General features: G+C 63.8%; 53 protein-coding genes, 1 tRNA gene and 1 other RNA gene (2 of these 55 only partly in view). 48 read left to right on the top strand and 7 right to left on the bottom strand.

The features are described from left to right. From ruvB to PZH32_RS10820, 3 genes are all read left to right on the top strand, one after another. On the top strand, positions 1-988 hold the 3' portion of the coding sequence (gene ruvB, locus PZH32_RS10830; protein ID WP_428994030.1) for a Holliday junction branch migration DNA helicase RuvB. Its footprint begins 53 nt before the window's first position; only the last 988 of its 1,041 coding nucleotides appear in the window; its start codon lies off the left edge, out of view; the stop codon is at positions 986-988. A 15-nt stretch (positions 989-1,003) separates the two neighbouring features. Further along, positions 1,004-1,423: a hypothetical protein gene (locus tag PZH32_RS10825; protein WP_275208188.1), complete on the top strand. Its 420-nt coding sequence runs from the start codon at positions 1,004-1,006 to the stop codon at positions 1,421-1,423. A 143-nt stretch (positions 1,424-1,566) separates the two neighbouring features. Further along, complete coding sequence (locus PZH32_RS10820; RefSeq protein ID WP_275208187.1) at positions 1,567-1,770, top strand: cold-shock protein; 204 nt, start codon at positions 1,567-1,569, stop codon at positions 1,768-1,770. Positions 1,771-1,834: 64 nt separating this feature from the next. Here the strand turns inward: PZH32_RS10820 and PZH32_RS10815 are convergent, their stop codons facing one another. Next, positions 1,835-2,779: a class I SAM-dependent methyltransferase gene (locus PZH32_RS10815; protein ID WP_275208186.1), complete on the bottom strand. Its 945-nt coding sequence runs from the start codon at positions 2,777-2,779 to the stop codon at positions 1,835-1,837. A 139-nt stretch (positions 2,780-2,918) separates the two neighbouring features. Here PZH32_RS10815 and thyX point away from each other — a divergent pair, with 139 nt between their 5' ends. The 7 genes from thyX (at position 2,919) to PZH32_RS10780 (ending at position 11,441) form a co-directional block, all read left to right on the top strand. Continuing rightward, positions 2,919-3,605, top strand: coding sequence for an FAD-dependent thymidylate synthase (gene thyX, locus PZH32_RS10810; protein WP_275208185.1), 687 nt, complete (start codon positions 2,919-2,921; stop codon positions 3,603-3,605). Positions 3,606-3,694: 89 nt separating this feature from the next. Next, a complete protein-coding gene (locus tag PZH32_RS10805) occupies positions 3,695-5,014 on the top strand; it encodes a DUF1385 domain-containing protein (RefSeq protein ID WP_275208184.1) in 1,320 nt (439 codons plus the stop codon). A gap of 180 nt (positions 5,015-5,194) precedes the next feature. Beyond that, positions 5,195-5,935, top strand: coding sequence for an amino acid ABC transporter ATP-binding protein (locus tag PZH32_RS10800; protein ID WP_428994025.1), 741 nt, complete (start codon positions 5,195-5,197; stop codon positions 5,933-5,935). 9 nt (positions 5,936-5,944) lie between these two features. After that, complete coding sequence (locus PZH32_RS10795; RefSeq protein WP_275208183.1) at positions 5,945-6,871, top strand: transporter substrate-binding domain-containing protein; 927 nt, start codon at positions 5,945-5,947, stop codon at positions 6,869-6,871. Continuing rightward, complete coding sequence (locus tag PZH32_RS10790; protein ID WP_275208181.1) at positions 6,871-8,091, top strand: amino acid ABC transporter permease; 1,221 nt, start codon at positions 6,871-6,873, stop codon at positions 8,089-8,091. Before PZH32_RS10795 ends, PZH32_RS10790 begins: the two co-directional genes overlap by 1 nt. Beyond that, the gene (locus PZH32_RS10785; RefSeq protein WP_275208179.1) at positions 8,084-8,740 is read left to right on the top strand and encodes an amino acid ABC transporter permease; all 657 of its coding nucleotides are present in this window, start codon (positions 8,084-8,086) and stop codon (positions 8,738-8,740) included. The genes PZH32_RS10790 and PZH32_RS10785 overlap by 8 nt, the downstream gene beginning before the upstream one ends. Before the next feature lie 205 nt (positions 8,741-8,945). Beyond that, positions 8,946-11,441 carry a DNA topoisomerase I gene (locus tag PZH32_RS10780; protein WP_275208178.1) on the top strand — a complete coding sequence of 832 codons (2,496 nt, stop codon included), beginning with the start codon at positions 8,946-8,948 and terminating at the stop codon, positions 11,439-11,441. Between the two features lie 258 nt (positions 11,442-11,699). Here PZH32_RS10780 and PZH32_RS10775 read toward each other — a convergent pair whose 3' ends face one another. Then, on the bottom strand, positions 11,700-12,251 hold the full coding sequence (locus PZH32_RS10775) for a FumA C-terminus/TtdB family hydratase beta subunit (protein WP_275208176.1): 552 nt from the start codon (positions 12,249-12,251) through the stop codon (positions 11,700-11,702). Between the two features lie 67 nt (positions 12,252-12,318). Beyond that, a complete protein-coding gene (locus PZH32_RS10770) occupies positions 12,319-13,170 on the bottom strand; it encodes a fumarate hydratase (RefSeq protein ID WP_275208174.1) in 852 nt (283 codons plus the stop codon). A gap of 173 nt (positions 13,171-13,343) precedes the next feature. Here PZH32_RS10770 and PZH32_RS10765 point away from each other — a divergent pair, with 173 nt between their 5' ends. From PZH32_RS10765 to PZH32_RS10725, 9 genes are all read left to right on the top strand, one after another. Further along, the gene (locus PZH32_RS10765) at positions 13,344-14,507 is read left to right on the top strand and encodes an NAD(P)-dependent malic enzyme (protein ID WP_275208172.1); all 1,164 of its coding nucleotides are present in this window, start codon (positions 13,344-13,346) and stop codon (positions 14,505-14,507) included. A 7-nt stretch (positions 14,508-14,514) separates the two neighbouring features. After that, a complete protein-coding gene (tmk, locus tag PZH32_RS10760; RefSeq protein ID WP_275208170.1) occupies positions 14,515-15,255 on the top strand; it encodes a dTMP kinase in 741 nt (246 codons plus the stop codon). After that, on the top strand, positions 15,248-16,405 hold the full coding sequence (locus tag PZH32_RS10755; RefSeq protein WP_275208168.1) for an ATP-binding protein: 1,158 nt from the start codon (positions 15,248-15,250) through the stop codon (positions 16,403-16,405). The genes tmk and PZH32_RS10755 overlap by 8 nt, the downstream gene beginning before the upstream one ends. Beyond that, on the top strand, positions 16,383-17,939 hold the full coding sequence (locus tag PZH32_RS10750) for a PSP1 domain-containing protein (protein WP_275208166.1): 1,557 nt from the start codon (positions 16,383-16,385) through the stop codon (positions 17,937-17,939). The genes PZH32_RS10755 and PZH32_RS10750 overlap by 23 nt, the downstream gene beginning before the upstream one ends. A gap of 15 nt (positions 17,940-17,954) precedes the next feature. Next, the gene (locus tag PZH32_RS10745; protein WP_275208164.1) at positions 17,955-19,409 is read left to right on the top strand and encodes a nicotinate phosphoribosyltransferase; all 1,455 of its coding nucleotides are present in this window, start codon (positions 17,955-17,957) and stop codon (positions 19,407-19,409) included. 105 nt (positions 19,410-19,514) lie between these two features. Next, positions 19,515-20,441: a DegV family protein gene (locus tag PZH32_RS10740; protein ID WP_275208162.1), complete on the top strand. Its 927-nt coding sequence runs from the start codon at positions 19,515-19,517 to the stop codon at positions 20,439-20,441. A gap of 2 nt (positions 20,442-20,443) precedes the next feature. After that, entirely contained in the window at positions 20,444-21,394 is a 951-nt protein-coding gene (locus PZH32_RS10735) for an NAD(P)-binding domain-containing protein (RefSeq protein WP_275208160.1), read from the top strand. A gap of 18 nt (positions 21,395-21,412) precedes the next feature. Beyond that, positions 21,413-22,390, top strand: a complete 978-nt coding sequence (locus tag PZH32_RS10730; RefSeq protein WP_275208159.1) for a 4Fe-4S cluster-binding domain-containing protein — start codon at positions 21,413-21,415, stop codon at positions 22,388-22,390. Between the two features lie 120 nt (positions 22,391-22,510). Then, positions 22,511-23,413, top strand: a complete 903-nt coding sequence (locus PZH32_RS10725) for a DegV family protein (protein WP_275208157.1) — start codon at positions 22,511-22,513, stop codon at positions 23,411-23,413. A gap of 63 nt (positions 23,414-23,476) precedes the next feature. Here PZH32_RS10725 and PZH32_RS10720 read toward each other — a convergent pair whose 3' ends face one another. Both PZH32_RS10720 and PZH32_RS10715 read right to left on the bottom strand, forming a co-directional pair. After that, positions 23,477-24,514 carry a TIGR03915 family putative DNA repair protein gene (locus tag PZH32_RS10720; RefSeq protein ID WP_275208156.1) on the bottom strand — a complete coding sequence of 346 codons (1,038 nt, stop codon included), beginning with the start codon at positions 24,512-24,514 and terminating at the stop codon, positions 23,477-23,479. Between the two features lie 5 nt (positions 24,515-24,519). Then, complete coding sequence (locus PZH32_RS10715) at positions 24,520-26,118, bottom strand: putative DNA modification/repair radical SAM protein (RefSeq protein ID WP_275208155.1); 1,599 nt, start codon at positions 26,116-26,118, stop codon at positions 24,520-24,522. 302 nt (positions 26,119-26,420) lie between these two features. On the opposite strand from PZH32_RS10715, the gene pyrE reads away from it, so the two are divergent. Together pyrE and PZH32_RS10705 are read left to right on the top strand one after the other, a co-directional pair. Then, a complete protein-coding gene (gene pyrE / locus PZH32_RS10710; protein ID WP_275208154.1) occupies positions 26,421-27,104 on the top strand; it encodes an orotate phosphoribosyltransferase in 684 nt (227 codons plus the stop codon). Between the two features lie 251 nt (positions 27,105-27,355). After that, a tRNA-Thr gene (locus tag PZH32_RS10705) sits at positions 27,356-27,430 on the top strand. Positions 27,431-28,048: 618 nt separating this feature from the next. Here the strand turns inward: PZH32_RS10705 and PZH32_RS10700 are convergent. Continuing rightward, on the bottom strand, positions 28,049-29,527 hold the full coding sequence (locus PZH32_RS10700; RefSeq protein ID WP_275208153.1) for a helix-turn-helix transcriptional regulator: 1,479 nt from the start codon (positions 29,525-29,527) through the stop codon (positions 28,049-28,051). A 290-nt stretch (positions 29,528-29,817) separates the two neighbouring features. Here PZH32_RS10700 and PZH32_RS10695 point away from each other — a divergent pair, with 290 nt between their 5' ends. The 6 genes from PZH32_RS10695 (at position 29,818) to PZH32_RS10670 (ending at position 35,065) form a co-directional block, all read left to right on the top strand. After that, positions 29,818-31,488 carry an FAD-dependent oxidoreductase gene (locus PZH32_RS10695; protein WP_275208151.1) on the top strand — a complete coding sequence of 557 codons (1,671 nt, stop codon included), beginning with the start codon at positions 29,818-29,820 and terminating at the stop codon, positions 31,486-31,488. A gap of 65 nt (positions 31,489-31,553) precedes the next feature. Next, complete coding sequence (locus tag PZH32_RS10690; protein WP_275208149.1) at positions 31,554-32,051, top strand: hypothetical protein; 498 nt, start codon at positions 31,554-31,556, stop codon at positions 32,049-32,051. 250 nt (positions 32,052-32,301) lie between these two features. Further along, positions 32,302-32,598 carry a hypothetical protein gene (locus PZH32_RS10685; protein ID WP_275208148.1) on the top strand — a complete coding sequence of 99 codons (297 nt, stop codon included), beginning with the start codon at positions 32,302-32,304 and terminating at the stop codon, positions 32,596-32,598. Positions 32,599-32,607: 9 nt separating this feature from the next. Further along, complete coding sequence (locus PZH32_RS10680; protein WP_275208146.1) at positions 32,608-33,732, top strand: M42 family metallopeptidase; 1,125 nt, start codon at positions 32,608-32,610, stop codon at positions 33,730-33,732. Next, the gene (smpB, locus tag PZH32_RS10675; protein WP_275208144.1) at positions 33,732-34,199 is read left to right on the top strand and encodes an SsrA-binding protein SmpB; all 468 of its coding nucleotides are present in this window, start codon (positions 33,732-33,734) and stop codon (positions 34,197-34,199) included. Before PZH32_RS10680 ends, smpB begins: the two co-directional genes overlap by 1 nt. A gap of 245 nt (positions 34,200-34,444) precedes the next feature. Continuing rightward, a complete protein-coding gene (locus PZH32_RS10670) occupies positions 34,445-35,065 on the top strand; it encodes a hypothetical protein (RefSeq protein ID WP_275208143.1) in 621 nt (206 codons plus the stop codon). A 94-nt stretch (positions 35,066-35,159) separates the two neighbouring features. Here PZH32_RS10670 and PZH32_RS10665 read toward each other — a convergent pair whose 3' ends face one another. Then, complete coding sequence (locus tag PZH32_RS10665; protein WP_275208142.1) at positions 35,160-36,773, bottom strand: FAD-dependent oxidoreductase; 1,614 nt, start codon at positions 36,771-36,773, stop codon at positions 35,160-35,162. Between the two features lie 166 nt (positions 36,774-36,939). Here PZH32_RS10665 and PZH32_RS10660 point away from each other — a divergent pair, with 166 nt between their 5' ends. The 21 genes from PZH32_RS10660 to PZH32_RS10560 all read left to right on the top strand — a co-directional run. Next, positions 36,940-37,818 (top strand): LysR family transcriptional regulator, encoded by an 879-nt coding sequence (locus tag PZH32_RS10660; RefSeq protein WP_275208140.1) that lies wholly within the window; start codon positions 36,940-36,942, stop codon positions 37,816-37,818. Between the two features lie 128 nt (positions 37,819-37,946). Further along, positions 37,947-38,894: a choloylglycine hydrolase gene (bsh, locus tag PZH32_RS10655; RefSeq protein WP_275208138.1), complete on the top strand. Its 948-nt coding sequence runs from the start codon at positions 37,947-37,949 to the stop codon at positions 38,892-38,894. 51 nt (positions 38,895-38,945) lie between these two features. Then, positions 38,946-39,323, top strand: a transfer-messenger RNA (tmRNA) gene (gene ssrA / locus PZH32_RS10650). 377 nt (positions 39,324-39,700) lie between these two features. Beyond that, positions 39,701-41,287: a L,D-transpeptidase family protein gene (locus PZH32_RS10645; protein ID WP_275208136.1), complete on the top strand. Its 1,587-nt coding sequence runs from the start codon at positions 39,701-39,703 to the stop codon at positions 41,285-41,287. Between the two features lie 2 nt (positions 41,288-41,289). Further along, complete coding sequence (murI, locus tag PZH32_RS10640; protein WP_275208135.1) at positions 41,290-42,195, top strand: glutamate racemase; 906 nt, start codon at positions 41,290-41,292, stop codon at positions 42,193-42,195. Positions 42,196-42,219: 24 nt separating this feature from the next. Further along, positions 42,220-42,840, top strand: coding sequence for an RdgB/HAM1 family non-canonical purine NTP pyrophosphatase (gene rdgB, locus PZH32_RS10635; RefSeq protein ID WP_275208134.1), 621 nt, complete (start codon positions 42,220-42,222; stop codon positions 42,838-42,840). Between the two features lie 131 nt (positions 42,841-42,971). Then, complete coding sequence (locus PZH32_RS10630) at positions 42,972-43,355, top strand: MerR family transcriptional regulator (RefSeq protein WP_275208132.1); 384 nt, start codon at positions 42,972-42,974, stop codon at positions 43,353-43,355. Positions 43,356-43,590: 235 nt separating this feature from the next. Beyond that, entirely contained in the window at positions 43,591-44,379 is a 789-nt protein-coding gene (gene larB, locus PZH32_RS10625; protein WP_275208130.1) for a nickel pincer cofactor biosynthesis protein LarB, read from the top strand. A 4-nt stretch (positions 44,380-44,383) separates the two neighbouring features. Beyond that, positions 44,384-45,334 (top strand): LarC family nickel insertion protein, encoded by a 951-nt coding sequence (locus PZH32_RS10620; RefSeq protein WP_275208128.1) that lies wholly within the window; start codon positions 44,384-44,386, stop codon positions 45,332-45,334. Positions 45,335-45,515: 181 nt separating this feature from the next. Then, a complete protein-coding gene (gene hisZ / locus PZH32_RS10615; protein ID WP_275208127.1) occupies positions 45,516-47,219 on the top strand; it encodes an ATP phosphoribosyltransferase regulatory subunit in 1,704 nt (567 codons plus the stop codon). Positions 47,220-47,234: 15 nt separating this feature from the next. Next, complete coding sequence (hisD, locus tag PZH32_RS10610) at positions 47,235-48,593, top strand: histidinol dehydrogenase (RefSeq protein WP_275208126.1); 1,359 nt, start codon at positions 47,235-47,237, stop codon at positions 48,591-48,593. Continuing rightward, positions 48,586-49,686: a histidinol-phosphate transaminase gene (gene hisC, locus PZH32_RS10605; protein WP_275208124.1), complete on the top strand. Its 1,101-nt coding sequence runs from the start codon at positions 48,586-48,588 to the stop codon at positions 49,684-49,686. Before hisD ends, hisC begins: the two co-directional genes overlap by 8 nt. Positions 49,687-49,701: 15 nt before the next feature. Continuing rightward, positions 49,702-50,292 carry an imidazoleglycerol-phosphate dehydratase HisB gene (hisB, locus tag PZH32_RS10600; RefSeq protein WP_275208121.1) on the top strand — a complete coding sequence of 197 codons (591 nt, stop codon included), beginning with the start codon at positions 49,702-49,704 and terminating at the stop codon, positions 50,290-50,292. Between the two features lie 75 nt (positions 50,293-50,367). After that, complete coding sequence (gene hisH, locus PZH32_RS10595) at positions 50,368-51,021, top strand: imidazole glycerol phosphate synthase subunit HisH (RefSeq protein ID WP_275208119.1); 654 nt, start codon at positions 50,368-50,370, stop codon at positions 51,019-51,021. A gap of 14 nt (positions 51,022-51,035) precedes the next feature. After that, a complete protein-coding gene (gene hisA, locus PZH32_RS10590; RefSeq protein WP_275208118.1) occupies positions 51,036-51,827 on the top strand; it encodes a 1-(5-phosphoribosyl)-5-[(5-phosphoribosylamino)methylideneamino]imidazole-4-carboxamide isomerase in 792 nt (263 codons plus the stop codon). Between the two features lie 217 nt (positions 51,828-52,044). Beyond that, positions 52,045-52,809 (top strand): imidazole glycerol phosphate synthase subunit HisF, encoded by a 765-nt coding sequence (gene hisF / locus PZH32_RS10585; RefSeq protein WP_275208117.1) that lies wholly within the window; start codon positions 52,045-52,047, stop codon positions 52,807-52,809. A gap of 13 nt (positions 52,810-52,822) precedes the next feature. Next, a complete protein-coding gene (gene hisI, locus PZH32_RS10580; protein ID WP_275208116.1) occupies positions 52,823-53,143 on the top strand; it encodes a phosphoribosyl-AMP cyclohydrolase in 321 nt (106 codons plus the stop codon). A 213-nt stretch (positions 53,144-53,356) separates the two neighbouring features. Continuing rightward, positions 53,357-54,043, top strand: coding sequence for a transaldolase family protein (locus PZH32_RS10575; RefSeq protein WP_275208114.1), 687 nt, complete (start codon positions 53,357-53,359; stop codon positions 54,041-54,043). After that, on the top strand, positions 54,040-56,013 hold the full coding sequence (gene rho / locus PZH32_RS10570; protein ID WP_275208112.1) for a transcription termination factor Rho: 1,974 nt from the start codon (positions 54,040-54,042) through the stop codon (positions 56,011-56,013). The genes PZH32_RS10575 and rho overlap by 4 nt, the downstream gene beginning before the upstream one ends. An 8-nt stretch (positions 56,014-56,021) precedes the next feature. Then, positions 56,022-57,236, top strand: coding sequence for a signal peptide peptidase SppA (gene sppA, locus PZH32_RS10565; protein WP_275208110.1), 1,215 nt, complete (start codon positions 56,022-56,024; stop codon positions 57,234-57,236). Then, positions 57,217-57,671, top strand: the beginning of a protein-coding gene (locus PZH32_RS10560; protein ID WP_275208108.1) for a class I tRNA ligase family protein. Its footprint extends 1,570 nt past the window's final position; only the first 455 of its 2,025 coding nucleotides appear in the window; it begins with the start codon at positions 57,217-57,219; its stop codon lies off the right edge, out of view. The genes sppA and PZH32_RS10560 overlap by 20 nt, the downstream gene beginning before the upstream one ends.

Below are 57,671 nucleotides of genomic sequence, written 5' to 3'. Positions count from 1 at the left end.
CGTGGCCCCCACGTTTACCGAGGACGATTTGGAGCTCGATTTCTCCCTGCGCCCGAAACGCCTCGATGATTACCTGGGCCAGACGAAGGTGAAAGAATCCCTGGGCATTATGATCCAAGCCGCCCAGGCCCGAGGTGACGTGGCCGATCACATCCTGTTCTCGGGCCCTCCGGGTTTGGGAAAAACCACCCTTGCCACGGTGGTGGCCAACGAGCTGGGCTCTTCCATTCGCACCACTTCGGGGCCGGCCATTGCCCGCACGGGCGATCTGGCCGCCATCCTCACCAATCTCGAAGAGGGCGATGTGCTGTTCATCGATGAGATCCACCGTCTCAACCGCATGGTGGAGGAAGTGCTCTATCCGGCCCTGGAGGATTTCGAGCTCGACATCGTGGTGGGCAAGGGCCCTGCTGCGCGCTCCATCCGCCTTGATCTTCCCCGCTTCACTCTTATTGGCGCCACCACCCGCACCGGCCTGCTTACCGGTCCTTTGCGCGATCGCTTCGGCGTGGCGTTTCGCCTGCAGTACTACACTCCCGAAGAGCTCGCGCTTATTGTGTGTCGCTCGGCGGGCATTCTCAACGTGGCCATTGACCAAGAGGGCGCTCTGGAAATTGCCCGGCGTAGCCGCGGCACGCCGCGCTTGGCCAACCGCCTGCTCAAGCGCGTGCGCGATTGGGCCCAGGTGCGGGGCGACGGTGCCATCACCGAGGACACGGCCGCCGAGGCCCTCACGTTCTTCGAGGTGGACCATTTGGGGCTGGACGCGGTGGACAACCGTTTGCTGGAGGTGCTCTGCGTCCAGTTCGGCGGTCGTCCTGTTGGCCTTACCACGCTGGCCTCGGCGCTGGCCGAAGATCCCGACACGGTGGAGGACGTCTACGAGCCCTATCTTATGCAGCAGGGTCTTATGATGCGCACGCCCAAAGGGCGCCAGGCCACGGCTCATGCCTGGGAGCATCTGGGGCTCACGCCGCCGCAGCTCTAGCGCGAAAGGAACGATATGTTCGAGCAAGACTACCTTATGCGCATCATCGCGCAGCTTCTGGGCGCTATTCGCCGCTCTATGGAGCGAGCCGCCGGCGAGGACGATCCCGACGGCGCCGCGCAGATGCTTGATGCCGCTTTGGGCGAAGCCACCGATTTGGATGGCGAGGCGCTGTTGTCATTGGCGCCGGATTCTCTGGCGCAGATTCTCCAGGTTTCGGGAGTCGATCCTCACGTTACCGAGTACATTGCGCGCAGCCTGTTGCTCTCCTCACGTTATTACGGGGACGCCGGCCACGCCGATGTGGCCGCGCTGCGTCGCCGCCAGGCCTTTGCCGTGGCCGACGCCTTTGGCCGTGGCCTGTCCGACGAATCCGCCTCCGACGAGGAGCTTGAAGCGCTGTTCGATGCCGACACTGCATCTGACGGCATCTAGTGAAGATGAATAATTTCGCACGGAAAACCGGTCAAACTAGCGTATAGTGTCACCCGTGCCCTCGAGGTGAGGGTGAGTGTTGCCGCCATGCAGCACGTGTTATTACCTTTCCGGGAGACCGGAAAGAGGAAAGAGGATTTAAAATGGCGGAAGGTACTGTCAAGTGGTTCAACCCTGAGAAGGGTTACGGCTTCATCTCTCAGAACGACGGCGAGGATCTGTTCGTTCACTTCTCTGAGATCAAGATGAACGGCTTCAAGACCCTGAACGAGGGCGACGCGGTAACGTTCGAGGTGACCGAGGGTCAGAACGGCAAGCTGCAGGCCAGCAACGTCGAGCGTCTGTAACATCAGTAGACACTATTGAAAAAGGGCCCGGTTCTCAGGAACCGGGCCCTTTTTGCTGCTTTCGCTACCATAGACGCTGCGGTTCGCACGCCGTGTCCCAGGAAAGGAAGGCCCAGGTAATGACACGGGGATTGCGCAGTTGGAGTGCCCCCTCCACGCTTCCGTGGCCATCATCTTCGCCGGCGCGGGGGTTGGGTACCAGCTGCTCGGCGAGCCAGGGGCGCAGTCGCGCAAGAGCATCCTCGATACGGCTTTCGGGAAGCGGGGCTCCCATGCCGTCGGCGCCGGGGGATGCCGCAAACTTTCGAACCATGGCAGTTAGGTCGGCGGCGGCATCCTCTTCGTCTTGGTAGCTTTTCGTGCGATAGCTGCGTATAAGGCGAACCTCGGGCACATAGCCCATTTCGCTGAGCACCAGATAGGCGTAGAGGTAGTCGAAGCCGCGCGGTACCGGCAAGTCCAGGGCCTCGAAAACGGCCAGATCGACGTGCGGGGAGGCGCCGGTAGTCAACGTGGCGCAAGCGCGGCGCCGCGCAACCGCACTGAGCTTGCGCAGCGAAGCCTCCAAGTCGGCCGTGGCCACCGAGCGCGAGGCGACGGCCACGTCGACGCAATTCGGCTCGATGCCGGCCGCCTCCCAGTTGTCCTCCCAGCTGAGCAGCAGGGGCTCGATGAGGCTGCTTACGCCGCGGGCTTCGGCTTTGGCTTTCAGATCGTCAAGCATCCCCTGGGAAAAGTCGGCGGCCATCACGTGATGCCCCGCAGCGGCCAAAGGCAGTGCCAGGGCGCCGTTGCCGCAGCCCATGTCGAACACTGTCTCGCCGGGCTCGATGGCGGCGAACCCAAGAAACTGATCGGTATAGGAGGAGGGGGCATCTTTCGTGCGGAACGTGGCAGCCCGCTTGTCCCAATAGGCGGCGTTATCAGGGGGACGGCGGCGTTTCTGCGCCTCCTTCCACTGGTCGTTCCAGCAGGTGCTGGTAAGAAGGGGCGTGAAGGTCTGGTCCATGGGTCCTCCTGGGAAGGGCCGAAGTGCGCTCGCACTGCGACTTGTGGTTATTGCTCGGTTCGCCGCGCCCGGCAGGGACGGCGCCGCGATCCTGCCATTATACTTCTTGCAGACCAAAACGATTTCCAAGGAGCGTTTCATGCAGGTAGAGCTTTTGTACCACACTCCCGATCCCGAGCGCGCCATCGCCACGGCAGCCCGGCTGTGCTACGCCCCGGTGGGCGCCGCCGAGCTCATGGAGACCATGCCTCCCGAGCGCGTGAAAAGCGTGCTGTCCACCATCATGGGGTCGGGGCACTTCTCCACGCTGGAGCATGCCAGCTACACCTTTGCCGTAGACGGGGTGTCGCGCGCCCTGACCCATCAGCTGGTGCGCCATCGCATTGCCAGCTTCAACCAGCAGTCCCAGCGCTACGTGAAGTTCAAGGGCGACATTCCCATGGTGAAGCCCGAGACCGTGGCGGCCGATCCTGAAACCAACCGCCTGTTCGACGAGGCCGTGGATGCCGTGTCGAAGGCCTATCGCGCGCTGGTGGAAGCAGGCGTGCCGGCCGAGGATGCCCGCTACCTGCTGCCCAACGCCGCGGAGACGAAGATTGTCGTGACCATGAACGTCCGGGAGTTGCTGCACTTCTTCGAGCTGCGCTGCTGCAATCGCGCCCAGTGGGAAATTCGCGCCCTGGCCCATAAGATGCTCGAGCTTGCCCGGCCCACGGCGCCCTATATCTTCGCCGATGCCGGCGCGCCCTGCGTGCACGGCTCGTGCCCCGAGGGCAAGATGACCTGCGGCACGCCCTACCCGAAGGTCGATCGCGCGTCTTTGTAGTCCGCGGTTCATCCTCGGCCACCCCGCCCCTCTTGGTGAGGGGCTTTTGCCGCGACCTTATTTTCAGAGCAAGAAACGGAAGACTCGTTATGACCAAACAGAAAAGCGACCTCTCGCGCGCTTTCTCCGAGGACGGTGCCGTCAAGACCCATGTGGGCGGTCAAGCGCTCATCGAGGGCGTCATGATGCGCGGCAAGTACAACTGGGCCGTGGCCGTGCGCGAGCCCAACGGGACCATCTACGTGGAAGAGCACGAGCTGGCTTCGGGCAAAGAGAAGAACGGCTGGATGTACTGGCCGCTCGTGCGTGGCTGCCGGGCGCTGGTGGAGTCGCTCATGCTGGGGTTCAAGGCGCTGGAAATTGCCGCGCTCCATGCCTTCGGCGATGAGGAGGGCGAGCAGAAGGCGGCGGCCGAGGCGGATTTCGTCGAGGCCGAGGCCGAGCTTGAGGGAGCCACGGCCGTAGCCCAAGAAGAAGAGCGCCATGCCGATGCGGTTGCCCACGACGCTGCCAGCGCTGCGGCTTCGCAGGGCGACGACGCCTTCGACTGGAAGCGCGACTTTGGACGACCGGATACCATGGTGGACGCCCTGGGTGCCCAGCGAAGCCTTGAGGTGGTAACGGAGGGGGCGCCGGATGCAGCTAGCGAGGCGAAGCCGGCTGCAGCCCCCGCTGCCGATCGGCCCGGAGCCTCTGGGTCGGCCTCCGCGGCCGAGGACGAGGACTCCTTCGGCCACCGCGAGATGATGGTGTCCATGGTGGTGGGCGTGATCCTCGGTGTGGTGCTGTTCATTGTGGCCCCGGCGGCCATCACCAATCTTATTGTAGGAGAGTACGACGATCATACGCTGGCTTGGAACATTGTGGACGGCCTTTTGCGCGTGGTGGTGTTCGTGTTCTACATCTGGCTCATCGGGCGCATGGACGACATCAAGCGCATGTTCATGTACCACGGTGCCGAGCACAAGACCATCCACTGCTTCGAGCACGGGCTGGAGATGACCCCGGAAAACGCGAAGAGCTTCCCGCGTCTGCATGTGCGCTGCGGTACCGCCTTCCTTATCATGGTCATGGTCATCGCCATCCTTGTCTACACCATCTTTCCCCTGAATGCCATCATCTCGGGCTTCGGCGTGCCCGACGGCCTGCCGAAGCTCTTGCTGGTTATTGTGGCGCGCATTGTGCTCATGCCGCTCATTGCGGGCATCTCCTACGAGATCACGGTGAAGTGGGCCGGCAGCCATCCGGACAACCCGCTGGTGAAGATCATCCTGTGGCCCGGTATGCAGATGCAGTACCTGACTACCAACGAGCCCGACGAAGGCCAGATCGAATGCGCTATCGCCGCTATGCAGGCGGTACTCGACCGCGAGGCCGCCGAAGAGGCGAAGGCGCCGGCGACAGCCTAAGCGCAGCGTACACCCACCTGCGACGGCCGTCTTCCGCGAAGGAGGGCGGCCGTTTTGCGCTGCGGTCACCTGACCCTGCCTGTCATGGTTTCGTCGCACAGGTGTTTTCTGGGCGAAACCGCTTTTTGACGCTTTGCCGATAAACTTTTTCACGATAGGAGAACGCCCCCAAGGTGAGGAGTGCGTATCGTGGAACCGCTTATTCGCGTCGACAACATAAAGAAGAACTTCGGGCAGGTAGAGGCGCTCAAGGGCGTTTCGCTGGACGTGGCTGAGGGTGAGAAGGTGGTGGTCATCGGACCCTCGGGATCGGGCAAGAGCGTGCTCATCCGCTCCATCAACGGGCTCGAGCGTCCCGATTCCGGCCAGCTTATGGTGAACGGCATCGACCTGATGGCCAAAAAAGTCGATGGCCGCAAACTGGCCAGCGAGGTGGCCATGGTGTTTCAGGGCTACAACCTCTACCCCCATAAAACCGTGCTGGAGAACGTCACCTTCGCGCCTGAGAAGGTCCTGAAGGTGCCCAAGGCCGAGGCCGAGGCCGCTGGCTTGGCCTATTTGGAGCGCGTGGGGCTGTCCAGCAAGCTGGACAAGTACCCCGACCAGCTTTCCGGCGGTCAGCAGCAGCGCGTGGCCATTGCCCGCGCGCTCAACATGCATCCGAAGATCATGCTCATGGACGAGCCCACCAGCGCACTTGACCCAGAGATGGTGAACGAGGTGCTCGACGTTATCAAGTCCCTGGCTGAGACGAACATGACCATTGTCATGGTCACCCACGAGATGGGTTTGGCCCGCGATGCCGCCGACAAGGTGGTGTTCATGGAAAACGGCCTGGTAGTGGACGAGGGGACGCCAGAGTATCTGTTCGGCCCCTCCTCTAACGAGCGTGTGCAGGCCTTCCTCTCGAAGATTCTGTAGGTGAGGGCCATGGCATTGAACAACATCACGCGGCGGCAGTTCGTGAGGCTTTCTGGCGGGGTGACGGCGGCCCTGCTGGTGGGCGGCGCGGGCCTGTCCCTGGTCGGTTGCGCTCCCTCTGGCGACGTGCTGCGCGTCGGTACGAAGATCGACGTGCCCGGCTTCGGGTTCCAGAACCCCGAGACGGGCAGTGTGGAGGGCCTGGAAGTTGATGTGGCCCGCGAGCTGGCGGCGCGCATCAAGGGCGACCCGAACGCCTTGGAGCTGGTAGGCGTGAACGTCACCACGCGCGGGGCCATGATCGACAATGGCACCCTCGACGCCGCCCTGGCCACTTTTACCATCAACGAGCAGCGCAAGCGCACCTATGACTTCTCGCGTCCTTACTATATCGATCATATCGGCGTGCTGGTGAAGAAGGACTCGGGCATTACTGACCTGGCCGGTTTGAACGGCAAGACCGTGGGCGTGGCGCTTTCTGCCACCACCAAGGACAAGCTGCGCGAGGCCGCGGCGGAAATTGGCATCACGTTGAACTTCGCCGAGTACGCCACCTATCCCGAGATCAAGATTGCCCTGGTGGCCGGTCGCGTGGACGCCTTTTCCGTGGACAGTTCCATCTTGGTGGGCTACCAGGACGACACCACCTACCTGCTGCCCACCCAGTTCGCGCCTCAGGAGTACGGCGTGGCCACGAAGAAGGGGAGCGAGCTCTCTGCCCAGGTTGACGACGCCATCGCCGCCATGGAGGCCGATGGCACCCTGACCGCGCTCAAAGAGCGCTGGGGCCTGTCTCTCGTCACTGAGGCCGATGTGGAGGCCGAAGAGGCGGCGGGTGACACGGGCCTGGGGGCCGGCGATCCGGCGGACGACCCCGACAGCTCCGCTGCCGAGACGGCGGATAGGACGGCCGGGGGAGAAGGGGGTGCATCCTGATGGAAGTATTTGCCCCCTATAAGTGGGAGGCGCTCTTCTCCCGTTGGCCCGAGCTGCTGGCCGCCTTCGGCACTACCGTGGCTATTTCGGCTTTGGCCCTGGTGATTGCCCTGGTGTTCGGGTTCGTGTTCGGCGTGTTCTCGGTGTCGCGCTTCCGTGGGCTGCGCGCGCTCACGCGCATCTACGTGGAAACCGTGCAGAACGTGCCGCTTCTTCTGCAGGTGTTCGTGCTCTATGCGGTGTTTCCGCTTCTGGGCTTGTCCCTGACCACCTTCTGGATTGGCGTACTGGCCATTGGCCTGTATCACGGCGGCTATATGTCCGAGGTGGTGCGCAGCGGCATCGGCTCGGTGCATCGCGGCCAGTTCGAAGCGGCCAAGAGCCAGGGCTTCTCATCGGTGCAGACCATGACGCTCATTATCCTGCCCCAGGCCATGCGCATCATCCTGCCGCCCTTGGCCGTGCAGGCGGCAAACTTGGTGAAGAACACTTCGGTGCTGGCCTTGGTGGCCGGCGGCGAGCTCATGTACTTCTCGAATTCCTTTGCCGGCGATACCAGCTACTATGGACCGGCCTATGTGGTGGCGGCGCTGCTGTACTTCGTCATCTGTTTTCCGCTTTCCCGAGCGGCCGTGGGGTTGGAGAAGCGCATGGGGGCACATCGCCACGTGACCACGGGCGATGCCACCGAGGCGCTATCCGCCGACGCCGTGGAGGTAACGCCGGGCACCCACGATATTACCGGCCATGCGGCCAGCGTTGCCCTGGCCGGCGGCGTGACCACCATGACCCGCGGCACCACCACCTTGGTGCCGGCGCGCGAGGTGCCCTCGCCCCGCCATCCGCACCATACCTGGGCCGTGGAAATTGCCGTGACCGACGAAGGGGTCGGGCTGGTGGAGGCCTGCGCCTTGGACGACAAGCTGAAGACCGAGGAGCATCCCATCGACTGGGAGCCCTTCGCGCCGCCGACGTTCACCGGCAACCAGGCGGCGGAAATTGCCGACGACATTGGCTTGGAGCTGGCCCAGGCCGAGGTGACCGCGGCCGAGCGCCGTCGGGCCGTGGCCCGGGCGCGGCGCCAGGAGCGGGCAGAGCGCGGTAAAAAGCATTCGCGGCGCTCAAATGGTGCGGGACGCATTGCCCGCTCGCTCCATCGTAAGGCGGCGCGCAGCAAAGCGCCCAAGCCGCGCCGGAAAGGAGGTGGCGACCATGAGTGACGTGCTGGCTCTGCTTACGTGGACCAACTTGCTGTTCCTGCTTCAGGGACTGGGGCTCACCCTTGTTATTTCGGCGCTGTCCATTGCCCTTTCCGTGGTGCTGGGCGCCCTCATCTCCATCATGCGCGGATCGTCGCACAAAGTGCTGCGCGGCATTGCCATCGCCTATGTGGAGTTGTTCAAGAACACGCCGCTTTTGCTGTGGATCATGTTCACGTTCTTCGTGGCCCAGCTTCCGCCCTTGCCGGCAGCGGTGGTGGCCTTCACGTTGTTCACGGCGGCTTCGGTGGCCGAGATTGTGCGCGGCGGCTTGGCCAGCGTGCCGCGCGGCCAGTACGAGGCGGCGCAAAGCCAGGGGTTCTCGGCACCGCAAATGTACCTGTACATCATCATGCCCCAAGCGCTGCGCAACATGGTGCCGGCGCTGCTCTCGCAGTTCGTGACCACTATCAAGGACACGTCTTATTTGTGGGGCGCCATGGCTTTGCAGGAGCTTATGGGGCGCGGCATGATTCTGATGAACAGCTACAACTCCACGGTGCAGATCTTCGCCATCTTCGCCCTGCTGGCGCTCATCTACTTCATCGTCTGCTTCACGCTTTCGCAAATTGTGCGTGCCTATCAACGCAAGCTGAAGGGGGCGCGCTAGGAAAACCCCGCGGTCGCTTTTCCGTCGAGTCCGTAATTTTCTTGCGCGCCCCTCGAAATCGTGTATGCTATGCCCCATGCGCTTGGACGGGCTGGCATGCCGACGGTCCCTGCGTTCTGTTTGAAACCCCGCGCACGTAAAACTTTGAAAGGGGAATCCGTGCGAACGTGAGGGCCGCCCCGCGCGGCCGTTAAGGAGGAGACGCGTGAAGCTTGTCGTAACCGAGAAGAACGACGCGGCGGTCAAGATCGCCGATTTGCTGGGGGCCACGAAGCCCAAGGCCGACAAGGTGTTCAACACCCCGGTGTACCGATTCGATGTGGACGGGGAGGAATGGGTGACCATCGGTCTGCGTGGCCACATCCTGGAGCCCGACTTTACCCCCTCGCTTATCTATAAAAAGCGCGGCGGCTGGACCGGTGTCACCGCCGAGGGCGAGGCGCTCCCGGCGGTCATTCCGGCCGATTTGCCCAAGCCCCCCTTCAAGAAGAAAAAGCCCTTCACCACCGACGGCGTGGAACTCAAGGGCTGGAAGATGGAGGCGCTGCCCTATCTTATCTACGCTCCTATTGAGAAGCTGCCCAAAGAGAAGGACATCATTCGCTCGCTCAAGAATTTGGCGAAGAAGGCCGACTCCATCGTCATTGCCACGGACTTCGACCGCGAGGGCGAGCTTATCGGCTCCGATGCCCTGGCCTGCTGCCGTCAGGTGAACGAAACGGCGCCGGTGTCCCGCGCCCGTTACTCGGCGTTCACTAAGCCCGAGATTACCCATGCTTTCGCCAATCTGGTGCCCATGGACGATGATCTGGCCAGCGCCGGCGCGTCCCGTCAGGATATCGACCTTATCTGGGGTGCGGTGCTCACGCGCTATCTGACCTTGGTGAAGTTTGCCGGCTACGGCAATGTGCGTTCCTCGGGCCGTGTGCAGACGCCCACCCTGGCCCTCATTGTCGAGCGCGAGCGCGAGCGCATGGCCTTCGTGCCCGAGGACTACTGGGTCATCCGCGGCGCCTTCGATGCCGGCGCGGCTGCGGGCCCCACGGCCGGCGACGGCCCCGAGGCCTTCGAGGCGCCCCACGCCACGGCCCGCTTCAAGGTGGAGGCCGAGGCCACGGCGGCTATGGATCACGTCAAGGGCGCCACCACGGCGCGCGTGGCCTCCATCGAGAAGAAGAAGCGCACGGTGCAGCCGCCGGTGCCCTTCAACACCACGTCCCTTATGGCCGCCGCGTCGGCCGAGGGCATCTCCCCGGCCCGCTGCATGCGCATTGCCGAGAGCCTGTACATGGACGGCTATATTTCCTATCCGCGTGTGGACAACACGGTGTACCCGAAGTCCCTGGACCTGGCCGAGGTGGTGAACGCCATTGCCGGCAACCCGGCCTATGGCCCCTACTGCAAGCAGCTTTTGGCCGCCGGTCCTTTGAAGGCCACCCGCGGCAAGACGGAGACCACCGACCATCCGCCCATTTATCCCACGGCCAAGGCCACCCCGGACGACCTGTCTGCGGCCGATTACAAGCTGTACAACCTTATTGCCCGCCGCTTCCTGGCCACCCTGTCGGGCCCGGCCACGGTGGAGGGCACGAAGGTGACGCTCGATGTGGCCGGCGAGCCTTTCGTGGCCAAGGGCGACGTGCTGGCCGAACCCGGCTTCCGCGCCATTTACCCCTACGGCCTGAAGAAGGATGAGCAGCTTCCCGCCATGACCGAGGGCGCCACCATTGCCTTTAACGGCGCCACCTGCACGAAGAAGCAGACCGAGCCCCCGGCGCGCTACTCCCAGGGCAAGCTCGTCCAGGAAATGGAGAAGCTGGGCCTGGGCACCAAGTCCACCCGCGCCTCCATCATCGAGCGCCTCTACCAGGTGAAGTACGTGCAGAACGACCCCATCGAGCCCTCCCAGCTGGGCATTGCCGTCATTGGCGCCCTCGATAAGTTCGCCCCGCACATCACCCACGCGGAGATGACCGCCGAGCTGGAACACTCCATGGACCGCATCGCCGAGGGCGCGGTGTCCAAGGACGAGGTGGTGGAGAAGTCGCGCAACCTGCTGTCCGAGCAGCTGGCCAGCCTCATTCCCCATTCCGAGGAAGTGGCCGACGCCCTGGCCGATGCCGTGGCCGCCGACGCCTACGTGGGCCCGTGCCCCAAGTGCGGCAAGGACCTGCAGCTGCGCGCCAGCCATAAGACGAAGTCCATGTTCATCGGCTGTGCCGGCTGGCCCGACTGCGATGTCACCTATCCGCTGCCTAAGGGCAAGATCGAGGCGGTGCCCGAGAAGTGCCCCACCTGCGGCATGCCCCAGGTGAAGGTGACGGCCTTCCGCAGCAAGCCGCGCATCCAGTGCATCGACCCGAATTGCGCTTCCAACCAGGAGCCCGAGGTAGTGGTAGGGAAGTGCCCCACCTGCGCTGCCGCCGGCAAGGACATGAAGCTTATTGCCCGCCGCAACCCGCGCACGCTGAAGCGTTCCGTTACCTGTGAGAACTTCGACGAATGCCAGACGCGCTACCCGTTGCCGCAGTACGGCGACATCATTCCCACCGAGGAGGTGTGCGAGCACTGCGGCGCGCCCCTGGTGGTTATCAAGACCGCTCGCGGGCCTTGGAAGCTGTGCCCGAACTTCGATTGTCCGGGCAAGGAAGAGGAAGAGAAGGCCAAGACGGCCAAAAAGAGCACGCGGAAGAAGAAGTAGCGGCTCGTCGGGGAAGCGCTCGGGGAAGGCCTGCTCGCCGCCCGCTGAGCGCTTGTTCCTCCTCCGAACGCGGCAAAAAGAAATAGCGAAGATGATGCCCATGAGTCGGTACCGTCCCCGGCCTGGTGCTGGCGAAGTGGAAGCTATTTCTTAACGGCCGCGTTCTCCAGGGGGCGCTCAGAGGTCGACGGACTGTCCCCTCCGAGCGCTTCTCGCTCGGTTTACTGTGCTGATCTCGCGCTTTCTTGATTAGAAAACTTATTGGGCTGCGGCTTCTATCTCTCGGTAGAGGTCGCGGCCTTTTGTGTCGATGGCTACGTAGGCGGGGAAGTCCTTGAGCTCTAGTTTGCGCAGGGCCTCGGTGCCCAGGTCTTCCCAGCCGATGAGCTCGCTTTCGGTGACGGCTTTGGCCAGCAGCGCCGCTACGCCGCCGACGGTGCAGAGGTAGATGCTGCCGGTGTCTTGGCAGGCCTGCACAACGGCGGGACTGCGCTTGCCCTTGCCGATACAGGCCACGATGCCGGCCTCGAACAGCTGGGGCGTGGCGAAGTCCATGCGGCTGGCGGTGGTGGGGCCCACCGAGCCCAAGGGGCGCCCTGCGGCTGCGGGCGTGGGGCCGGCGTAGAACAAGGTGGCGCCTTCCAGATCAAAGGGCAGACGGCCGGTGTCCTGCAGGCATTGGAGGGCGCGCTCGTGGCCGGCATCGCGCATGGTGTAGACCGGGCCCGAGAGCAGTACGTGGTCGCCGGCTTCCAGGTCGGCCACGGCTTCGCGGGTAAGCGGCAGGGTGAGAGAGACAGATTTCGACATAGGGGACATCCTTACCGAAGCGGTTCGCCTCCCTTCGAAGGCGGACGGGGGAACGGGGTCGTCGGGGTTACACAAGATCAATGGAGGCGCTGCGCATGGCGCAACAGCCCATGTTCACGGCCACGGGCAGCGCGGCAATGTGACAGGGCGCCGTTTCCAGATGCACGGCCAAGGCGGTAGGGGAGCCGCCCAAGGCGCCCGGCCCCAGGCCCAAGGCGTTTACTTCGGCCAGCAGCTCTTCCTCGAAGGCGCGGGCCTCGTCGTTGGCGGCCGGGCTGCCCACTTCGCGCAGCAGAGCGTGCTTGGCAAGCCCTGCCACCTTGTCGAAGGTGGCGCCCACGCCCAAGCCGATGACCAGGGGCGGGCAGGCGTTGGCCGCTTTCTCGCGCACGCAGTCGAGCACAACCTGGCGCACGCCGGCCGCACCGGCTCCCGGGGCCAGCATGACCACGCGCGAGGCATTGTCGGAGCCGCCGCCCTTGAGCAGCACGTGCAGGCGGGCATGGGCACCGGGGACAAATTTCACTTCGCAGAAGGCCGGGGTGTTGTTGCCGGTGTTCGTGCGATCGAATAGCGCGTCTTTCAGAAGCGACATGCGTAGGCGTCCGTCGGTGTAGGCGCGGGCCACGGCGTCGTTGGCTTCGGAGAAGATGTTGCCGGGCACCGCCAGCTCTTCACCTACCTCCAGGCATACCCAGACGCTGCCGGTGTCTTGGCACAGCGGCACGCCGTCCTCTTCGGCAATGCGGGCGTTCTCCAGAATGCTATCGAGCACGCCGGCGGCGCGGTTGTCCGCCGAGCAGTCGGCGCGCGCCTGCTCGATACCGGCGCGGAAATCGGGCCGCAGGGTGGTGGCGCAGGTGCGGATGGCGTCGTAGACCGCCTGGCCCACGCGCTGGGCGTTGAGGGGGCTTTCCATGGGGTTCCTCTCTTTCGGTTGCCATCAGTGTAGCGCAAAGCGCTCAGGTGTGGGACTTGTGCGCAGCCGCGCGTACGCGGGCGGCTTCGGGGTACAATAGGCAGGTTAGAACCAAGATGAACGCCGGCGGCTCTCGAAGTCGCGGCACCCAAGGACGCGGAGGATAGGACGTCATGGATATTGCTCAGGAGTCGTTGGAAAAGCACGGGCAGTGGCAGGGGAAGATCGAAACGGTCTCGAAGGCCCCCCTGGTCGACCGTCATGATCTGGCCTGTGCCTACACCCCTGGCGTGGCCGAGGCCTGCAAGGCCATCGCCGCCGACCCCGAAGCAGCCTACGCCTATACCATCAAGTCCAACACCGTGGCCGTGGTGTCCGACGGCAGCGCGGTGCTGGGCCTGGGCAATATCGGGCCGTTGGCGGCCATGCCGGTGATGGAGGGCAAGGCGGCCCTGTTCAAGGCCTTTGGCGGCGTGGATGCCTTCCCGATCTGCCTGGACACCCAGGACACCGAGGAGATCATCGAGACGGTTATCCGCCTGGCCCCGGCTTTCGGCGGCATCAACCTGGAGGATATTGCCGCGCCCCGCTGCTTCGAGATCGAAGCGCGCCTGAACGACGCCCTCGACATCCCCGTTTTCCACGACGATCAGCACGGCACGGCCATCGTGGTGCTCTCGGGCATCATCAACGCCCTGCGCCTGACGGGCAAGGACAAGGCCTGCGCCCGCGTGGTGGTAAACGGCGCCGGCTCGGCGGGCATCGCCATTGCGAAGCTGCTGCTGTCCTATGGTTTCGCCAATGTCACCATGTGCGACATCAAGGGCATTGTGAGCTCGGCCTACGAGGGACTCAACGAGGCCCAGCGCGCCATGCTGGAGGTAACGAACTTGGATGACGCCCAGGGCACCTTGGCTGATGCCATGGCCGGTGCCGATATCGTCATCGGCGTGTCGGCCCCGGGTGTTATCACGCCGGAAATGGTGTCCTCCATGGCCGATGACGCCATTGTCTTCGCCATGGCCAACCCGGTGCCGGAGATCTTCCCCGACGAGGCCCGCGCCGCCGGAGCCCGCGTGGTGGGCACGGGCCGTTCGGACTTCCCGAACCAGGTCAACAACGTTATTGCCTTCCCGGGCATCTTCAAGGGAGCTTTGGAGGCCCGCGCCGAGCGCATCACCGAGCCCATGAAGCTGGCAGCCGCCGAGGCTCTGGCCGCCCTTGTCTCGGACGAAGCGTTGAACGAGGACTTCATCATGCCCGATCCCTTTGATCCGCGTGTGGCCGATGCCGTGGCCGCGGCCGTGCGCGACTGCGCCCTGGCCCAGGGGGAGTAGCCTGACCGTGTCCGAGGCCGTACGCACATATCCCGGCACCTTCGTCACCTTCGAGGGCGGAGACGGCGCCGGCAAGTCCACCCAGATCCGCTTCCTGGCCCGCGTGCTGCGGGACGCGGGGCGCGAGGTGCTCTGCCTGCGCGAGCCCGGCGGTACGGCCGTGGGCGAGGCCCTGCGCGCCGTGGTGCTCGATCCGGCCCATGAGGCCATGAGCGATCGAGCCGAGCTGCTCATCTACGAGGCGGCCCGCGCTCAAATTGTGGCCGAGGTCATTGCTCCGGCGCTCAGCCGCGGGGCCGTGGTGCTGTGCGATCGCTTCGCCGACTCTACGGTGGCCTACCAGGGGTACGGGCGCGGGCTCGACCGCTCGTTCATCGAGGCGGTCAATGGCTTCGCTTGCGCCGGCGTCGCCCCCGATGCCACGGTGCTGCTGGTGGCACCCGCCGAGACCGTGCGCGTGCGCATGGGCCATCGCGCCGAGGCCGACCGCCTCGAGCGCGCCGGAGACGAGTTCCATGATCGCGTGGGGGAGGGTTTTGCGGCCCTGGCCGCTGCCGATCCGAGCCGCGTGCACACTGTGGAGTCGCAGCGCCATCGCGCCGATACGTTCCGCTTGGTGCTGGAGGCGGTGTCCGAGGTGCTTCCCGAAGCTGGCGCGTTTCTGGCATCCGGTCAGGAAGTGCTGGATACCGTGGTGGCTGAGGAGATGGCGCGCAAGCGCCTCGAAAAGGAGCGTATCGATGGCTGACGCCTTCGAGAACATACTGGGCCAGCCCCAGGTGCGCGAGTTTTTGCGCGCCTCGGTGGTTTCCGAGCGCGTTACCCAGGCCTACCTGTTCGTGGGCCCGGCGGGCTCGAACAAGACCAGCGCGGCGTACGCCCTGGCCCAGGCGCTGCTGTGCCCCAAGGGTCCCCATGGGCCGCGGGGCGGTCTATGCGGCGCCTGCGACCAGTGCGGTCGCATTGCTCGGCGCAAGCACCCCGACGTGCGCTACTTCGCCCCGGAAGGGGCGGCGGGCTATCTGGTGGAGCAGGTGCGCGACATCGTATCCGATACCGCCTTGGCCCCCATCCAGAGCACGCGCAAGATCTACATTCTCGACCGCGTGGACCAGTTGGGCGTCAGCGCCGCCAACAGTTTCCTGAAAACCCTGGAAGAGCCGGCTGACGATGTGGTGTTCATCCTGCTGGCGCGCACGCGCGAGTCGGTGCTTCCCACCATTTTGTCGCGCTGCCAGGTGGTGCCGTTTCGCCATATTCCCGCCTCGGAGGCGGCGGCCATCGTGTCCCAGAATACCGGGGCGCCCACCGACCAGGCGCGCATTGCCATCGAGGCCTGCGGGGGCTCCATTACCGGAGCCGTGGGTTTTCTTCGCGCGCCCAACAACGAGCGCTTGGCGTTTCGCACGCAGCTGTTCGAGAACTTGTTCCGCCTGCCCTACGCCGACGACTGGGACGTGCTGGAGATGGCGGCCGATATGGTCAAGGCCTCCCAGGCGCCCTTGGACGCCATGCGCGAGAGCCAAGAGGCCGAACTGGCCGAGAACGCCGACTTCTTGCAGAAATCGGCCCTGCGCGAGATTGAGCGCCGCCATAAACGGCAGCTGTCGGCAAAGACGCGGGAGAGCCTGCGTCAAACGCTGTCCCTCACGCGCTCGTGGCTGCGCGACGGGCTCATGCTGGTCTCGGGTACGCCCGAGCTAGTCATCAACGTCGACGTCATCGACCGCTTGAGCGAGGTGTTCGCGGGCCTGGCCCCGGCTCCTCTGGCCGCGGCCGCCGCCAAGGTGGACGCCTGCGAGCGCGCCCTTGCCTATAATGTATCCCCAGAAACGTGCATCGACACGTTGCTGTTTGATGTAAGAGAGGTTTTGCATGGTTCGGGTAGCACCGATTAACTTGACATTTAACCCCCGGACGCTCTGGTTCGATCCCGGCGATCTGGTTATCGAGAAAGACGCCCCGGTGGTGGTGCGCACGGCCCGCGGTACCGAGTTCGGCATTGCGGCCAGCGACATTATCGAGGTGCCTGAGGAGCAGGTGAAGGCTTTGAAGACGCCCCTGCGTCCCGTGGAGCGCCTGGCCACGGACGAGGACGTGGAGCGCGCCGCCGAAATGGAGGCGAAGTCCCGCGAGGCGCTGCCGGTGTTCAAGGACATGGCGCGCGAGGCCCACGAGGACATGCATCCGGTGTCCGTGGAGTTCCTGCTCGACGGCGACAAGGCGGTCTTCTACTTCGAGGCCGAGGAGCGCATCGACTTCCGCGAGCTGGTGCGCAAGCTGGCGGCCCATTTCCACGTGCGCATCGACATGCGCCAGATCGGCGTGCGCGACGAGGCGCGCATGGTGGGCGGCCTGGGCCACTGCGGTCAGGAGCTGTGCTGCAAGCGCTTGGGCGGCGAGTTCTGCCCCGTGTCCATTCGCATGGCCAAGGAGCAGGGCCTCTCGCTCAATCCCCAGAAGATCTCGGGTCTGTGCGGGCGCCTGATGTGCTGTCTGCGCTATGAGTTCGACGCCTACAAGGACTTCAAGAGCCGCGCGCCCAAGCTGAACGGCACGGTGCAGACGCCCATGGGTCCGGCCAAGGTGGTGGACCACGATGTGCCGCGCGAAATCATCTCGCTCAAGGTGGAGGGCGAAAAGCCGGTGAAGGTGCCCCTGGCCGATTTCGATCCGCCGAAAGAGGGCAACCGTCCCACCGTGGTGGGAGAGGAGGCCTGGGAAGAGGCCACCACTGAGCACAGCCCCATGCAGAGCGAGGCGCTCATTTTCACCACGAGCCAGTTCACCGGCTCGGATAAGCTGGCCGAGGGGCCGAAGGTGCGCCATACGGGCGGCGGTGGTCGCTCGAAGAAGAGCGATGAGGGCTCGCGTCGGTCGAGCTCCTCGTCCAGCAGCCGTTCGCGCCGCAGCGGCCGCGGTGGCAATGCCGAGGCGCCCGCGCCGACTCAGCCGCCCCGTCGCCGCCGCCGCTCCACGAAGTTGGCCCAAGGCGAAGACGGGCACGCCTTGGAGCGCGTGTCCACCTCGCGCAGCGAGGGAAAGGGCGATGGCGCCAAGGACGGTGCTCCCAAACGCGTGCGCCGTTCCCGCGACGGAGGCTCGACGCGCGCCGACGGCGCCAAGGCATCTTCCGGTGCCAAGCAGGGGCAGGGAAAGTCCTCTTCGAGCCGCAAGGCCAAGAGCGGTGCCCCCCGTCCCGGGCAGAAGTCCTCGGGCCTGCGTCAGCACGACGATGCGGCGCGCCGGGGCGAGGGCGCGTCGGGCAAGGGCGGGGCACGGCCCGCGGGTCAGGGCTCGGCGCCCAAGACCGAGGGCGAGGCTCAGCGGAAGCCCCGTCGCCGGCGCCGCAGCCATAAGCAGAAAAGTGAGGGGGCCGGGGGAAATGGAGCGTCTGGCGGCAACGCAGGCGCTAACGGTTCGGGCAATTAGGAAGGCCTCTTACACATGAAAGTTGATTACGCGCTTCTCACCGACTTGTACCAGATCACCATGGCCCAGGGCTATTGGGATGCGGGCAAAGTGAACGAACAGGCCTGCTTCACTATGTACTTCCGCGACTACCCCTTCAAGGGGGGCTATGCGGTGGCCTGCGGCATGGCGCAGCTGGCCGATCTGGTGGAGAGCTTCGGCTTTAGCGACGACGATGTGGCCTACCTGGCCTCACTTGACGCGCCGGGCGGCGGCCGCCTGTTCGCCCCAGAATTTTTGGAGTACCTGCGGAACTTAGAGCTTTCGCTGGACATTGCGGCGGTGCCCGAGGGCACTATCGTGTTTCCCCACGAGCCCTTGGTGCGCGTGACCGGCCCCATCATGCAGTGCCAGCTCATCGAGACGGCGCTGCTCAACATGGTGAACTTCCAGACGCTCATTGCCACCAAGGCGGCGCGCGTCTGCCGGGCGGCCCAAGGGCGCCCGGTGGCCGAGTTCGGACTGCGTCGAGCCCAGGGCCTCGGCGGCGTGTGGGCGTCGCGTGCCGCGGTGGTTGGCGGCTGCGCCTCCACCTCCGATGTGCTGGCCGGCAAGCTTTTCAATATCCCCGTATCGGGTACCCATGCCCATTCCTGGGTCATGTCCTTTGACGACGAGCTGACGGCCTTCCGCGAGTATGCCCGCGTATTCCCGAACAACTGCATTCTTCTTGTCGATTCCTACGACGTGGAGCAGGGCATCAAGAATGCCATTACCGTAGGTCTGGAGATGAAGGAGCGCGGCGAGCGCCTGGCGGGCATTCGCATCGATTCCGGCGACTTGTCGTGGCTCTCCAAGATGGCCCGCTCGATGCTCGACGAGGCGGGGCTGGAGGACTGCGGTATTGTGCTGTCCAACGATTTGGACGAGTACACCATCAAGTCCATTTTGGACGAGGGGGCCGACGTCATGTCCTTCGGCGTGGGCACGAAGCTGGCCAGCGCCTACGATCAGCCCACCTTGGGCGGCGTGTACAAGCTGTCGGCCGTGCGCGCCACGCCCGATTCCCCTTGGACGAACCGTCTGAAGATTTCCGAGTCGGCGGCAAAGCTGACCACCCCGGGCGTGCTCGATGTGCGCCGTTACTACCAGGCCGACGGTCATATCGCCGGCGACATGGTGTTCGACATCAACGAAGTGCCCGATGCCCGCGAGATCATCGTCGACCCGCTCGACGATCTGCGTCAGAAGAACCTCCAGGGTCTGCACTTCGAGACGCTGTTGAAGCCTCTGGCCCGGGACGGTCGCGTGGTACTCGACGCCGAAGGCCGCTCGGCCATGGCGGCGCGCCGTCGCGCCCAGGAGGGGCTCGAAACCTTGGATGAAAGCCAGCTGCGCATTCTCAACCCCCATACCTATCCGGTTGGTTTGGAGCTGGGGCTCAACGAGCGCCGTCGCCGTCTGGTGGCCGAGTTGCGCCATATTCTGTAACTGCGTTTGGGGGCGTCGTGGGCGGCGCTCCCGGTAAGAAGGCGGCGCCTTGGTGCCGTTAAATCGAAAAGGACGGGGCCTGCCTTGTCCAGGAAGGGGTCAGATATGGCCGACTGCCATTTGATCATCGACTCGTGCTGCGATTTGCCCGCTCGGATGGTCAAGCGCGACGGCGTGACGCTGATGAAGTTTCCCTACATTGTCGAGGGGGGCACCTATGAGGACGATCTGTTCGAGTCCTCGTCGGCGCAGGAATTCTACGAGGCTATGCGCAAGGGCGCCGAGCCCTCCACGGCCCAAGTATCGCTGCAAACCCTGACTGAGACATTCACCGAGGCGGCCAAGGCCGGCGTTCCCACCGTATACTTGGCCTTCTCCAGTGGACTGTCGGCCACTTTCGATGCCGCCTGCGTCGTGCGCGACCAGGTGTTGGCGGACTATCCCGACTTCGAGCTTCACCTGGTGGATACGCGTCTGGCCTCGGTGGCCGAGGGTCTGCTGGTCTGCGAGGCGCTCGTCCAGCACGAGAAGGGCATGACGGCGGCCGAGCTGGCCGCCTGGGCCACCGAGGCGCGCTGCTTCGTGAACGAGGAGTTCATGGTCGACGACCTGGACGCGCTGCGCCGCGGCGGGCGCATTCCCGCTTCGGTGGCCGTGGCGGGCGCCGCGCTGGATGTGAAGCCCCTGCTCAACATTGGCGAGGACGGCAAGTTGGCCCTGATCGGCGTGGCTCGTGGCCGCAAAAAGGGCATCAAGCAGCTAGTGGAGTACTACAAAAAGAACGTCGACGCCTCGGGTCCGAGCCACGCCGTGGTCATCGGCCATGCGGACTGCCCGAAAGACGCGCAGCGTCTGAAGGAGCTGCTCATGAAGGAGGATCCGAATGTGCTGTGCCTCGAGTGCAGCATCGGCCCCACCATCGGCAGCCATGTGGGTCCCGAAATGCTGGCCGTGGTGTTCTGGGGGCGCGATAAGCGCGAGAACGTGTCGGTAGCCGACCGTATTGCACGCAAAGTGAAGGGAGAGCGGTAGTCATGGCAAATCTGTACGCCTACGTGGGCGCCCCGTCGTTCATTGGGGCCGTGGAGCCGCGCTTGGCCGCCGCGGGATTCAAGCGGGTGCAGGACGTGGCCTCGGCGTCGCTCGTGGTTACCTTCTGCACGTCCCAGACGGCGCTTGAGGATCTCTACTTCGGCGACGATGGTCTGGTCACGGTGATGGCGCCGGGGGCGGTGCTGATCGACCTGTCGGCTACCACGCCGAACTTCGCCCGCGAGATCAACGCCGTGGCCACGGTGAACGACCTGGTCATGGTGGAAGCGCCCTTGACCGTGCGCTCCCTGGTGGCTGATCCGGCCTTCGGCCCTGATAACCTTATGGCACCCGTGGCGTGCGAGGGCGACGTGCCCGTCGAGGCCCAGGCGCTGCTGGAGGCCGTGTTCGGCGAAGTGCGGGATGTGGGGGCCCCGGGCGCGGCTCAGTTGGTGCGCGCCGGGCACACCTTGGAGCTGGCGGCGCATTTGGTGTCGGTCATTGAGGCCCAGGCCCTCAATGACGCGGTGGCGCGCAGCGTGGGCACGGCAGGTAAGCTCGATGTGCGCCTGGGCGGCCAAGAGGCCGATCCCGTGGTGCGCGCCCTGCGCGAAAAGCGCTTCACCGGCGCCTATACGGTGGAGATGCTGCTGGCCGAGCTGTCTTCGGCGCTTATGGCCGCTGACGACGCCGAGCTCATTTTGCCCCAGGCGGAGGCCATGATGCATCTTCTGGAGCTTTTGGCCGTCATCGGCGGTGCCGATATGGCGCCGGCCGCCTTGACGCTTATCTACCACGAAGAGGCGGAGGGAGCCGCTGCCGGTCTTGACTGGACGCGGGCCGAGCAGGCCTACGGGCAGCACTCCTCGGACGAGGACGACTGGGGCGACGAGTTCGATGACGGTTGCGGCCACGACCACGACTTCGACGACTTCGATTTCTCGAGCAACTAGCGGTGCCGGAGGCGTGGCGTGCTGGTAGGCGCAGAAAACGCTTCCTCGATGGAAGCATGCCGGCTCTGCCCTCGGGGGTGTGCCGTTAACCGAGCCGCGGGTCAGCGTGGGGTGTGCGGTGCGCCCGCCGATCTGCGCGTGGCGCGGGCGGCCCTGCATTATTGGGAAGAGCCGCCCATTTCCGGCGAGGACGGCAGTGGGACGATCTTCTTCGCTCACTGTCCGCTGCGCTGCGTGTACTGCCAGAACGCCGACATTGCCCTGGGGGAGCAGGGGCGGCCTGTGTCGGTGGAGCGTTTGGCCGCCATTATGGGCCAGCTTCAAGAGGCGGGGGCGCTCAATATCAACTGCGTCACGCCCACCCACTACGCTCCGCAGATTCGCCAGGCAGTGGAGCGAGCCCGAGCCGATGGCATGGCGCTGCCGGTGCTGTGGAACACCAGCGGCTATGAGACCGTGGAGGCCATTGAGGCCAACAGCGGTTTTGTCGATGGCTATCTGACTGATTTCAAGTACGTCGACGGCACCTTGGCGGCCGCGTACTCCCATGCTGCCGATTACTGCGACGTTGCCCTGGCGGCCCTTGAGGCCATGGTGGAAACGGCGGGGGAGCCGCGCTACGACGAGTATCGCGGCCAAGAGCGCCTGACAGGCGGCGTGGTCGTGCGCCATCTGCTGCTGCCGGGGGCCTTGGACAACTCCAAGGCGGTTGTGAAGCTGTTGCACGAGCGCTTTGGAGGCTCCGTGCGGCTTTCGCTTATGAACCAGTACACGCCGGTGATCGCGCGCTTTGCCCGAGAGGGCCGCGCGGGCGCTCGACGGGCGTTGGAGCGCTATCCTCAGCTGGCGCAGACGGTGCCCGATGATGAATACGAGGCGCTTTTGGATTACGCCGATGGCCTGGGGGTTGCGGACTACTTTTGGCAGGAGGGCGGTGCCTGCGAGGAGAGCTTCATCCCTGCCTTTGACTTTACCGGTGTGGACGAAAATTGTTAGGAGCCTGGTCATGGGGTCGCCGCTTAGGTACCATGGCGGAAACGGTTTCGCATCGGCCGTCGGTCCTCGGGGCCGACGCATCCGCTGCTCGGTTTCAATGGTCTTCGGAAAGGAGACGTTGTGATTAAGATCGTGACCGACTCGGTAGCTTCTCTTCCCGCCGGCATGGCGGAGAAGCGCGATATCGAGGTAGTGTCTCTTTATGTGAATCACGAGGGCCAGGAATACTTGGATGCCACGATGGATGTGGACCGTTTCTACGAGAACATCCATGTCATGGCCGAGAATCCTCCTTCGTCAAGTCAGCCCTCCCAGCACACCTTTGATCAGCTCTTCGAGAAGGCCGCCGCGGCCGGCGACGAGGTGCTGGGCGTTTTCATCTCGTCCCGTATGTCTGGCACCTTTGAGGGCGCCATCCGCAGCGCGCGCCGCTGCAAAGAGCGCTTCGACCAGTTTCGCTGCGCTCTGGTGGATTCCACCAGCAACTGCGGGGACGAGGCGTTTCCCGTGCTCGATGCGGCCGATGCCCGGGATGCCGGCGCCGATCTTGACGGCTGCACCGAGGCGGTGGTTCAAGGGGTGAGAAGCTCGCGCTTCCTGTTCGTGCCCGAGAGCCTGGCGTTCCTGAAGGCTGGTGGTCGCATCGGCGGTGCCTCGGCGCTGTTGGGCAGCTTGCTGCAGATAACCCCTGTGCTGACCGTGGCCGATTGGGAGGCCACCACGCTGGCGAAGGTACGTACCACGAAGAAGGCCATGGCCCATATGGTCAAGGTGTTCCAGGACGATGTGGCCGCCCATGGACTTAAGCGCGTGGTGGTACACTACATCGGCTCGGCGGCGCCGGCCCTGCAATGGGCCCGCGAGGTCATTGAGCCTTTAGTGGGACGAGCGGTGGATGTGCTGCCGGTGAGCCCCGTTATCGGCACTCATGTGGGGCCGGCTGTGGGCATTGCCTACGAGTGCGAGCAGCCGCTGTCGGGAAAGCTGACGGGCCCCACCGACGAGCTGGTGTTCTGTCTGTAGGGATCTGGCGTTCTGCCCTGTGCGCGACGCGTCCTTTCCCTCCCTGGAAGGACGCGTCGCTTTCTACCCCTGCATGCGCAGCGCGGCAGGGGTTTCCTGCATTTCAGTGAGGTTTTTCCAGAAGCGCTTCGGCATGAAGTGACGGCGCAGTTCCGGGTTGTAGCGGGCATCGATGGAGACGCACCGGTAGAAGGTGCGCCACGCCTCGCTGTAGAGCTGCTCTTCGGCCGTGGGGTCGGGCAGGGGCAGGGTGAGATTCTCGGCGCTGCCGGTGTTCACCAGATACCAATCGCCCCCGTCGTAGACGCCGGCCAGGTGGTGCACCTCGTCGTAGATGATGAAGGGCTGTACGTTGAAGCGCTCGACGAAGTGGGGCATGATGAGCGGCACCACCGAGGCTTTGGGATTGCAGCGGGCAAACCAGAGGTCCTGAGCCTGACCGTCGCCCAAATGCTGGAAGCGGATGAACTGCCGCATATGCTCGCACTCGTTGTTGATGGCCCGGGTTATTTTGAACAGGGGCTCCACAGCCGGGTGCGAGATGTCCGAGAAAGCCGCCGCTCGGCGCTTCGGGCACGGGCCTTTGCCCCGTGCGCCGGGGCAGCTGGCGCTTTTACGGCAGGTGGCGCAATCGCGGCGCTTCTGCTCGTCCATGGCATAGCGCACGAAGCGATAGGCGGCCGTGCCGGCATCGGGCTGATCTGAGAGGGAGGCGCGCTTCACGGCTTCGAAGCTGTAGGAGCCGCACTGGCGACGGATGCCCGCGGCCACGCGCTTGGCATGGGACTCATTGGTGTCGATATAGGCTACGCGCTGCCCCAACCGGGGTTGCAGCAACCGTGCTGGCGCCACGTCCGAGGGATACTCGTGGTTGGCATAGGCGGCGAAGATGGCCGAAAGCAGTCCCTCCAGGGTGCCATCGTAGGCATAGGCTACCTCGTCGTAGACTTCCGGGGAGGGTGGGGCGCCCAGGGATTGCGTGCCTCGGGACCGCGCATCGCGGGACCGTGCATCTCGGGACAGTGCGCCCTGGGACTGCGCACCTTGGGATTGTGTCCCCAGGCGCTGTGCGCCCTGGGAAGATACGTGTTGGACACTCACGGCCCTCACCCTACCTGAAGGAGGGGATGACCGGGGTTGGTAACGCGATGCCCGGCAGCCTGAGGCATTCCGCGCTGGGCCGCGTTTGAGGATCCCTTGGCGTTCTCCTCGCGCCTTGATGTGCTGCAAGATGCGGCTGCGGAAGGGGCAACGGCGGCGGAAGCACCGATGGCGATGCCAGCTACGGGGCCGTTTGCGGCATTGAGGGCGCGCCGTTGGGCCTCGAAGGCGGTTTCCAGGGCGGCTTTGTTGCTGGCCGAAGCCTCGGGAAGCACTGCGGCTTGTTCCGTCGATTCGAAGAGCGTCATTTGCCCGGGAGTGGTTTTGGCGGCGCGCCGTCCGTGGCGGCCGCCATCGATGGGGGCCGCCAGGCGCGCGTGCAGGGCGTCCCGGGAAAAGTCGACGCCCTTGCCTCCGTAGCTGCCGTTCATGGTGATGAAGTAGCGAGCGCGCTTGTAGGCGATGCCCAGCTTGCGCAGCTCGGCTTCGCCTAGGGTGGACTGACGTCGCGCCCGCAGGATGAGTTTCGCCCCGCGCACGCCGATGCCCGGTACGCGCAGCAGTGCCTCAAGCGGGGCGGTGTTCACTTCAACAGGGAAGAAGTCCAGGTGGTTGAGGGCCCAGTTGGCCTTCGGGTCCACGTCGGGCTCGAGGAAGGGATGGTCCTCGTCGATGATTTCGGCCACGTTGAACCCGTAGAAACGCATGAGCCAGTCGGCCTGGTACAGGCGATGCTCGCGATTGAGCTGCACGGCGTCGGTGGCGGGCAAGAGCGGGTTTTTCACGACGGGCAGATAAGCGCTGAAGAATACGCGCTTGAGTTGCATGGTTTGATAGAGCGACGCTGAAAGGTTGAGGATGTGGTAATCGCTTTCGGGGGTGGCGCCGATGATCATTTGGGTGGACTGCCCAGCGGGGGCAAAGGCGCGGGCGCGCCGCACCGGCTTGGCCAGCGACTGATATATCGTGAGATTCTTGCGCTTGCGAGCGCGGGACTCCTTGTCGTCGGCAATAGAGTCGTGGATGTGGCGCATGGGGGCCAGGATGGAGGCGCGGGACTTCGCCGGCGCCAAAAGCCCCAGGCTCTGCTGGCTGGGCAATTCCAGGTTGACCGATAGGCGGTCGGAGAGGCGCCCCAGGGCATCGAGCAGCTCTACCGACGTACCGGGAATGGCCTTCGCGTGAATGTAACCGCGAAAGCCATAGTCCTCCCGCAGAATGCGCAGAGCCTCGACCATCAGCTCGGTGGTGCGATCGGGGCAGCCGACAACCCCCGAGGAGAGGAAGAGCCCTTCGATGTAGTTGCGGCGGTAGAAGCCGATAGTAAGATCGGCCAGTTCCTGAGGGGTGAAGGCGGTGCGCTTCACTTCGGTGTTGCTTTTGCGGTTGACGCAGTAGGCGCAGTCGTAGGTGCACACGTTGGTGAAGAGCACTTTGAGCAGCGTGATACAGCGCCCGTCGGGGGTGAAGGAATGGCAGCAGCCTGCTGCTCTGGTGGCGCCCAGCTGCCCGTTGCGCCCCGAGCGGTCTACCCCGGAAGAGGTGCAAGCCACATCGTATTTGGCTGCATCGGCGAGAATTTCCAGCTTCTCGATAACGTTCACCGCGCCTCCCTTCACCGCACACTTGTTCGCACGAAAGAATGTACGCTATAGTACCCGAATAAATGTTCGAATGCAATGGGGCGGACGGCAATGGATGAAGGACTGTGCTTGGCCGCAAGGCGGGGAAAGGCTTCCCGTGGGCGCGAGGGGACTTTTGCTCTCGATGGTGGCAGGGCGTGGAGGTAGACGCGTACGGGTCGAGGGCTCGTCCCGCAATCGGCTCGCTGCCGTACGGGCTCCATGGGCTATAATGGCTCCAATGAAAACGCGGCTTGGCGGCTGCCCGGTGAAAGGGGACCTGCGTGAACAACTACCAGCAGGAGTTTATCGAGTTCATGGTGGAAAGCGATGTGCTGAAGTTCGGCGACTTCACGCTGAAGAGCGGCCGCAAGTCTCCCTTCTTCATGAACGCCGGCGCCTATGTGACCGGCGAGCAGCTGCATCGTCTGGGTCTGTACTACGCCCAGGCCATCAACGAGAACTTCGGGCTCGATTTCGACGTGGTGTTCGGGCCGGCCTACAAGGGTATTCCGCTGGCAGTGGTCACCGCCATGGCGCTGCAGGAGCTGTACGGCAAGGAAGTGAAGTACTGCTGCAACCGCAAAGAAGTGAAGGACCACGGCGCCGATGCGGGCAACTTGCTGGGTGCCGAGCTGCACGACGGCGATCGCGTCATTATGGTGGAGGACGTCACCACCTCGGGCAAGTCCATCGACGAGACCTATCCCATCCTCATGGGGGCGGCCCAGGTGGACGTGAAGGGCCTTATCGTGTCGCTCAACCGTATGGAAGTGGGGAAGGGCGGCGTCACCACGGCCCAGAAGGAAGTGCAGGAGAAGTACGGCTTCCCCGTTGCCTCCATTGTGTCCATGGCCGATGTGAAGGAGTTCCTGCACAACCACGAGGTGGCCGGCCGCGTGGTCATCGACGACGAAATTTACGGACGCATCGAGGAATACTACGAGCAGTGGGGTGCCAAGGAGTAGCGCGCTGCTGCGCTCCTGGTCGGACGGTGGTCTACGGGGGTGCACGACCGACGGCGGCGTGGGCGCATGAGAGATGAGAGGCTGGCCGCAGGGCTGGAAGGCCCCAGCGGGCCAAAGTGAGTGCGGATTCGATGATGGCGGCGATCGAGTCTTTCCCAAAACGCACGGTTATCGTACAATACTCCGACACGCGAAGCTGCTTGTTCCGCAGTTCCTCTGAGGGGCGGCTGAAAGGGCTTCGGGTTGTTTTCGCCAGTGTGGCTCAACGGTAGAGCAACTGATTTGTAATCAGTGGGTTGCGGGTTCGATTCCTGTCACTGGCTCCAGAATTAAAAGCAGGTCAGAAGTAATTTCTGACCTGCTTTTTCTTTTGCTACAACTTTTTGGCGGTGGTCAATTGGCGTGCGTTTTCCATCCGTAAGGTGAAAAGGGGAGATTTTTGGTCAATCAGGGCGTGATTTCCATCGATTCAGCCTCTCGCGAGGCGAGGACGGTTTTTGCGCATGGTTCTGATCAGGGGAAACGCGAGGGCATAGTGAGGTTGATGGAAATCGCCCCCTGATTGACCGTCTAATCGATGGAAAACGCGGGGTAATTGACCAAAAAAGGCCTATTGACGATGTGTCGATGGAAAACACCCGGCGATTGACCACGCAGCTACCGGCATGATGGCAAATACCCGATGTTTGACCACAACGCGGTCCGCCGGCGTCCGGTGCGATGGAAAACACCCGGCGATTGACCACGTGGCTGCCGACATGATGGCAAACGCCAGATGCTTGACCACGATGCAGTCCGCCAACATCCGGTGCGATGGAAAACACCCAGCGATTGACCACTCGGCGCCACCACCCAGAGGCTTCGGGGGTGAAGGGGCATCGCTTCATGTACCGCTTCGCGCTGCGCAGCTCCCAGCTCGGCGCCACCACCCAGCACCCGACGCGCTACTCGAACTCCTGCTCTCCCAGGTCCACCAGTTCTTGGCGACTGTGCACGTCGAGCTTCTTGTAGATGTTCTTGACGTGGCCGCGGGTGGTGTTCTCGGAGATGAACAGTTTGCTGGCAATGGCGGCAATGCTGTGGCCGCGCATGAGCAGCTCGGCCACCTCGGTCTCGCGGGGCGACAGGCCGTGATCGCGCAGGTAGGAGTGCATGGCTTCCTGGCGATCCTCGAGGGCCTGCGCGGGCGACTCTGCGACAGCGATCTGCGCATCTGTCTCAGCAACGGTCGGAAAGGCGGGCTTGCCGGACGATAGCTGCTCGCTGCTGACCGTGGCGGGAACTTTGCGTCGGCCGCGGGCCACAATGACCAGGGCGATGGAGAGCAGCACCACGCACAGCAGCAGAACGGCGGCTCCGTGGGCCACATCGCCGGCAACGCTGGGGCTCAGCGCTTGGCCGATGGCATCGCCCACCACCATGCAGGCAAGTACGGGCGCCACGCAGAGCGCGTACAGCGGGGAGGGTGGCAAGGTGTGCTGAGCGGTGTATACGGCGCACGTGACCAGCAGCAAAAGATTGACCACCTCGAAGCCGAACATGAGGAATCCCACCAGCAGCGTGGTGTACTGATTGCCCAGCAGCGAGGGAACGAGAAAGAGAACGGTCAGAGCCGGAAAAAGCATCTGGTAGATGTGCAGGATGTCGAAGCCGCGGGTCAGGAACAATTCCAGGGCGGCCACCACCAGCGCAGCCGCCGCAAAACCCAGCAGTACGGCCATGGTGGCGCCCTCGCTTGAAACGGTGCCCAGGCGCGCTACCAGCTTCCAGACAAAGCCTACCGAGCACACGCACAGCACCGGGCGCCAAAGGTCGGCAACAACGGTGGCAACGGCAGTACGATCGAAGACGGTCAGCGGGTACAGATCGATCTCAGAGAGACTTCTCTGCAACGTGAGCAGGGCCAGGAAGGGCAGCACTACCACTGAGGTGAACATGAGCGCCGCTTCGGGCAGAAGACTTACGACAAAGTACAGGACAATGGACAAAACGGCCGAGAGCGGAATGTAGATAATGGAGCGCTGGCGCCCCTCGCTGACAAAGAAGGTTTGCCAAAGAAGAAAGAAGAGGGCCGAGGAGCCGCCCATGAGAACGCCCGCGATCATGCCGGCCCCCAGGGAGGCGTCTCCCAGATGGAACACGAGGAAGTATAGGAGGGCCGCCCCGCTGAGCATGAAGGCAGCTACCGTGGAAAGCCAAGAGGGAAGCTCGCGGCACCGACGGGCGCATCCGAAGCCCAGCAGCGCTACGGCCAGGGGAATGATCGCCTGCTCGCTCAAGGTGTAAAGGCGCCAGGGCTCAAGGATTTGCGCGCGCTCCTGAAACCCGGTCAGGGCAATAAACGTGACGGCCCAGAAAAATCCGAAGCCCAAATGGTGGAATTGCAGCCCGGCAAGCAGTTTTCCGGCGCGGCTCTGTGACATGTTCCCTCCCTTGACCCTTCTTATTCTAGCAGGGCGCCCCGAGCCCTTGGGGGCGATCCAGACCTTGGAGCGCCCTTGTTGAACGGTCTCTACCAGGCAAAACGTAAAAACAACCCAAAATGGGTCCCCCCTGATGAGCCCCCTCCCATTGCCTGGGTTGAATGGAGACGCAGCTCTTGAACCACCCATCTTGCGGTTTGTGGCGCGCGGTGACGCCGTGTCACTATGGTCCATGCATCCGGGGGATAGGGAACCTCGGACGCGCATGTTCGATCCTATAAGGAGGGTATATGGAACTCAACATCTCTCGCCGTAACCTGCTTCGCGGTGCTGCCGTTAGCGCCGCCGGCGTGGCAGCGCTCGGCATGGCTGCTTGCAGCCCCCAGGCTCCGGCCGAAACGGCCGCGGGTGAGAACCTGGCCGAGACCGGCGCCAAGCACACCTGGGAAGTGAAGCCCGAGCCCATCGCGGCCGACGCTATCACTCAGTCCGTCGACACCGAGGTGCTCATCATCGGTGGCGGCTACTCCGGCACCTGCTGCGCCCTGTCCGCAGCCGAGAACGGCGCCAAGGTTATTCTGGTGGAGAAGGACGCCGTGCTGAACGGCCACGGCGTGGGCGGCACCGGCGCTATCGCCTCGCGTGCCCTGGACGACCTGGGTATCAAGTTCGACAAGTCCATCGAGATGGAGCGCTGGGTGTCCACCTGCGGTAGCCGCTGCCGCGAGTCCCTCGTGGCCAAGTGGTTCCGCGAGTCCGAGCGCTGCATGAACTGGTTCCTGGATCTGGCCGAGGCCAACGGTGCCCAGTGCATGGTGACCGTGGGCTCCAACTCCACGGTGCACCCCGAGATTGCCTGCTACCACTTCATGTTCGGCGGCCCGATTTTCGAAGAGCACACCATGGCCGACTTCGTCGAGTACATGTTCGAGGCCGAGGCTAAGAAGGTGGGCGCCGAGTTCGTCTACGAGATGCCCGCCGTGCAGCTGGTGCAGGACGAGTCCGGCAAGGTGACCGGCGCTATCTGCCAGGACAAGGACGGCAACTACGTGCAGTACAACGCCAGCAAGGGCGTCGTGCTGGCCACGGGCGACGTGAGCTACAGCGATGAGTACATCAACGAGTTCGCCCCCATTGCCAACAAGGTTATGACCCGCCTGTGCTCCGACCAGGGCAACGTGGGCGACGGCCACAACATGGCCGCCTGGGCCGGCGGTGCCTTCCAGGACGGCCCGTGGCCCACGATGATGCACCCGCAGGCCGCGGCCACCTTCCATGGCCCCTTCCTGTTCGTGAACCCCGAGGGCAAGCGCTTCATGAACGAGGCCACCTGGGTTCAGGGCAAGTGCCTGGGCGTCATGGTGAACGGCGGCGCCGACCACGCCTGGTCCATCTTCGACAAGAACTGGCAGACCGACCTGCTGGGCAGCTTGGAGACCGGCGGCGGCATGTTCTGGGACACCTTCCGTGCCTATGGCTCGGAGCCCCAGGAGGCCGTGGACGGCCACACGGGCACCGTGGAGAACGGCCTGGTCGACGTGCCGGCCTACTACAAGCGCGCCGACACGCTCGAGGAGCTGGCCGAGCTGATCGAGGTGGATCCGGCCGAGCTGAAGGCCACCGTCGAGCGCTACAACGCGCTGTGCGCCAAGGGCGAGGACACTGACTTCTTCAAGGAGAGCCAGTTTCTGTTCCCCATCGAAGAGGGCCCCTTCACCGCCTGCATGGTGGCTCCCGGCCTGCTGGCCGTGGTGGGCGGCATCCACATCTCCGACAACTTCGAGGTGCTGACCGCTGACGACGAGCCCATCCCCGGCCTCTACGCCATCGGCAACTGCGCCGGCGACATCTACGCGGTGGACTACCCGATCAACATCCAGGGCAACAGCCATGGCCGCTGCCTGGTTCAGGGCAAGTGCCTCGGCGAGCAGCTGGCCGGTGTGTACCAGGAGCAGAACTAACCTAGGCCGAAAGGGACCTGCTTCGGCAGGCCCTTTTCTTCTTGATTGCGAAGGGGGTGAGCGGCGTGCCCGTCCATGCCGTTGATATCGATGCGGCCTTTGACCGCCTCGAACAACTCTATGCCGAGCTTCCTGCCATGGAGGCCCTGGCCGAGCGCCTTGAGCGCTCTCGCGACGCCGCAGCGGTGACGGCCGCGGCCGAGGAGCACGGGACCCATCAGGCGTTGCTGACGGCGGCCGAGGAAGGGGAGCGCTGTGCCCGTGCCGCCCTGGAAGCCGCCCAAGAGGGCGAAGCAGGGGCATCGGAGGCGCGGGTGGATGAGCTGCGCCGTGCCGCCGTGTACGCCGGGTCTCTCAAGGGCTACCGCATCGGGCCGGAGCGCCACGCGCGCCATCGCCTGGAGAGCGCCCTGGCCGAGAGCCCCTTCTCGACCGTGGCCGAGGCCACCGAGGCGCTGCTTGACGCCACCCAGACGACGGTGCTTGAGCAGCAGCTGGCGTCCTATCGCGCCCAATACGCCGAGGCCCTTGCGGCCTGCCAGGCTCTCTCGCCGGACGCCTAAGGCCCGAAGCCTTCTGACAGCTACTGCGCCTTTGCCGAGGCGCTGGCCGGTGGCCGCTGCCGAAAACCCGCCTGCCAGCGCGTATCTCGGCGCCCCTCCCTCCCAGGCGCCTTTCCGTGCCGCCCCGGTTCCCCTGGGGCGGCACGCGGCATTTACGGGGGTTTGCCGCGCGAACCGACGCTCCTTGTGCCAGGATTTCCCTTCCGTGCTATGATGGCTCGCGGACTAAGAGAAAGGATGCTTGGGCGCTATGCAAACCTACGTTGCGCATTATCTGTCACCGAAGGGCTCTTCTGAGCGCGCTCGCGGGCTCTTTGAATTTGAGAGCGATGCGCGGGTGGGCACCAAGGCCAACACGCACGACGCGCGGCTGAAAATGCTGGAGCTATTCGGCCCCACGGCGGTGTCGTGGACCATCGAGAAGGTGGAGCGCAAGCAGGCGGCCACGGCGGACAAGAAGGAGCGGCAGACCGACGGCCAGCTGGCCCTGGATTTCCGTCCTCCGAAGCCCGAGCGCAAGCGCAAGCACTCCAAGGGATACTGGTAGGAGCAAACTATGAAGAAAAAGCAGGTCAAATTCTTGAAGCAGTTGCTGGAGACCCCGTCGCCCACGGGCTTCGAGGAGCCGGCGGCCGCCTTGGTGCGCGAGCGTCTGGCCCCCGTGGCCGACGAGATTGCCACCGACACCATGGGCTCGGTGCAGGCGTCCCTGGAGGGCGCCGTCGAGGGCGCGCCGTCGCTGATGCTGGCGGCCCACATGGACGAGATCGGCCTCATGGTCACCTACATCTCCGACGACGGCTTCCTGTCGGTGTCCATGCTCGGCGGTGTTGACGCGGCCATCCTGCCCGGCATGCGCGTGGACGTGCACACGGCCTCCGGCGTGCTGCGCGGCATTGTGGGCCGCAAGCCCATTCACCTCATCGAGCCCGACGAGCGCAAGAACGTGACGCCCATCTCCAGCCTCGTCATCGACTTGGGCCTGCCGGCCAAGCGCGTGAAGAAGCTGGTGCGCGTGGGCGACCCTATCACCTTCGGCGTGGGCTTCGAGCGCTTCGGTAAGAACATGGCCGTGTCCAAGTGCTTCGACGACAAGGTGGGCGTGTTCATTGTCTGCCGCGTCATGGAGAAGCTGGCCGAGGCGGGGCGGGCTCCGGGCACGTTCATCGCCGTGGCCACCACCCAAGAGGAAATTGGCACGCGTGGCGCCATGACCAGCGCCCATGCGGTGAATCCCGATGTGGCCCTGGCCTTCGACGTCACCCATGCCACGGACTACCCGGGTATCGAGAAAACCAAGTACGGCAAGATTGTCTGCGGTGCCGGCCCGGTTATTGCGCGCGGTCCCAATATCAATCCCGTGGTGTTCGACCGTTTGGTGGCCGCCGCCAAGGCCGAGGGCATCCCGTACCAGCTGGAGGCCGAGCCCTCCGTCACCGGCACCGACGCCCGCGCCATCCAGGTAACCCGTTCGGGCATTCCCACGGGTCTCATCTCGGTGCCGCTGCGCTACATGCACACGCCCACCGAGGTGGTGTGCCTCGACGATGTGGAAGCCACTATTCGCCTTATCACCCGCTTCGCCCTGGACCTGACGCCCGAGGTGAGCTTCGTGCCGGGCATGGGCGCAGCCCAGGATCAGGACGCGAAAGCCCATGGCGACACCGAGGACTGCGCGTAATGAAGCAGCGTCAGGAAAAGGTCATCGCGAAGAACCGTCGCGCCCTGCACGACTACGAGATCCTCGAGACCTTCGAGGCCGGCATCGAGCTGACGGGTACCGAGGTGCGCTCGCTGCGCGAGAACAACTGCCAGCTTACCGATTGTTTCGCCCTTATTCGCAATGGGGAAGTGTGGCTGAACAACGTGCACATCTCGCCCTATGCCAACGGTTCCATCTTCAACCCCAATCCCGACCGCAAGCGCAAGCTGCTGCTGCATAAGAAGCAGATTCGCTACTTGGACGCCAAAGTGGCCGAGAAGGGCTTGGCCCTGGTGCCGCTGAAGATGTACTTCAAGGAGAACGGCCTGGTGAAGGTGGAGTTGGCCCTGGGTCGGGGCAAGAAGCTCTACGATAAGCGCGCCTCCATGAAAGAGCGCGACACGAAGCGCGAGATCGACCGCGCTCTGAAGGAGCATGGGCGTTAGGGACGCGCCTGGCGACCACGACCTGCGCGCCGAGAGTGGCGTTCGCAGGCGCCTGGGTTTGGACCCCTGTCCTTACGTCGGCTTGATGGCCGCGGCCCGCTTCGGCGGAACCGCGGCCGTTTTGGTTTGTTGTCCTGATGGAAACGAAACGGCGCACGACTACCGTGCAAAGCCAAGTAGTGGCATCATGGTTCGAGAGGGGCCCGCGGCCCCGCTGTTGAACATTGCGATTAAAGGAGCGCATCATGGGTCTGGACGAAGAGCTGGAGAACATTGAAGACCTCGGCGAGACCGATGCCGAATGGACCGACCAGGAAACCGAGCTCGAGGACTTTGAGAGCGACGAGGACGAGATCTTCGACGCCGATGCCGCCGAGAGTGATTTGGAGCACGCCTACGACAGCTTCTCTACGAACAACGAAACCGACTACGACGGTTGGGACGAAGAGGAAGTCGAGGACGCGGTGCAAGCCGAGGAAGACGCGGATATTCTGCATTCCGAGGGCTATCACGTGGAGGAAGTCGACGACATCGAGAGCGAAGTCATCGAGATGGAAATCGAGGACGGCGATATCTACGCCATGATCGTTGACGAGGACGATAACGAGATCGGCTTCATCCTGCTCGACGAGGACGGCAACGAGCAGGAATACTACTACGTCGACGAGGACGATGACGACGAGGGCGTGCGCGTCGAGCGCGCCTCTGACGGCGACGAGTTCGACTTGGGCATCTCCCGCGAAGGCGTGGCGGCGGCCACGGCCGATGTGAACGCCATCTACCGCGATGGCATTCAGGTGGCGGCCGAGCTGAAGGACACGTTCAGCGAGATTACCGACTCCTTGAACTTCCTGAAGAAGAAATAGGCGATCTGCACCTGCACTAGCTGCTAGAGAAGGGGCCGAGCAACGCTCGGCCCCTTCTGCTGTCGCCGCCCTGGGGAGGGGAAGGGCGGAAGTGTTAGGCGAGAATGTGCTCAGCCGCCATGCGTCCGCCTGTTGCGGCCCAAGCCTGGCACGAGCCGGGCATAAGCTGCACATCGTAGTCGGAACCGTAAATAGCACCGGCGTCATTGCCGATGGCGTACAGCCCCTCAATGGGCTGAGGGCCCGAAACAACCTGGAGGTTTTTGTTGACCTTGATGCCTCCATTGGTGGCATAGATCATAGCCTGTACGGGAGCCGCATAGAACGGGGCGGTTTTGACGGGGAAGAGGTAGTCGGAGGGCTTGCTATAGTCCTCGTCGACTCCCTGGTCGCACATAGTGTTGTAGCGTTCGATGGTTTCTTTCAGGGCGGTAGCATCGAGGGTCAGCTTATCCGCAAGTTCCTCAATGGAGTCGGCTTTGACGATAAGGCCCTGATCGAGACCTTCCTCGATGGCCTCCATGCAGCCTGCGAGAGGGGATCCGATGTTCACATCGTACATGGGCATCGAGTAGAAAACCGTCTCGGTTGCCAGGGTGTTAAGGAAGTCGGCGTCAATGATGGAGTAGGCGGCATTCTGCGTATAAACGGCATTGACATGAGCAGCGAACTCCTGATTGTTGCCCTCGTTCCAGAAGCGCTCTGCGGCTTCGTTCACCCGAAGGTTTTGCTGCCAAGAAAAGATTTGGTTAAGGTTGTCGTTCCACGAGCCAGAGTTGATGACGCACTCTCCGGCGGGGTTGAGCGTTTCGGGATGGTGGAGGTCGGCTCCCAACGCTCGGGCCGCTACAATGCCGTCGCCGTCGCGGCCATCTACGCCATTCACGCGAATCTTATCGTAGGAACGATGCGTAAACTCTTCGAAGAGGTCGGCATTGTTGGCGTAGCCGCCCGTTGCGAGAATGACGCCTCGAGCTTTAATGAGGATCTCGTCGCCTTCTTTGCTGGTGGCGTAGGCCCCGACGACCTTGCCGTTCTCTACGGCAAGGTCGGTCATGGGAGTTTCGAGGCGAATGTCGACGCCGTGACCCTCCGCTTGCGCCAGAAGAGGCTGGATAATAGCTTCACCGTTTAACATGGACGTACCCGTTGAAGCGTCGCCCGACAGGTGGCACGTATAGAAACGCCCGAAGAAGGTCATAACTGTGAGAAAATGACAGCCATTGTCGACAAGCCAGTCGATGGTGGCGCCCGAGTTGTCGATGAACGAATGGAGCACGGAGCCGACGGCGGCGCTGTGGTGGTACTCAAAAACGGCGTTGAACATCTCGCGTACGTCGATCTCCACGTTGAGCTCTGCCTGCATTTTCGTGCCGACGCCTGTCATGCTTTCCGCGTAATTCGACGTGCCTCCGACAACGCTCTTCTTTTCAAGAAGAATAACGTTGCCCCCCAGTTCGGCGGCGCGCACTGCTGCGCACATGCCGCCCGTGCCCGAACCGCAGACTACGACGTCGCACTCAATGGTTTCGACGGGGTTATGGGGTGTGGGTGCTTCGCCATCCTCCGTTCCCGTCTCCGATAACGTGGTGGGTTGAGTGCAGCCCGTGATCAATCCGGTTGCCGCAGCCGCAGCGCCAAGAGCTGCTGCTCCTGTAAAGAACGATCGACGGCTAATGGGGTGTTCGTTGGTTGCAGTGCGTTTCATGGTTCCCTCCTTTTGCTGATTGGCGATGCAGTTATTGTGGCGCGCTGTGCGTGAGGGGAGATCCGCTTGAAATGCTTAGACAGGTATTGGTTTTACAAATAGCTTCTCAGGAGGAACCCAGAGGGGCGTCTCGTGTCATAATGACCTCGGAAGGATGGTGAGCCATATGCTTGATCGAAGGCTTGATTACTTTTTAGCGGTGGCCGAAACGGGGAGTATGTTGGCTGCCTCCAAGGGCCTGTATATGGCCCAGCCCACCCTGAGCCAGCACATGAGCTCCCTAGAAAAAGACCTGGACGTAACCTTGTTTGAGCGCGGACCGCGCGGCGTGAAGCTGACGCCAGCCGGAGATCTTTTGTACCGCGAGGCTCTTCGTCTGAAGGACCAGACCGGCGCTGTGCTTGAGCGTATGCGCGATCTCGATCGGCATGTCGAGGCGGTCTTGCGTCTTGGCGGCGGGATGAACCAAAGGGATCTGTTCCTTCCAGAGGTGGTTCAGGCGTTCACGAAGGCATATCCGGACGTAGAACTTTCTTTTTTGACCTTGCCGGCCCTCGAGCTTCCTCGGGCCGTGGCGGAGGGGCGAGTGGATGTGGCGACGTTTTGGTCGTCGCCCGTGGCTCGGGAATTGAAGTGCCAGTGGGATGTGGTGAAAAGCTACGACGTTGGTATATGCATGCCCTCTCATCACCCTCTCGCGGAAAAGAAGATCATCTATCTCGAGGATCTTGAGGGCGAAACTCTGATGACCAACCCCTATGGTCACTTTGATGCCACGGATGCGATTCGCAACGCCATAGCGGCATCTTCTGCTGATATCAATCTGGTTGATGCGAATGACGACGAGGCGATGGAGCATTATGCAATTGGGGGCGCTTTGTCGATCACGCCGTACCCCTATCCTTACGAGCGATCGCACATCCAGATTGTGAAACTCTCCATCGATTGCACTATTCCCGCCGGGTTCATCACGGCCCAAGAACGAGGTCTTCTGGCAGAACGATTCGTCGAGCTCGCGAAAGCCGTGGCGTGCGATCTTCCGTGATAGGGAAACTTGCAACGCGCGGAACGCTTGGTTAACCGATCGGCAACCGACGAAGCCTCGGCCCTCATAAGAGCGTCGGGGCTTCGTAGTATGACGGCAAGGTTATTCTCACGCAAAGGAGACTTGTCATGTGCACGGGATTGCGTTTTTCCGACAGCGAAGGCCATATGTACTTCGGCCGCAACCTCGACTGGATCGAGGATTACGGCGAGGGCGTGGTCATCACGCCCCGCGGTGCCTCGGTGCCGGCGCCGTTTCTTGGTACTATCAAGCCGAAGTACGCCTGCATCGGCATGGCCATTGTGGTCGAGGGAGCGCCTTGCTATTTCGATCTGGCCAATGAGGCGGGTCTTGGCGTGGCCGGGCTCAACTTCCCCGGCTATGCCCAGTTTGCCCCGGCTCCGGTGGAGGGCACGGTAAACGTGGCTGCCTACGAGTTTCCGCTCTATCTGGCTGCCAACTTCGCCACGGTGGCCGAGGTGCGCGAGGCGCTGAAGACCATCACTATTGTGGCCAAGGCACCGGGCAACTATCCCGTCTCCCAGCTGCACTGGCTGGTGGGCGATGCCAAGGAGTCCATCGTCATCGAGTGCCAGGCCGATGGCATGCACGTCTATGACGACGATCTGGACGTGCTCACCAACCAGCCGCCGTTCCCGTGGCACCATGAGAACATGCGCAACTACATGGGGCTCGACCCTGATTTCCCCGCGCCCGTCACGTGGACCCGCGATACGCTGAAGCCTTTCAGCTCGGCCGCCGGCATGGTGGGCTTCCCGGGCGCCTACGACCCGGTCAGCCGTTTCGTGCGCGTGGCCTTCCTGAACGCGCACCATCCGGCCGAAACCGGGGAGGCAGCCAATGTGGCGCGCCTGTTCCGCACGCTGGGCGGTGCCTTCCAAACCAAGGGCGGCGGCAAGCAGGAGGGCGGCCAGTACGAGTACACCATCTATACGGGCGGTTACTCGGCGGCTACGCAGACCTACTACTACAGCACCTACGAGGATCCGGCCTATCGAAGCGCCAGCCTGAAGGACTACAATTTGGACAGCACTGAGCTCATTTGCGTCAAATAGGCGCCTTGACAGCTTCGACTTCGGGGCTAGAATAGATCGACACCCTTATAAGGGCCCGACTGGTTTCGACATGGTAAGTCTGAAACGAGGAGCAGGTCGTGGTCTCCTCGCCACGCTAAACAGGGGTACCGTCAAGTTAATTGGCAAAAACACTTCTAAGACCGGCTACTACATGCCGGCCGCCATGGCTGCTTAATTGTAGCTTGGTGATCACCGACCCCGGTGTTTCCCCGAACCGGGCAAGGTGTCATTTTAGGGGAATGCTCTGCGGCACGTAGTCGGTATGGCCGCAGAAAAGACCGAACCGACTAGGGGCGGCTACGTTGGTCTGCGAACCGATCCGCCCCGAACCCTGATCGCTGACTAAGCCTGTAGCGCCTTGTGGACGATTTAGTATGGACCGGAGTTCGATTCTCCGCGGGTCCACCATCTTTACTGCGCGCCGGTAAACGTACTTGCCGGCGCGCTTTCATCTCTCAAACCTTAAGAAAAATGGTCATATTCTGGGAAAACATCTGAATCCCGCGTAAGTTTTGTGGGAGGGTCGTGGTGAATTTGTTTCCGATGCCCCAATGATGGCGCGCTATGTGAAAGTAGCACCATCGGGCGCAGCCTCGCGCGCGGAGGGGGAGGGGTGTCGTATAATTCCCTCAAAGACGAAGAGGCGCGCCGCCTTGTTGATCATTACCTGACGAAAGCGCACTATGGCACAAAACAATCCAGGCAAACACGCTAAGCATAGTACTCCTTCGCAATCGACCTCGGGGGGAACGCCTTCCGGCGCTGGGGCGTCGGCTCGTTCCAGCATGCCCTCTGCGACGTCCAACCAGGGAACGCCGGGGAACCCCCGGGCTGCTCACCCTCAGGCCACCACGGCTATGCCGGTTATACCGCCGACGGCTCCCTCTACGGTTCCTGCTGCGGCTTCGGGTGGCTATGTCCCCACGTTCCAGGTCAACGCGGTGCCTCCTCAGAACAAAAAGCACCGTGGGTTGAAAATCTTCGGCATAACCCTGGCCTCTCTGGTGGGCCTGGTGGCCTTGGTGTACCTGGTGGGCGTGTTCATTTTCATGGGGCGGTTCTTCCCGCACAGCTCCATCATCGGCATGGACATTTCCGGTAAGACCCCCGAAGAAGTGCACCAGATGCTCGATGGCGTGCTGGGCGACTATACGTTCAAGGTGGAGGGCCATGGCCTTGACCTTACCCTCAGCGCCAAGGACATGGGCATGTCCCTTGACGGCAAATCCATTGCCGAGAACCTGCTTTCCGAGATGAACCCCTGGGCGTGGCCCTATGAGGTGTTCCAGACCCACGATGACACCGATGACCTGGTGTCCACGTTCGAGGAGACCAAGCTGGCCGAGACCATTCAAGCGGCGGTCGATGCGGTTAATGCCAAGGGCGACGCCCCCAAGGACGCCAGCTTGGCCTACGACGAGTCGGTGGGCGCCTACAAGATTGTTCCCGAGGAAGAGGGCAACACCCTTTTGGCCGATGTGGTGCTCCAGCAGGTAACCGAGGGCACGGTGAACTTCGCCCCCAAGGTGAAGCTGACCGACGCGGTGCTGGCCCGTCCGGCCATTACCCAGGACGATCCTGATTTGGCCGTGGCCCGCGAAGAGGCTAACAAGTACTTGGAGGGTGCCCTGGAGCTGACCATGGCCGGGGACGTGGTGGCCGCGGTGGATACGGCTCTTTTGGCCGACCATATCAAGATAGGGAAGAGCCTGAAGGTCAAGCTGGACGTAGATCCCATCGTCGAGCAGATCAAGGACCAGGTCAACAAGATGGACACCACGGGCGCCACCCGCACCTACACACGTCCCGACGGCAAGCAGTTTACCGTGGAGGGCGGCGATTACGGATGGATTACCGACAGCCAGGCCACGGCCGACAAAGTGCGCGAGGCCCTGGAGGCCGGTAAGGGCGGCACCATCGAGATTATCATGAAGCAGAACGCAGCCCAGGCTCCCGATGAGAACGGCCGCGATTTCGGCAACCGTTTCGTCGATGTGGATCTGACGAAGCAGGTGGCGCGTCTCTACGACGAGGACGGCAAGGTCATCTGGAAAAGCGATATCGTCAGCGGTCTCCCCAAAGATGGTCGCGATACCCCCACGGGCACCTACTACCTCAAGACGAATGACGGCGCCTCCACGCTGCGCGGCTACAAGCCCGACGGTACGAAGGACTACGAAACCAAGGTGGACTACTGGATGCCCTTCAAGGACAATTCCGTGGGCTTCCACGACGCCAGCTGGCAGCCGGAGTTCGGTGGCAAGCGCTACAAGACCAACGGCAGCCACGGCTGCATCAACCTGCCTCCCGAGAAGGCCAAGGAGCTGCACGAGCTTATCAAAGTGGGCGATCCGGTGGTGGTACACAACTAGCCATGGAGTCGCAAGCCCTACAGAGCAATCCATCGGATGGGACGGTTTTCGATAACCGTCCCATCGGCGTATTCGACTCCGGCTACGGCGGTCTTACCGTGGCGCGCGCCCTGCAGCGGCGACTGCCCGAAGAAAGCATCGTGTACTTCGGCGATTCGGCCCGCTGCCCCTACGGACCGCGGGATCAGGCCGAGGTGGATCGCTTTGTGCAGCAAATTTGCTCCTGGCTGACGGAGCGGGATGTGAAGATGATCGTCATTGCCTGCAACACCGCTACGGCGGCCGGCCTCGTTCATGCCCAGCAGGTATTCGAGGTGCCCGTGGTGGGCGTGGTGGAGCCGGGGGCCCGCGCGGCCGCCCACACCACGCGCAACCGTCGCGTGGGGGTCATTGCTACGAAGGGCACCGTGGACTCCAACGCCTATGCCGATGCCATCCGTCACATTGACGCCGGCATCACGGTGTTCTCCACGGCAACGCCTCGGTTCGTCGAGATTGCCGAGATGGGCCTGCGCATGTCGGAAGGCCCCATCGAGGACTTCATGGCCGAGGCCACCAAAGTCTACATCCGCCCCGAGTTCGAGGACATCGCCCGCCAGTATCTGGAGCCGTTGCGTCGCTGCGAAATTGACACCCTCGTCCTGGGCTGCACCCACTATCCGCTCCTGAAGGCGCTCATCGGCGGCGTAGTGGGGCGTCCGGTAACGTTGGTCTCTTCGGCCGACGAGACGGCGCGCGATGTGGATCATATCCTCACGCGCCGCGGAGCCCATGCCGAGCCGGGCCACGTGCCCACGGCTTCGTTTTTCACCACCGGCGCCGATACCGAGGAATTCCGTCGCTTCGGCGGGCGCGTGCTGTCGCGACCCATGGATGTGGTCGAGCATGTCGATCTGCCCGCTGTGTAACGCCCGAACGGGAAAGGAAACGCTATGAAGACCGTGCTGATAGCCACGAACAATGCCCATAAGGTGTCCGAGATCAGCACCGCCCTCAACTTCGAGGGCTGGGAGTTCAAGACCCTGCGCGATCTGGGCCTGGTTTCGGATCCGGCTGAGGACGCCGATTCCTTCGAGGGCAATGGCCGCATCAAGGCCCAGGCCGCCCGTGAAGCTGCCCGGAAGGCACTGGGACATCCGGTGGCTGTCCTGGCCGACGACTCGGGACTTGAGGTGGATGCCCTTGGCGGCGCCCCCGGCGTCTATTCCTCGCGTTATGCCGGCACCGATGGCGACGACGCGGCCAACAACGCGAAGCTCCTGCATGAGCTGGGGGAAGCCCCGTTGCCCGAGCGCACGGCGCGGTTCGTGTGCACGCTGGTTTTCATTGACGAGGATGGCGCCGAAACCGTTGCGCGCGGTACCATTGAGGGGGCCATCGGTTTCGAGGAGCGCGGCTCGGAGGGCTTTGGCTACGACCCGCTGTTTTTGCCCGACGCCTACGAGGGAGCGCTCACCTTGGCCGAGGTCTCGCAAGAGGAAAAGAACGGCATTTCCCATCGTGGGAATGCGTTGCGCACGTTGCGCGACGCTCTGGCCGCCCAAGGCGCCTAGATGCCGCTGGCACGTCAATCTTCATCGGAAACTCGTAGCGTCTTACTTGACTTGTAGCCTACTCCATATGGTCTAATTAACACGCAGTCAGCTTAAATGAGTCGTGCTGCTGCGTTTGTGAAGGGGATCAGATGAAAATTGCGGAAGTCAGCAAGCGCTACGGTGTTTCCACCGATACGTTGCGCTATTACGAGCGCGTTGGGCTGCTGCGCCATGTCCCCCGCAATAAAAGTGGTATTCGCGATTACGACGAGGCCAGCTGCAACGCCGTCGAGTTCGTGAAGTGCATGCGCGATGCCGGTATGACCATCGAGTCGCTGGTAGAGTACATGGACCTTCTCGAGCGGGGCGATGAAACCACCCAGGCGCGCAAAGATCTCCTTCTGCGCCAAAGTGAGGAAATTCGTCAGCGCATTGAAGATCTGGAGCGCGCCCTTACGCGCCTGCAGTTCAAGATCGACCACTACGATGAGGTCATGGCCGAAAGCGAGCGCGCACTGCGTCCTGAAGAGTAGGTGCGTCTTTCGAGTTGCGCCACGCGTGATGGGCGCCTCCTGGAGGAGGCGCTTTTTTGTGCCCGCTGTCCTCGGTCTCCCTGAAAGCATTGAGTGGCATCGATCTACGGGCTGGTTCGCGTGGAAGGGTTCTTGCTCACTTTTTTCAACCTAGGAGTTAACTCCAGCATTTATCATGATTGAGAAACCATGCGCCGGAGGGAGACGGCGCCTGAGAAAGCCAAAGGAGAACGCCATGGGTCTGGAAGATTGCGGAGATCGTCGCGCCAAGGCCGCGTCGCAGGACCAGACAGCGAACGGCTCGGGTATGCCCACGGCGGTCGCCGTGAACGGAGCCCCCTTCGCGCGCCCCGATTACCAGCGCGCCTCGCGCCAAGGAGCGGGCGAGGTTATCTATGGCGAGGGGAAGACGGCCGAGCAGATTGCGGCCATTGCCAAGGCCTTGCTGTCTGCCGGGCAGCCGCGCGTGCTGGCGACGCGAGTAGATGAGGCCAAGGCCGACGCTGTGGGAGTCCGATGGGAAGAACAGGGCGCACCCGCCGTACTGACCGTATACCCCGACGCCCGCCTGCTGGTGTTTGGAGATTTACCTGCGCCCGACGGGGACGGCTTGATAGTGGTGGCCGCCGCCGGCACAAGCGATTTGGCGGTGGCCGAGGAAGCGGCGTTGACAGCGGAGTTTCTGGGTAACCGAGTGGAGCGGCTCTACGACGTAGGCGTGGCCGGTATTCATCGGCTGCTTGACTGCACTGCTACCCTTAACGAAGCCCGCGTGGTCATTGCCGTCGCGGGCATGGAAGGGGCCTTGGCCAGCGTGGTGGGGGGCCTTGTTTCAAGCCCCGTTATTGCCGTACCCACCTCGGTGGGCTATGGCGCCTCGTTCGGGGGCGTCACGGCGCTGCTGGCCATGCTGAATTCCTGCGCCAGCGGCGTGTCGGTGGTGAATATCGACAACGGCTTCGGCGCTGCGTTCCAGGCCAGCAGCATCAATCATCTGAATAGTCGGGCAGCGGAAAGGGCATAGCGCGATGAGCGAGCTTTTGTACTTGGAATGCACGGCAGGCATCAGCGGCGATATGGCCGCGGCTGCGCTGCTGGATGTGGGGGCCGACGAGGCGGCCGTGAGGCGCGCTCTGGACAGCCTGCCCGTTGAGGGATTCTCCATCGAGATCTCACGGGTGACTAAATCGGGCCTCGACGTGTGCGACTTCAACGTGGTGCTCGACGAGGAGCACGAGAACCACGATCACGACTTAGCGTACCTGCATGGGCAGGGGCCCGCAGACGGGAAGCATGAGTGCGGCCACGGATGCGAACAAGAGCTCGACCACGAACACGGCCACACGCACGGGCACGGCCACACGCACGAGCACGGCCATGAGCGCGGGCATGACCACGGCCGCGAGCGCGAGCACAGCCACGGGCACTCCCATGATCACGGTACTGGTCACGACCACATCCATCGGGGCCTCCGCGACATTGAGGAGATCATCCAGGTGGCAGCTATGACCGACGGCGCCAAGGAGCTGGCGCGGGCCATGTTCGCCATTGTGGCCGATGCGGAGGCCCGCGCCCACGGCATTCCCGTCGATAAGGTGCATTTCCACGAGGTAGGGGCGGTGGATTCCATTGCCGATATTGTGGCCATTGCCGTGGCCGTGGACAGCTTGGCTCCCGCGGGGGTGGTGGTGACCGATCTGCCCTGCGGTTACGGCACCGTGCGCTGCCAGCACGGGCTTATTCCCGTACCGGCTCCTGCAACGGCGTTTATCGCCCAGGCTCATGGCATTGCGCTGACGCCGGTGCCGGTGGAAGGCGAGTTGGTAACGCCAACGGGGGCGGCGGTGGTCGCAGCTCTGCGCACCCAGGACCGGCTTCCCGAGCGCTTCGTCATCAAGCGCATCGGCATGGGGGGCGGCAAGCGCGCCTACGAGACGTCGGGCATTCTCCGCGCCATGCTCATCGAGCCGCTGGCCTAGTTCCGCCCCGTTCGGGAATATCTTTGTTGCTTTATCACTCTACTGTGATAAAGTATTGGACGCAAAGCGTGTTCGTGCACGCTTCCGCTGATAATTCGCCTTTTGCCGCACGCCCCTTCGCAGGCGCGCGAAGGGGCGTAGTATGAGAAGCTCCATAAGAACGAAGAAAAAGGAACTACCGGTGAACGTAACCACTCCTGCGGGATTTCGCGATGTGCTGGCCGACGAGGCCCAGGTGCGCGAGGCCATCACTCGGGCCGTGGCCGACCTGTTCGCGTCCCGGGGCTATCAGCCCATCGAGACGCCCACGCTCGAGGTCATGGATGTCATGCGCGCGGGGGGTCGGATGCCCGCCTCGCCCTTCAAGTTCTTCGACTCCCATGACGACCTGCTGGCCATGCGTCCCGACGTGACCCTGCAGATTGCCCGTATGTGCGCCACGCGCCTTTCGGGGGAGCCGGGGCCTCTGCGCTTTCGCTACACCCAGCGCGTGTTCCGCGAGGCGGAGACCGACAACCAGGTAATGGCTCGCGAGCTTACCCAGTGCGGTGTCGAGTGCATTGGGGAAGTGGGACCGCAGGCCGACAGCGAGATCATCGAGCTGTTCGCCGAGGCGCTCACCTTGGCGGGCGTTCGCGAGTTCCTGCTGGGCCTGGCCACGGTGGGCGTGCTGCGGGCGTTGCTCGAGCGTTCGGGGGCGGCGGAGCCCTGGGTGGCTGCCGTGCTCGATGCTTACCATGATTCTGATTTCGTGACCCTCGATCGCCTGTGCGCCCTCGATGGGTCGGATGACCCCGATGGCCCTGAACCGGGTGCGGCGGCGCCGGCCTATGTGGCGGCCATTCGCCAGTTGGCTCACATCCGCGGCGGCCAAGAGGCTATCGACGAGGTGCGCGCCCTCGTGGCACCCCTAGGGTGCACGGCCGACCTCGATGACTTCGAGGAAACCTACCGTCTGCTAGCCGAAGCCGGCCTGGCCGATCGCGTGCTCATCGATTTCTCGCTCGTCAGCTCGTTCAACTACTACACCGGCATTGTGTTCGAGGCCTATGCGCCCTCGTTGGGCAGTCCCTTGGGATCGGGCGGTCGCTATGATCGCATGATCGGTGCCTACGGGGCCGATCGCCCGGCGGCGGGCTTTGCCTTCTATCTGGAGCAGGCCATGTCGGCGGCCACAGCGGCCGAGGCGCCCGCGGGGGAGCGTCCTCTGCGCATTGCCGTGCCGAAGGGCTCGCTCAATCCCGACGCCATTGCCTGCCTGGCCCAGGCGGGGCTCGACACTACGGGCCTGGCCAACCCCGGGCGTTCCCTGGTTATTTCCAACCCCGGCGTCGACTACATCATCGTCCGCCCCTCGGATGCGCCGGTGTTCGTGGCCCTGGGCGCCGCCGATTGCGGCATCTGCGGCAAGGACTCCCTGCTGGAGGTAGGGGCCGATGTGGTGGAGCTGGTAGACTTGCGCTTCGGCGAGTGCCGCTTCGTGGTGGCCGAATCCGCGGGCACTACCGCGGCCATCGAGGAGCGGTACCGCAAGCTGGGCAGCATCCGCATTGCCACGAAGTACCCCTCCATCACCCGCGCCCACTTCGCGAAGACGGGCACGCAGGTGGATATCGTGTACCTCCACGGCAATATCGAGCTGGCCCCCATTACCGGCATGGCCGAGCGCATTGTGGACATTACCGCCACGGGCACCACGTTGCGTGAGAACAACCTGGACATCGTCGAGGAAGTGCTGGCCTCCACGGCGCGCTTCTTCGCCAACGGCTGCTCGCTGCGCACCGATGGCCGCATTGTGGCCTTGGCCCGCGCCCTGGCCGCCCATGCCAAAGAAAACACCTACGCGCCCATTGCCGGCGCTTCCAATCCGTCTCAGCCGTCCTAAGCAAAGGAGTCATTCATGCGTCGCATTACCCTGCAGCCCTTGGAGCCGTTTACCAGCGATTTCATCAACCGCACCGGGGCTTTCAACCCGGGCGCCCTGGAAGCGGCCACGGCCATTATCGAGCGCGTGCGCCAAGAGGGCGATGCCGCCCTGCGCGCCTACACCGAGCAGTTCGACGGTGTGCTCATCGAGAACTTCCGCGTGCCCGCCGAGGCCATCGACGCGGCGGTGGCGCAGGTGGACCCCGATACCCTTGAGGCCCTGCGCCATGCGGCGCGCCAGATCCGCGATTTCCACGAGCGCCAGAAGCAGCAGAGCTGGTTTTTCGCCCGCGAGGACGGCGCTATTGTGGGCTCGAAGGTGACCCCGCTTGATTCCGTGGGCATCTACGTGCCCGGCGGCCGTGCCCTGTACCCGTCCACGGTGCTTATGAACGCTCTGCCGGCCCAGGTGGCCGGGGCGGAGCGCATTGTGTGCGTGACGCCGCCTACCAAGGACGGCACCTTGGATGCGGCCATTCTGGCTGCCTGCAAGATTGCCGGCGTTACGGAAATCTACACCGTGGGCGGCGCCCAGGCCGTGGCCGCCCTGGCCTACGGCACCGAGACCATCAAGCCCGTGGCGAAGATCACCGGCCCTGGCAACGCCTTCGTGGCGGCGGCGAAGAAGCTCGTATCGGGCGATGTGGGCATCGACATGATTGCCGGCCCCTCCGAGGTGTGCGTGGTGGCCGACGACACGGCCGACCCGCGCCTGGTGGCCATCGACCTTATGGCCCAGGCCGAGCACGATCCGCTGGCCGCCTGCTATCTGGTCACGTTCTCGGAGGCCTATGCCGACGAGGTGGAGGCGGCCATTGCCAAGCATCTGGAGGATTCCACCCGCGCCGATATCACTCGCGCCTCGTTGGACGATCACGGCCTTATCGTCGTGTGCACCTCCATGGAGCAGGCTCTGGAGGCCGTCAACGTCATTGCGCCGGAGCACCTGGAGATGCACGTGGCCCACGCCATGGAGTACCTGGGCGCCATCCGCAACGCCGGCGCCATCTTCCTGGGCGAGTGGACCCCGGAGGCCGTGGGCGACTATGTGGCCGGCCCCAATCACACGCTGCCCACGGGCGGCACGGCCCGCTACTCCTCGCCGCTTTCCGTGGACGACTTCGTGAAGAAGTCCTCCATCATTCAGTACACCCCCGCGGCGCTCAAGCACGACGCCCGCGCCGTGGTGCAGATTGCCACCCACGAGGGCCTCTGGGCCCATGCCCGCTCCGTGGCCCTGCGCCTGCAGGACATCCTCGATGCCGAGCAGGCGGCTGTGGGTGCATCCAAGGCGGCCGGCGTGGAAGACGGGGAGGGCGCGTCCGATGAATAAGGTGCGCAAGCCCGCGCCTCAGCTGGAAGGGCTCATTCCCTACGACCCGAAATATCTGCCGGCCGAGGCGTTCCTCTCGGCCAACGAGAATCCCAACGACGTCGACGCCGAGGTGCGCACGCTTATTGCCCGCGCCATCGCCAAAGTGCCCTTCAACCGCTATCCCGATCCTCTGGCCAATACGCTGCGCGACCTTATCGCCGAGGCCAACGGCCTTGACCGCAGCTGCGTGCTTTTGGGCAACGGCGGCGACGAGCTGCTGTTCGACCTGGCCCTGGCCTGGGGCGGTCCGGGGCGCACCTTCCTCAACCTGCCTCCCACGTTCTCGGTGTATGCGGCCAACGCGCGCCTGACGAACACCACGGTGGTGGACGTGGCCCGGCGCGACGACTTTTCCATCGACGAAGAGGCGGTGCTCGCACGCGTGGCCGAGGGGGATATCGACTTCGTTATTGTGACAAGTCCCAACAACCCCACGGGCGAGCGGGCGCGGCCCGAGTTCATTGCGAAGCTTCTGGCCGCCACCGACGCCCTTGTCATGGTGGACGAGGCCTACTTCGAGTTCTCGCGGGCCACGGTGCGCCCGCTTCTGGCCGATCATCAGAATTTGGTCATCCTGCGCACGTTCTCGAAGGCCTTTTCCCTGGCCGGCGTGCGCCTGGGCTATATTCTGGCGAACCCGGGGGTCATCGACGAGTTCCTGAAGGTGCGCCAGCCCTACTCGGTGGACGCGGTGTCCCAGGCCATCGGCGAGGTGGTCTTCGAGAACCGGGCCCGCTTCGAGCCGGGCATTCGCCAGATCATCGAGGAGCGCGGCCGTGTTATGGAGGCGCTCCGCACCACCGGGGGCGTGACGCCCTTCCCGTCGGATTCCAACTGGATTTTGTTCCGCATGGAGGACGCGGGAGCGGCCTGGGAGTACCTGTACGAGCACGGGGTGCTGGTGCGCGACTTCTCCTCGGCGCCGCTTTTGGAGAACTGCCTGCGCGCCACCATTGGCACGCCGGAGCAAAACGATCTGTTCATTCGCACCCTGCGCGACTTTGTGGCGAAACGCCGCGAGGCGCAGGCCGTCCTCTCGCAGGGCGCGTAAGAGAAGGGGAGAGCCATGGCACGAACGGCGGCAGTGGAGCGTCGCACCTTGGAGACCGCCATCGAGGTGACGGTGAATCTGGACGGCACGGGCCAGGTGGACGTATCCACGGGCATCGGGTTTTTCGATCACATGCTGACGGCCTTTGGACGTCACAGCCGTCTGGACTTGACGGTGAAGGCTGAGGGCGACTTGCAGGTGGACGGCCACCATACCGTGGAGGACACGGGCATTGTGCTGGGCCAGGCCCTGGCCCAGGCCTTGGACGACAAGCGCGGCATCACGCGCTTCGGGTCGTCCTTCGTGCCTATGGACGAGGCGCTGGTGCTGGCGGCCCTGGACATTTCCGGGCGCGGTCAGCTGCACTGGGACGTGGAGGTGCCCTTCGGCATGGTGGGCGATTTCGACACCCAGCTGGCCCGGGAGTTCTTCATCGCTCTGGCCACCAACGCCGGTATTACGCTCCATGTGCGCCAGCTGGCCGGTGATAACGTGCACCATATCCTGGAAGCGGCGTTCAAGGCCTGCGGGCGGGCCGTGCGCGAGGCTGTGGCCATTGATCCGGCCCTGGCCGACGAGACCCCCTCGACCAAGGGCGTATTATAGGTCCGTTCGCCCTGACGGGACGAACGGATCCGTTGGACCGTCGCTGACTTTGACTGTGATGGGAGTAAAACAACGTTGATAGTTATTGTTGACTACCACAAGGGAAACCTGCTCTCCGTTGAGCGCGGTCTGGCGGGTGCGGGAGCCGCGGTGCGGGTGACCGATGACGCCGCCCTCATTCGCGCCGCCGATGCCGTGGTGCTGCCGGGCGTGGGGGCCTTTGCCGATGCGGCGGCCTCCATGGAGGCGCTCGGCCAGATGGATGCCGTGCGCGAGGCCGTGGCGGCCGGCGCGCCGTTTCTCGGTATCTGCCTGGGGATGCATCTTATGTTCGAAGAGGGCCTGGAGCATGCCCCCGAAGGCGGCCCCAACCCGCGGGGCCTCGGGTTCATTCCCGGGTGCGTGGGCGCGCTGCCGCGCACTGACAGCGAGGGACGCGCCTACAAGGTGCCCCATGTGGGGTGGAACTCTGTGGAGTTCGGCGAGCCGTCGCCGCTGTTCGCCGGTATTGCTCCCAGCGAGTTCTTCTACTTCACCCACAGCTTCATTGCGCCGCCCAGTGCGGCTACCATTGCCGAGACCACCCATTCGGTGACCTTCCCCTGCGCCGTGCAGGTGCCGGGGGCGCCGGTGTTCGGCGTGCAGTTCCACCCCGAGAAAAGCTCGGACGCCGGTGCGCAGCTGCTGGCGAATTTCGCAACCATCGCCCGCGAAGCGCGGGGCGTCTAACGAGAGGACACGTCATGTACCTGCTTCCTGCCATCGATATTCTAGACGGTCGCGCGGTGCGCCTGGCCAAAGGCGACTACAACGCGGTAACCGTCTACAACGACAAGCCCGAGCTGCAGGCCCAGCTGTTCGAGGAGGACGGGGCCGACTGGATTCACGTGGTGGATTTGGACGGCGCCAAATCGGGCAACCCCGACAACATCGAGGTGGTGCGCCGTATTTTGGCCGCCACGAAGCTCAAGGTGGAAGTGGGCGGCGGCGTGCGCAGCCTGGAAGTGGCCGATCGTCTGCTGGATGCCGGTGCCACCCGCGTTATCTTGGGCACCGCCCTGGTGCGCGATCCTGATTTTGCCCAGGCAGCTATCGAGAAGTTCGGCCCGGACGCCCTGGTAGCGGGCATCGACGCCAAGGGCGGCGAAGTGGCGGTGACGGGTTGGACGGAGGGCGCCGGCGTGGCCGCCACCGAGCTGGCCCGTCGCATGGCTGCTTTGGGCTATGAGCACGTGGTGTACACCGACATCGCCCGCGACGGCATGCAAACCGGTGTGGACCCCGCAGCCTACGCCGCCATGGCCGAGGCCTTCGACAACCCGGTCATCGTGTCAGGCGGCATTGCCACGGCGGCCGACATTCGCGCCTTGGCCGGTATCGCCGACAGCGTAGAGGGCGTGATTGCCGGCCGCGCCATCTACGAAGGCACGCTGACGGTAGCCGACGGCGTTGCCGCGTGCCAGGGAACCTTGCAGCTGTCTGACCAGCTGCAGGAAGAGGAAAAGCCCCTAACCTTGGAAGATTTGGAGGGCTAGCGGCGGGGCGGAGCCCTGGATGCCATTGAGTAAGGAAGAGCAGCTGGGGAGATGCCTGATGTCTCCCCAAGGCTGTGTAGTTCTCGGGACAGGGGGTGTCCTGACCGAGCGAGTTCCGCAGCGACGAAAACAGTCCAGTGGACTGTTTTCCAAAGCGAGGACTGTTTGAGCGAATCAGGATACCCCCTGGCACGAGAACGGACAGGTAGAAGAGATCATGCTGACAAAACGAGTAATTCCTTGTATGGATGTGAAAGACGGCCGCGTGGTGAAGGGCGTCAACTTCGTGAACCTGCGCGACGCGGGCGACCCCATCGAGTTGGCCCGTGCCTACGACGAGCAGAAGGCCGACGAGGTCATCTTCCTGGACATTACGGCGACAAGTGACGACCGTGCCACCACGGTGGACCTGGCGAGCCACGCCTCGGCAGAGCTGCATCTGCCCTATTGCGTGGGCGGCGGCTTTCGCAGTGTGGCCGACATTCGCACGATGATTGCCGCCGGCGCCGATAAGGTGTCGGTGAATTCCGCCGCGGTGGCCAATCCGCAGCTTATTACTGACGCAGCCTTGGCCTTCGGTACCCAGGCCATCCTCTGCGCCATCGATGCCAAGGCGGTGCCGGGCAATCCCAACAAGTGGGAGGTCTACGTGGCCGGTGGCCGGAAGAACACGGGCATCGATGCCATCGAGTGGGCGCGCGAGGCGGCCCGGCGAGGGGCCGGGGAGATCCTGCTTACCTCCATGGACCGCGACGGCAGCCGCGATGGCTTCGACTGCGCGCTGACCCGAGCCGTGGCGCGGGCTGTGGATATCCCCGTCATTGCCAGCGGTGGCGTGGGCAAGCTCGAGCACTTCGCCGAAGGCATCATCGAGGGCGAGGCCGACGCCGTGCTGGCCGCCAGCGTCTTCCACTTCGGCGAGCTGACCGTCCGCCAAGTGAAGGAATCCATGCGAGCCGCCGGCATCCCCGTAAGGTTGTAGGAGGAAGCCAGCAGTGAATCTTCCGGAGCTGAAATATAACGATCAGGGGCTTATTCCCTGCATTGTGCAGGACGCCGATACGGGCGAGGTGCTTATGATGGCGTGGATGAGCGCCGAGAGCTTGGCGCTTACGCTAGAGCGCGGCGAGACCGTGTTTTGGAGTCGCAGCCGCCAGGAGCTGTGGCATAAGGGCGCTACCAGCGGGAACACCCAGAAGGTGGTGGATCTGCGCTACGACTGCGATGCCGATACGCTGTTGGCTCTGGTGCATCCGGCGGGCCCCGCCTGCCACACGGGGGCGCGCAGCTGCTTCTATCGCTCTCTTTCCGAATAAACGGCCTTTATTCTGGTTTTTGTTGTATGCCGCCGTCGGATGCGGTACTATGAGCGCGCATCCAAAATTCTGTCGCGGTATGCGTTATTCCTTCCCATATTCCCGTATATCCAGCATTGCAACGTTCTCTCGGTCGGGCTCAAGGTGCGCCATGGCGACGGTCCTGTTTGGAGGCACAGACCCCTTTTATAGTCCCTGCCTAAGGAGGACCACATGAAGTTTTTCCTGGACACGGCCGATCTCGCCGAAATCGAGGAGGCTGCAAGCTGGGGAGCCCTGGCCGGCGTCACCACCAACCCCACGCTCTACTCGCGCATCGGCGGTAAGCTGGACGACTTCCATAACCACATCAAGCGCATCTGCGACATCGTGGGTCCGACTTGCCCCGTGTCCGCCGAGTCCGTGGCCATGACGCGCGACGAGATTGTCCGCGACGGCCGCGAGCTGGCCGCCATTGCCCCCAACGTCGTGGTGAAGATTCCCACCATGGTGGAGGGCCTGGCCGCCACCCGCACCCTGGCCGATGAAGGTATTCCGGTGAACATGACCCTGTGCTTCACCGTGCCCCAGGCGCTTCTGGCCGCTCGCGCCGGCGCCCGCTACATCTCGCCCTTCGTGGGCCGCTTCGACGACATCTCCGAGGACGGCATCGCCCAGCTCGACGATGTGGTCACCGCCATTGGCAACTACGACTTCACCGCCGACACCGTCAACGGCGAGAAAGTCGAGATCATCGCTGCATCCATTCGCAGCGCCAACCATGTAACCCAGGCTGCCCTTATGGGAGCCGACATTGCCACGGTGCCCTTCGGCATTCTGCAGAAGTGCGTGCAGCACCCGCTGACCGACCGCGGCCTCGAGTCGTTCCTTAAGGACTGGGAGAAAGTGCAGAACGCATGAGCGACACCCAAGATCTGACCACCACCGATACCGGCGCCGCCGAGGCGCCGGCCGAGAAGCCCAAGCGCGCCCCGCGCCGCAAGAAGGCCGAGGAGCCCGCTGAGGCATCGGCTGCCGCGGCCCCGGCGGAAGAGGCTCCGAAGAAGACCACCCGTCGCCGCACCACCCGTACGGCCAAGGCCGAAGAGTCTCCTGCGGCGGATGCCCCGGCGGCAGAATCGGCGCCTGCCGAAGACGCCCCCAAGCCGCGTCGCACCACGCGCTCGCGGAAAGCCGCCGCCGCTGAGGAGGCCCCGGCCCCCGAGGTCGAGGCGCCGGCCGAGAAGCCCAAGCGCGCCCCGCGCCGCAAGAAGGCCGATGCTGCCGAGGTAGCCGAGGTGCCAGCTGAGGGAGCCCCCGAGGCGCCCCAAGCCTCCGAGACGTCCCAGGCCCCCGAGGCCGAAGGGGCGAAGGAGGCCGAAGCTTCCAAGGAGAAGCCCGTCCGTAAGACCACGGTGGTGCGCAAGCACACCCGCGACGAGCAGGAGGGCCGCACCGAGCGCCGCGCTTCCCAGAACAACCAGGGCAATCAGAACGGCCAGGGCAAGCAGAACAACAAGAACAAGAAGAACAACCAGCACGACCGCAATAATCGTCAGCAGCGCAACCGCCACGAGAACCGCAACCGCGAGCCCCAGCCCTCGGTAACGAAGGAAGAGCTGGCCGAGCTCAAGGTGGCCGATCTGCGCGCCCGTGCTACCGAGCTGGGATTGGACGCCGCGGGTCTGAAGAAGGCCGAGCTGGTGGACGCCGTGTACGCCGCCACGTGCAAGGCCGAGGGCTTCACCGAGGTTACCGGCGTGCTCGACATCATGGGCGACGGCTACGGTTTTCTGCGCACTTCGGGCTACCTGCCGGGCGAGAACGATATCTACGTGGGCCTGGCCACCATCCGCAAGAACGGTTTGCGCAAGGGCGATATGGTAACGGGCCAGACCCGTCCGGCCCGCCCCAACGACAAGTTCGCCGCCTTGCAGAAGGTCACGTCCGTAAACGGTGCCGCTCCCGAGCTTATGGCCCTGCGCCCCAAGTTCTCCGAGCTCACCCCGGTGTTTCCCGACGAGCGCCTGATCATGGAGCACGGCAAGAACACCACCACGGCCCGCGTCATCGACCTGACGGCCCCCATCGGCAAGGGTCAGCGCGGCCTGATCGTGTCGCCGCCGAAGGCCGGCAAGACCACGGTCCTCAAGGACATCGCCGCGGCCATCTCGGCCAACAATCCCGAGGTGCACCTCATGTACCTGGGTATCGACGAGCGTCCCGAGGAAGCCACCGACATGGAGCGCTCCATTCGCGGCGAAGTGGTGTCGTCCACCTTCGACATGCCCTCGGAGAACCACATCCAAGTGGCCGAGCTGGTCATCGAGCGCGCCAAGCGCCTGGTGGAGCAGGGCAAGGACGTGGTCATCCTGCTGGACTCCATCACCCGTCTGGCCCGCGCCTACAACCTGGCCCAGCCGGCGTCCGGGCGTATTCTGTCCGGCGGTGTGGACTCCACGGCGCTCTATCCGCCCAAGCGCTTCTTGGGCGCGGCCCGCAACATCGAGCACGGCGGCAGCCTGACCATTCTGGCCTCGGCGCTTATTGAGACCGGCTCGAAAATGGACGAGGTCATCTTCGAGGAGTTCAAGGGCACGGGCAACATGGAGCTCAAGCTCGACCGCAGCTTGGCCGACCGCCGCATCTTCCCGGCCATCGACCCCATCATCTCGGGCACCCGCAAGGAAGAACTGCTCATGGACGGCCAGGAGGCTCCGCTCATTTGGGGCGTGCGCCGCATCCTGTCGAACACCAACAGTACCGAGCGCGCCATGGACATGCTGATCAAGTCCTTGAAGCAGACCAACTCCAACCAGGAGTTCCTGCTGCGCATGGCGAAGAAGATGCAGACCCAGCAGGGCCGCATCGACGACAACGCAGAATTGTAGAGGGTCCCATGACCGAACCTAACAACTGGCAGAACACCGCCTGGGGCACGGGCTCCGAAGCCACTTCGGGCGCCGATGCGCCCTCCGCGGTGCCGGGCGGCCAGCCGGGCGCAACGCCTCGGGGTGCTGCAGGCGCCCAGGCGGCGGACGGCGCGCCGACGACGCCCTATGCCCAGGCCTACGCGGCGCCGTCGACGGCTTCGCAGGCATCCTACGGGCAGGCTTACGCTGCACCGCAGCCGGCGGCGCCGACAAGCCCCTATGGCTACGCGGCCCCGGCTTATGCGGCCCCGGCTCCGAAAAAGAGCCGCGCCTGGATTGTGGCTCTGGTGGCTGTCATCCTGTTCTTTGTGCTGGGCGCCATGACCATCGGCTCCTGCACGGCGGTGATGAGCACGCCCATGAGCTTCTCGTCGAGCGGCTCCTCCTGGGCCGACTCGGTCACCGGCGATACCGTGGGCATCATCAACATCGACGGCACCATCCAGTACGACGGCACCACCTCGAGCCCCGAGGGCCTGCGCGCCCAGCTGGATGCGGCCGAGCGGAACCCGGACATCAAGGCCGTGGTGCTGCGGGTGAACTCCGGCGGCGGCGTGGCCACGGCGGGCGAGGAGATGTCCGGCTACGTGAAGGATTTCTCGAAGCCGGTCGTGGTGTCCTGCGCCTCGATTACGGCCAGTGCCGCCTATATGATTTCCTCCCAGGCGGACTACATCTACACGGGAAAGACGTCTTCGGTAGGCTCCATCGGTGTCATCATGTCCATCACCGATCTCTCGGGACTCTATGAGAAGCTGGGCATTTCCGTGGACAACATCACCTCGGCTGATGCCAAGGACGCCGGCGGCGGATCCCGTCCTCTCACTGACGAGGAGCGCGCCTACTACCAAGACCAGGTGGATCAGATCAACCAGGTGTTCATCGACACCGTGGCCGAGGGTCGCGATATGCCGGCTGAGGATGTGAAGAAGCTGGCCACGGGCATGACGTTCACCGGACTTGACGCCGTGGACAACGGTCTGGCGGATGAGATCGGCACCTTGGAGGACGCTGTGGCGAAGGCCTGCTCGCTGGCGGGCATCACCGACGCTGATACGGTGTACCTGCAGTCCTCCTCCAGTGAATTGTCCCGCCTGCTCGATATCATGGGCGAGAAAGACGAGAACAGTGTTTCGACCGCTTTGAAGGAGTTGGAAGACCGTGTCGGACTTGAAGGATAACACCCGCGTTTCCTGGCCGAGCCGTGCTGTGGTGACGGCGGGCATGCCCTACGGAAACAAGCCCCTGCATTTCGGCCATATCGGCGGCGTGTTCGTGCCCGCCGACGCCTTTGCGCGCTTCCTGCGCGACCGCATCGGCGCCGAGAACGTGCGCTTCGTCTCGGGCACCGACTGCTTCGGCAGCCCCATCAACGAGGGCTACCGTAAGCTGGTGGAAGCCGGTCAGTTCGAGGGCACCATCGCCGACTACGTGCTGGCAAACCACGAGCGCCAGAAGGCCACCCTCGAGGCCTTCGAGGTGAAGCTCGACATCTACGACGGCTCGGGCATCGGCCATGCCGGCGACGTGCACCAGATGATCACCGATGAGTTCATCACGCGCCTGTACCAGAACGGCCACTTGAAGCTCGACTCCACCCTGCAGTTCTACGATAC

Source organism: Adlercreutzia equolifaciens, assembly GCF_029076695.1.
Lineage (GTDB): Bacteria > Actinomycetota > Coriobacteriia > Coriobacteriales > Eggerthellaceae > Adlercreutzia > Adlercreutzia equolifaciens_A.
Note: the sequence above shows the minus strand (reverse complement) of the source record. Positions and strands in the feature narration are given on the sequence as shown.

Coding starts and splice junctions, on each gene's coding strand:
- PZH32_RS10785 (WP_275208179.1), top strand. CDS start 8,084: ATGAGTGACGTGCTGGCTCTGCTTACGTGGACCAACTTGCTGTTCCTG.
- rdgB (WP_275208134.1), top strand. CDS start 42,220: ATGAAGACCGTGCTGATAGCCACGAACAATGCCCATAAGGTGTCCGAG.
- PZH32_RS10685 (WP_275208148.1), top strand. CDS start 32,302: ATGCAAACCTACGTTGCGCATTATCTGTCACCGAAGGGCTCTTCTGAG.
- hisB (WP_275208121.1), top strand. CDS start 49,702: ATGGCACGAACGGCGGCAGTGGAGCGTCGCACCTTGGAGACCGCCATC.
- PZH32_RS10740 (WP_275208162.1), top strand. CDS start 19,515: ATGGCCGACTGCCATTTGATCATCGACTCGTGCTGCGATTTGCCCGCT.
- hisF (WP_275208117.1), top strand. CDS start 52,045: ATGCTGACAAAACGAGTAATTCCTTGTATGGATGTGAAAGACGGCCGC.
- PZH32_RS10630 (WP_275208132.1), top strand. CDS start 42,972: ATGAAAATTGCGGAAGTCAGCAAGCGCTACGGTGTTTCCACCGATACG.
- PZH32_RS10805 (WP_275208184.1), top strand. CDS start 3,695: ATGACCAAACAGAAAAGCGACCTCTCGCGCGCTTTCTCCGAGGACGGT.
- murI (WP_275208135.1), top strand. CDS start 41,290: ATGGAGTCGCAAGCCCTACAGAGCAATCCATCGGATGGGACGGTTTTC.
- PZH32_RS10620 (WP_275208128.1), top strand. CDS start 44,384: ATGAGCGAGCTTTTGTACTTGGAATGCACGGCAGGCATCAGCGGCGAT.
- PZH32_RS10815 (WP_275208186.1), bottom strand. CDS start 2,779: ATGGACCAGACCTTCACGCCCCTTCTTACCAGCACCTGCTGGAACGAC.
- PZH32_RS10670 (WP_275208143.1), top strand. CDS start 34,445: ATGGGTCTGGACGAAGAGCTGGAGAACATTGAAGACCTCGGCGAGACC.
- hisC (WP_275208124.1), top strand. CDS start 48,586: ATGAATAAGGTGCGCAAGCCCGCGCCTCAGCTGGAAGGGCTCATTCCC.
- PZH32_RS10765 (WP_275208172.1), top strand. CDS start 13,344: ATGGATATTGCTCAGGAGTCGTTGGAAAAGCACGGGCAGTGGCAGGGG.
- hisD (WP_275208126.1), top strand. CDS start 47,235: ATGCGTCGCATTACCCTGCAGCCCTTGGAGCCGTTTACCAGCGATTTC.
- sppA (WP_275208110.1), top strand. CDS start 56,022: ATGACCGAACCTAACAACTGGCAGAACACCGCCTGGGGCACGGGCTCC.
- PZH32_RS10775 (WP_275208176.1), bottom strand. CDS start 12,251: ATGTCGAAATCTGTCTCTCTCACCCTGCCGCTTACCCGCGAAGCCGTG.
- PZH32_RS10820 (WP_275208187.1), top strand. CDS start 1,567: ATGGCGGAAGGTACTGTCAAGTGGTTCAACCCTGAGAAGGGTTACGGC.
- larB (WP_275208130.1), top strand. CDS start 43,591: ATGGGTCTGGAAGATTGCGGAGATCGTCGCGCCAAGGCCGCGTCGCAG.
- bsh (WP_275208138.1), top strand. CDS start 37,947: ATGTGCACGGGATTGCGTTTTTCCGACAGCGAAGGCCATATGTACTTC.
- PZH32_RS10745 (WP_275208164.1), top strand. CDS start 17,955: ATGAAAGTTGATTACGCGCTTCTCACCGACTTGTACCAGATCACCATG.
- PZH32_RS10790 (WP_275208181.1), top strand. CDS start 6,871: ATGGAAGTATTTGCCCCCTATAAGTGGGAGGCGCTCTTCTCCCGTTGG.
- PZH32_RS10695 (WP_275208151.1), top strand. CDS start 29,818: ATGGAACTCAACATCTCTCGCCGTAACCTGCTTCGCGGTGCTGCCGTT.
- smpB (WP_275208144.1), top strand. CDS start 33,732: ATGAAGCAGCGTCAGGAAAAGGTCATCGCGAAGAACCGTCGCGCCCTG.
- PZH32_RS10575 (WP_275208114.1), top strand. CDS start 53,357: ATGAAGTTTTTCCTGGACACGGCCGATCTCGCCGAAATCGAGGAGGCT.
- PZH32_RS10770 (WP_275208174.1), bottom strand. CDS start 13,170: ATGGAAAGCCCCCTCAACGCCCAGCGCGTGGGCCAGGCGGTCTACGAC.
- PZH32_RS10825 (WP_275208188.1), top strand. CDS start 1,004: ATGTTCGAGCAAGACTACCTTATGCGCATCATCGCGCAGCTTCTGGGC.
- PZH32_RS10755 (WP_275208168.1), top strand. CDS start 15,248: ATGGCTGACGCCTTCGAGAACATACTGGGCCAGCCCCAGGTGCGCGAG.
- PZH32_RS10795 (WP_275208183.1), top strand. CDS start 5,945: ATGGCATTGAACAACATCACGCGGCGGCAGTTCGTGAGGCTTTCTGGC.
- thyX (WP_275208185.1), top strand. CDS start 2,919: ATGCAGGTAGAGCTTTTGTACCACACTCCCGATCCCGAGCGCGCCATC.
- rho (WP_275208112.1), top strand. CDS start 54,040: ATGAGCGACACCCAAGATCTGACCACCACCGATACCGGCGCCGCCGAG.
- PZH32_RS10680 (WP_275208146.1), top strand. CDS start 32,608: ATGAAGAAAAAGCAGGTCAAATTCTTGAAGCAGTTGCTGGAGACCCCG.
- hisA (WP_275208118.1), top strand. CDS start 51,036: ATGTACCTGCTTCCTGCCATCGATATTCTAGACGGTCGCGCGGTGCGC.
- PZH32_RS10665 (WP_275208142.1), bottom strand. CDS start 36,773: ATGAAACGCACTGCAACCAACGAACACCCCATTAGCCGTCGATCGTTC.
- PZH32_RS10750 (WP_275208166.1), top strand. CDS start 16,383: ATGGTTCGGGTAGCACCGATTAACTTGACATTTAACCCCCGGACGCTC.
- PZH32_RS10660 (WP_275208140.1), top strand. CDS start 36,940: ATGCTTGATCGAAGGCTTGATTACTTTTTAGCGGTGGCCGAAACGGGG.
- PZH32_RS10735 (WP_275208160.1), top strand. CDS start 20,444: ATGGCAAATCTGTACGCCTACGTGGGCGCCCCGTCGTTCATTGGGGCC.
- PZH32_RS10700 (WP_275208153.1), bottom strand. CDS start 29,527: ATGTCACAGAGCCGCGCCGGAAAACTGCTTGCCGGGCTGCAATTCCAC.
- PZH32_RS10645 (WP_275208136.1), top strand. CDS start 39,701: ATGCCCTCTGCGACGTCCAACCAGGGAACGCCGGGGAACCCCCGGGCT.